This is a genomic window from Microbacterium sp. CFBP 8794 (assembly GCF_014841235.1).
In the GTDB taxonomy this organism is placed as follows: domain Bacteria; phylum Actinomycetota; class Actinomycetes; order Actinomycetales; family Microbacteriaceae; genus Microbacterium.
Genome location: NZ_JACYTT010000006.1, coordinates 57672 through 114008, shown reverse-complemented (window position 1 = coordinate 114008; position 56337 = coordinate 57672). Strand labels below are relative to the sequence as shown.

The following is a 56337-nucleotide window of genomic DNA, read 5'->3' as shown; positions in this document are numbered from 1 at the left end:
TGAACCCGTACCGGGGCTGCACGCACGCGTGCTCGTACTGCTTCGCCCGCAAGACGCACGAGTACCTCGACCTCGACTACGGCGCCGACTTCGACTCCCAGATCGTCGTGAAGGTCAACGTCGCCGACGTGCTGCGCACGGAGGTGCGTCGGGGATCGTGGGCGCGCGAGCCCGTCATGCTCGGCACGAACACCGACCCGTACCAGCGCGCCGAGGGGCGATACCGCCTCATGCCCGACATCGTCGGCGCGCTCACCGACAACGGCACGCCCTTCTCGATCCTCACCAAGGGCACGCTCCTGCGCCGCGACCTCCCCCTGCTCGCCGACGCCGCCACGCAGGTGAAGGTCTCGTTGGCGATGTCGATCGCCGTCTTCGACGACGCCCTGCAGAACGCGATCGAGCCGGGCACCCCCAGCGCCGACGCCCGCCTCGACACGGTCCGCGCCGCCACCGCCGCCGGCTTCCGCGTCACGGTCTTCCTCATGCCGATCCTGCCGCACCTGACCGACTCGCTCGCCGTGCTCGACGACGCCCTCGCGCGCATCCGCGCCGCCGGCGCGGCTCGCGTCGTCTACGGCGCGCTGCACCTGCGTCCGGGCGCGAAGCAGTGGTTCCTCGAATGGCTGGGGCGCGAGCAACCGCACCTGGTGTCGTCGTACCGAGGTCTCTACCCGGGCGTCTCCGCTCAAGCACCCAAGGCCTACCGCACCTGGCTCGGCGCGCGCATGCGTCCCCTGCTGCGCCTGCACCGGCTCGACGGGTGGGACGAAGACGACCACCCTCGCGGGCGACCGCAGCCGGGCCTCGCCGCCCGCGCGACGCCGACGAGCAGCCTCGGTCCGGTCCGCGGCACCGGGCCCTCGGCATCCATTCGCCCCCGCGTCGCCCCGGCCANCCCGAGATCTCTTCGATCAGGTCGTCGCCGAGCTGCGCCGGCTCGAACGGCGCCTGGATCTCGGCGCGGTCGAGCAGCTCGGTCATGCGGCGCTGACGCTGCCGCGTGATGAGCGTCACCACGGTGCCGCTGCGACCGGCGCGGCCGGTGCGGCCCGAACGGTGCAGGTACGTCTTGTACTCGTCGGGGGCGTCGGCCTGGATCACCAGGTCGATGTCGTCGACGTGGATGCCGCGGGCGGCGACGTCGGTGGCGACGAGCACGTTGACGCGACCCGAGGTGAGCTTCTCGAGGTTGCGCGTGCGCTTTTGCTGGTTGAGATCGCCGTGCAGCGCGACCGCGGCGATACCGGCGTCGTCGAACTGCGCGGCGAGCGTCTCGGCGTATGCGCGGGTACGCGCGAAGACGAGGGTCTTGCCCGGGCGGTCGACGAGTGAACCGAGGATCTCGGCCTTGTCGCGGTGGTCGATCACGAGCACGCGGTGCTCGATGGTGCCCGAGTCCTGGTCCTCACCGGCGACCTCGTACACGGCCGGGTCGACGAGGAACTCGTCGACGAGGGCGGCGACCTCACGGTCGAGCGTGGCCGAGAACAGCAGCTTCTGGCTGCCCTTCGCGGTGGCGCGCAGGATGCGCTGCACCGGCTCGAGGAAACCGAGCTCGCACATGTGGTCGCCCTCGTCCAGCACGGCCACCTGCACCTGCGACAGGTCGAGCTTGCCCTGGTTGAGCAGGTCTTCGATGCGGCCGGGGGTGCCGATGATGATGTCGACGCCCTTCTTCAGCGCACCCACCTGGCGGGCCTGGGGCACGCCGCCGTAGATCTGCGTGGTGAACAGGCCGACGCTGCGGGCGATGACCTGCACCGTGCGGTCGATCTGCAGGGCGAGCTCGCGCGTGGGGGCGAGGATGAGGGCCTTGGGCGCGCGAGCGAACTGACGCTTCTCGCCCGCCTGCGAACGCAGGACGCTCTCGACCATGGGGGCACCGAACGCGATGGTCTTGCCCGAGCCGGTGCGACCGCGCGCGAGCACGTCACGACCGTCGAGGATGGGCTTCACCGTCGCCGCCTGGATGGGGAACGGCGTGGCCGCGCCGAGGCTGGCGAGGGCACGGACGATGTTGTCGCCGAAACCGAGCTCGGCGAAGCCGACACCGGTCTCGGTCGCGACGTCCACGGCCTGCGCCTGCAGGCGCTCGTGCACGACGTCGACGCGCTGCTCGTGCTCGGCCGAGCGCTTCGGGGTGGCGTTCCAGTCCGCGCGGTTCGGGCCGTCGGTGCGGCGCGGACGCTCGTCACGGGCGGGGCGGTCACCGAACGAACGGGCCGGGCGCTCGTCGAACGAACGAGCCGGACGCTCGTTCCGGTCGAACGACCGGGCAGGACGGTCGTCGGTCGAACGGGCGGGGCGGTTGTTGCGGTCGAACGAGCGCGCGGGGCGGTCGTTACGGTCGAACGAACGGGCCGGACGATCGCTGCGATCGAACGAACGCGCGGGACGATCAGTGCGGTCGAACGAACGCGCCGGACGATCCGTGCGGTCGAACGAACGAGCGGGACGGTCGCTGCGATCGAACGAACGAGCGGGGCGGTCGTCCGACGAACGGGCCGGACGCTCGTCGCGGCGGTCGAACGACCGGGCGGGACGCTCGCCGGCATCGCGGCGGGGGCGCTCGTCGCGGGCGGGACGGTCCGAGAAATCGCGGCGGGGACGCTCGTCGAAGGAACGGGCCGGACGATCGCCGAAGTCACGACGCGGGCGGTCGTCGAACGAACGGGCAGGGCGGTCGTCGCGGGCCGGACGGTCACCGAAGTCACGACGCGGACGCTCGTCGAACGAACGGGCCGGACGATCGCCGAAGTCACGACGCGGACGCTCATCACGGAACGACGGGCGACCGTCGCCGGTGGCGCGGCGGCTGTCGCGGTCGACGCGATCCACGCGGGGGGCGCGGTCATCGCGAGCGGGGCGACCGGAGCGGTCGTCGAACGAACGGGCCGGGCGGTCACCGAAATCGCGGCGGGGACGATCGTCGAACGAACGCGCGGGGCGATCGTCGAACGAGCGCGCCGGGCGGTCGTCGAACGAGCGCGCGGGGCGGTCGGTGCGGCCGGAGCGGTCATCGCGGGCGGAGCTGCGGATGCCGCGCGACTCGTCGCGACCGACGCGGTCCTGTGCGCTCCAGCGACGCTTGTCGGGGGCGGCCTCGGCCTCGGGACGGTAACCGCGGTGGCTCGGGCTCTTGCTGCCGGGCTTCGCGGACGCGGCGCCCTCGGGGCGGCGCTTGCGGTCCTGGAACGAGGTCTGCGCACCGTAGCGCGGCTCGAAGTTCTTGGCGGGGCGGCCGCCGGCGGGCTTCTTGTTCTTGGGCATGACGATGTCCTTCTGGGTTCTGTTTCGCGCGAGACAGCGGCACCGCGCGCAGCGGTGCGAAACCCGGACATCCGTCGGCCGGGGGCCATTCACTAGTGATGGGAGGACGCGATCGCGTGCTCTCCATCGGCCCCTTGGACTACAAACCCATCCGCGCATCACGCGCGGTGTCCAGAGCCGACTCCCCGACGTTACCGGTCGCGGCTGGGAATGGCATCCATGTCCCCATCCGTGCAGGTTCGCGGCCCGTCGATCGCACCAAGTGGGACACCCCCTCCCCCACCCCGCGCTCATGTCCCCATTCGTGCGGGTTCGACGCCTCAGAACCGCACGAAGTGGGACATGCCTCCCCCGACGTCGGTGAACGCCCGGCGTGGACGAAGATGGACCCATGGCAGACACCGACGCCCACCCCATCACGGTGGCGATCGAGCGGCGCATCGACCCGACGCGCACCGCCGAAGCGACCTCCTGGATGCAGGCCGGCACCGACCTCGCGACCGCGTTCCCCGGCTTCCTCGGCTCGGGCTGGGTGCGCGCGGGCGAAGACAGCGACCTCTGGTACATGCTCTACCGGTTCCGCGACATCACGACGCTCGAGCAGTGGGACACCTCGACGCAGCGTCAATGGTGGCTCGATTCGGGGCGCCCGTTCGCCCGCGAGGAGCGCGTGGAGCGACGCACCGGGATCGAGGGGTGGTTCGACGCCCCGTTCGGCTCGATCATGGAGGCGACGACGGATGCCGGGACCCAACCGGTGCAGCAGCCGGTCCCGTCCGCTCCCCCGCGGTGGAAGCAGGCGGTGACGATCTGGGTCGGGTTCTTCCCCACCAACCTGCTGGCCTCTTGGCTGCTGGGCTTCGTGCCCGGTTTCACCGAGGTTCCCCTGGTGCTGCGCGTGCTCGCGACCACCGTCCTGCTCACGCCCGTCATGACCTACGCGGTGCTCCCGTGGGTCACCCGCCTGCTGCGCCCCTGGCTGCAGCGCCCGCCCCGCCCGAGAAAGGCCTCGTCATGACCGCCGACCCCACCGGACACCGCTTCCCCCTGCGCACCGACCACGCGTCCGCCGAGATCGCCCAGGTGGGCGCGGCGCTGCGGGCGCTCACGGTCGACGGCGTCGACCTGGTTCCGCGTTACGCCGACGACGCACCCACGCCCGCGGCATCCGGCGTCGTGCTGGTCCCCTGGCCGAACCGCATCCGCGACGGCAGGTACACCTTCGACGGGGTCGAGCGGCAGCTCGCCATCAGTGAGCCCGCCCTCGGCAACGCCAGCCACGGGTTGTTGCGCTTCGGCACGTACCAGCCCATCGAGCACACGACCGACCGCCTCGTGCTCGGCGCCGACGTCGTTCCGCAGACCGGATACCCGTTCCACCTGCGCACCCGGGTGACGTTCGCGCTGCAGCCCGATGGCCTGCACGTCACGCACGTCATCGAGAACGTCGGAGCGACGGTCGCCCCGGTCGCGCTCGGCGTGCACCCGTACCTGCAGATCGGCGGGGTCGACACCGCCGATCTCGTCGTACAGTCCACCGGCACGACCACGCTCGTGCTCGACGACCGCAAGATCCCGGTCGACGAGGTGTCGGTAGACGAGACGAACGACCTGCGAGCGGGCCGACGCCTGGGCGACGCCTCGCTCGACAACGGCTACCGCGGTCTCGAGCGCGACGCCGAGGGCCGCGCGCGGCACACCCTGACCGCGCCCGACGGACGCGCCGTGGAACTCTGGCAGGACGACGGATTCCGTTGGGCGCAGGTGTTCACGACCGATCGGTACCCCGGCCAGCCCCTCGCCGTGGCGATCGAGCCGATGACCGCCCCGGCGAACGCCTTCGCCTCGGGACTCGACCTCGACACCCTCGATCCGGGGGCTTCGCTCACCCGGGAATGGGGCATCATCTTTCACTCGTGAGCATTCCTTGTCCCCCATTTGGGGGACACGGAATGTGCAGATGATCAGGGATATCCTCAGGCAACCCCTTTCCCAATAACGCGCCGCGAACGTTACCATTCGAGTGACGGTTTCCGTCAAGGCCGGGGGCGGCCGAGGACCACGGTTCCCTCGGTTGATACCCGAATGAGCCGACGGGGGCCGAGGGTCCCGCGGTGTGGGGGGACGCTCGTTCCGTCCTGAGGAAAGATCCCCCGCCATGAGCACCGCGCTCCGATCCGCCGTCCCTTCCTCGCCCTCGATCCCGCGCCTGCGCGGAATCGTCCGACGCCTCGACGCCGTGCCCACGATGCACGTCGGCGCTGCGGCGTTGATCGTCCTGGTGGGCGGCCTGCTGCTGTCGATCGCGACGACGAGCGACCCGCTGTGGTGGCAGCTGCACTTCAGCCAGTTGGGGACGTTCCACGACCTTTCGGCCGCATTCTTCAACAACACGCTCAAGGTCAGCGGAATGATCGTCGTGTATTTCGCCTTCCGCGTGCGCCGCGATGTCCGCCGCCTCGGTCGCGGACCGGTGCGCCGGGGAGCCGCGACCATCGCCTTCCTCTGCCTCAATGTCATCGGCGTGAATCTCGCCCTCGTCGGCTGCATTCCTCTCAACACCGACAAAGACCTGCACGACCGGGTCGCGGGTTCGATGGTGCTCGGCTTCCTGGCGCTGCTGCTCACCTCGCCCGTCCTGTTCCACCGCCTCGGCAAGCGCATGGCCATCAGCACGGGCGTCGCCCTGGTGTGGTTGGTCATCTCGATCGCGCTGTTCGTGTCGGCGACGATCAACCTCGCCCTGTTCGAGACCATCGCGTGCGCCGCGATGTTCGCGTGGGCGGGCATGTTCACGCACATCCTCGCCTCGGCCCAGGCGACGGCCGTTCGAGCGCCGGATGCCGGGACCCCCCATGTCGCGCACCTCGCCCCCCGCCGCCGCGCGCACCGGTCGTCGATCGTGCGCCGCGCGGGCTCCGTCTCATCGAGCGCCCGCGCACCGCGCCCCGGGGCCCTGGGAGCGGTGTCGGTCACCGCGGTCGGCCGCGCGTCGAGCACGACACCGGCGGTGCCGCTCGTCACACGTGCTCTCGCCCCGGCGGGAGGCCTCGGGGCTTTCCACCCCGAAGCCCGCGGGACCTCGCACGCCACGGCATCCGTGGTTCAGGTCCCGATGATGCCCACGCTCACCGCCCCGCCCGCGCCCGCGTCGAGCGACCGCGCCGCGTCGGCAGCAACGTGCGCGGGCCCGGTGCCACGCCGGCGTGCGGTAACGGGCCGGGTCAGCGGCTCCCGCGCAGCTCTCGGCGGCTCAGCGGGTGAGCGTCGTCGGTCGGCGTCTCGTCGGACTCTTCTGCTTGGGCCGCCCGTCGCTCCCGGCGCCGCTCGCTTGCTCCCTCGATGAGGTTGTAGAGGGTCGGCAGCACGAGCAGCGTCAGGAACGTCGACGACACCAGGCCACCGATCACCACGACCGCCAACGGCTGCGAGATGAATCCGCCGTGGCCCGTGATGCCCAGGGCCATCGGCACGAGCGCGAAGATCGCGGCGAGCGCGGTCATGAGGATGGGGCGTAGACGCCTCGCCCCGCCGACGATGGTCGCGTCGCGCACGCTGAGTCCCCGCGCCCGGTACTGGTTGACCAGGTCGATGAGCACGATGGCGTTGGTGACGACGATCCCGACGAGCATGAGCGCACCGATCATTCCGGCCACACCCAGGGGCACCCCGGTGATGAGCAGCATGAGGATGGCGCCGGTCGCCGCGAACGGCACCGACACGAGAAGCTCGAGCGGCTGACGCAGCGACTTGAAGGTCGCGACCATCACGACGTAGACGATCAGGATCGCCGCGAGCAGGGCGAGGCCGAGCTGGGTGAAGGCGTCCTGCTGGTCGGTCACGGCACCGCCCACCTCGGCGGTGGACCCCTCGGGCAGCTGCACGTCGGCGAGGGCCGAGGTGACGCTGGCCGATGAGCTGCCGAGGTCGTCGGTGGTGGGGGTGACGGTGATGGTGGCGGTGCGGAGCCCCCGCGACGTCGTGATCGACGGCGGAGTCTGGCTCTCTTCGACGGTCGCGATCTCGTCGAGGCGCACCGGGCCGCTCGCCGTGGGGATCTCGAGCGCGCGCAGGTCGTCGATCGTGGCGGGCGGGTTGGCGGCGGCGAGGTACACCGTCACCCCCCGACCGTCGAGCTCGACGGTGCCGGCCTGACGGGGCTGCTGCGTGTTCGACACGAGGGCGCCCACGGCGCGCTCCGACAGGCCGCGCTCGGCCGCCGCGTCGCGGTTCACGCGCACCGAGACGAACGGGAGCGACGCCGACAGGCTGCTGGTGACCTGCCCGATGCCGTCGCGTCCCTGCAGACCGTTCACAACCGCATCGCTGGCCTGCTGGAGCGATGACGAGTCGGCCGAGGTGACGTCGACGGTGATGGCGGTGGAACCGAAGCCCCCGCCCGAGGCCGCGACCTCAATCTCACCGGCGTCGGTGAGGGCTTCGAGCTCGGTGCGCACGCGTTCGCGCAGGTCGACCTGATCGACGCCCGACTGCGAGGTGATCGAGTACGTGATCCCCGACCCGCCGCCCGAGAAGGCGTCGCGCAGCGCCGATCCGCTCGAGCCGATCGAGGTCTGCACGGTCTCGACCCCGTCGGTGTCGAGCAGCACGGCCTCGACCTTCTGCGCGGCCGCGTCCTCGGCATCCAGGCTGGGGGCGGAGCCGATCTTCTGGGTGACGGTGAAGGTGTTCTGGCCCGAGTCGCCAAGGAAGTCGGTCTTCAACAGGGGCACGGTGGCGAGGGTGCCGCCGAGCACGAGCACGGCCAGCAGAAGAGTCACTCCCGAGTGCTTCAGCGTCCAGCTCAGCACCGGCACGTACGCCTTCTGCAGGCGCGAAGGCGGGGCATCCGGAGCTTCGGGGTCGATCGCGTTGCCCTCGGCGTCGCGGACCACCTTGCCGGGCCGCAGGAACCACGACGCCAGCACGGGCACGATCGTCAGCGACACCAGCAGCGACGCGGCCATCGCGATCGTCACGGTCAGCGCGAACGGGCGGAACAGCTCACCGGTGACGTCACCGACGAACGCGATGGGCAGGAACACCGCGACGGAGGTGATCGTGGATGCCGTGATCGCGGCCGCCACCTCGCGCACCGCGCGGATGATCGTGGGGATCTTGTCGGCGTCTCCGACGTAGTGCCGTTTGATGTTCTCGATCACGACGATGGAGTCGTCGACGACGCGGCCGATGGCGATGGTGAGGGCGCCGAGGGTCAGGATGTTCAGGGAGTACCCGAAGGCCTGCAGACCGACGAAGGTGATGAGCACGCTCGTGGGGATCGAGATCGCCGTCACGAGCGTCGAGCGCACCGACATGAGGAACACCAGGATCACCACGACGGCGAAGACGAGGCCCAGAAGGCCCTCCTGCGCGAGCGCCTCGATGGACTGCTGCACGAACGGCGCCTGGTCGAAGACGACGGTGAACGTCGCGCCCTCACCGAGCGAGCTCTCGAGGGCGGGTAGGGCCGCGAGCACTCCGCGCGAGACATCGACGGTGTTGGCGGCGGGGAGCTTGGTGACGGCGATGGTGAGCGCTGGCTGCCCGTCGACGCGCGAGAGCGTCGTGACCGGGTCGGTCTGCAGGGCGACCGTCGCCACGTCGCCGATGGTCGTGCGACCCGCCTGGAACTGCGACGCGTCGCTCGGAACGAGGGGGAGGGCGGTGATCTCGTCGACGCTGGTGAGCTTGGTGCCGGTCTGCACCGTCAGGGTCTGGTCGTTCTGCGTGAGCGAACCACCGGGGAACAGCACGCCGTTGGCGTCGAGGGCGTCGGTGATCGACTGCTGGCTGAATCCCCGCTCGCCGAGCCGGGTGGAATCCGGGGTGATGGTCACGCGCTGCCCGATGCCGCCGACGATCTGCGCCCCGTTGACGCCGTCGACGTCTTCGAGGTCGGGCACGACGCTCGTCTCGAGCGTGGCCTGGGTGGCCTGGGCATCGGTGAAGCCGGTGACCGCCAGCTGGATGACGGGGAAGTCGTCGATGCTCGCCGAGGCGACGGTGGTGTCGGCCGACTCGGGCAGCTGGTCGTTGATGCGCGCGATCGCCGCGAGGATCTTCTGCTGGGCGGCGGCGAGGTCGGTGCCGTAGGTGAACGACGCCGACACGATCGACGAGTTCGTCGTGCTCGTGGCGGTGGTCGACTCGAGCCCCTCGACCCCTCGGATCGCGTTCTCGATGGGCGTCGACACATCGGCCTCGACGACCTCGGGCGAGGCACCGGGATAGGTCGTCACGACCGCGAGCTGGGGGAACTCGATCGAGGGGATGAGCTCCTGCTTGAGACTCGTCAGCGCGAGCCCGCCGAAAATCGCCGCCACGATGGTGACCAGGGCGATGAGGGCGCGGTTCTTCAGGCTCAGAACGGCCAGATACGACACGAAGCACCCTTCGGGGTCGAGTTTCGATACAGAGATGTATCGACAGTAAGTATCACACGGGCCTTCCCCGCGGGATCCGCCCCGATGGCCGCGATGCGCAGAAGGCGGCGTGCGACGCGGGCGGTGACCGACCGCTGATCCCGGACGAGGCCGCCGAGCCCGTGAGGACCGGGCCCCTCAGACGAGCGAGCCGAGCGCGAGACCCGCCGCCGCCGCGAACAACGACCCCGCGAACGAGACCGCGGCGTAGTTCGCCGCGGTGCGTCCGCGGCCTTCCTCGGCGAGCAGCACCGTCGTCACCGCGACGGCGCTGAAGGTCGTGTACCCGCCCAGCAGCCCCGTGCCCACGATCCAGCGCCACGCCTCGTCGCCCGGGAGCATGCTCAGGATGCCGAGCACGAACGCGCCCGAGACGTTCACCGCGAGGATCCCCCAGGGGAAGAGCTCGCCCGTCACGCGTCGCACGGCCGTGTCGAGGAGGAACCGCAGGGCCGCACCGACTCCGCCGGCGAGGGCCACGGCCACGAAGACGAGGGGATTCATCGCTGTCGCCGTCCGCCGCGGCCCCATATCAGGCCGCCCCAGGCCGCCGCGGTCCCCAGCGCCACCGTGCCCACGCCCCACCACAGCATGGCCGGTCCGGCCGCTTCGACGGCGAGCGCACTGTACGTCGTGAACCCACCGAGCACCCCGGTGCCCACGAACAGCTGCACGCGCTGCGCGCGCGCGGATCCCGGCATCCGGGACCTCCAGCCGAACAGCACACCGATCGCGAACGCCCCCACGACGTTGATGATCGGCACCAGAGCCGGGCCGAGGTCGTCGCCGAGTGCCAGGGTGACACCGGCGCGGATCGCCGTGCCGATGGCACCGCCGACGGCGACGAGGACGACGTCACGCCACATGCTCACCGCGCCACCCTACGCCCGTGACCGGCGCGCGCACGTGAGCTCACTCCCCGAGGATCAGACGCCGGATCGCGGCGTCCTTCGACCCGCCCAGTTCCATCGTGCGTCCCTTGCGGTACAGCGAGAAGACGCGGGGGTCGATGTAGCTCGACCGGGCCACGGCGGGAGTGTTGCCCAGCGCCTCGGCGGTCGCGCGCACCGCGGCGATCTCGGCCTTCTTGCGCTCGTTCTTGCCTCCCACCGCGCCGACCTTGGCAAGCGATTCCGCGGCGAGGATCGTGCCGCGCAGCGTGCGGAAGTCCTTCGCGCTGAACGGCCCGCCCGTCAACGAGCGCACGTACGCGTTGACGTCACCGGGCGTGAGCGGAACGCGGCGGCGCCCGCGCGTGTAGCTGAGCAGGGCCGCACGCGAGCGACCCAGCGCCAGTTCCGCGACGAGCGAGGCAAGCTCTTCGTCGTGCAGCGTCAGATCGGCGCGCTTGCCGCTCTTGGCCGGGAACGACAGGCGGATCATGTCGCCCTCGACCGTCGCATCGCGGCGCTGCAGGGTCGTGAGGCCGCGGCTGCCGTTCGTGACGAAGTAGCGGGCGTTGCCGACGCGCGGGGCGACCAGGTCGAGGAAGCGGAACGACACCGCCAGCACCCGCTCGCGGTCCCCTTCGCTGCGGCGCAGCGATTGAGTGACGCGCGCTCGCGCCCGCGGCAGTGACTCGGCCAGTTGGAGGGCGCGGGCGAACTTCCCCTTGTCCTGTCGTTTCGACCAGTCGGCGTGATACGTGTACTGCCGGCGTCCGGCCTCGTCGGTCCCGACGGCCTGGATGTGGGCGTTCGCGTCTCTCGCGATCCACACCTCACGCCACGCGGGAGGGATGACCAGACCCCGCGCACGCTCGGAATCGCGCTCGGGCGCAGCGGCACCCGTGTGATCGACGAACCGGAAGCCCGTGCCCGATCGGACCCGCCGATAGCCCGGGTCTTCGTAGGGGCGTACGCGCAGAAGGCGTGGCATGCGTCAGTGGTCGCGGAGCATGTCGATCAGCTCCGCCTTCTTCTTGCCCGAGTAGCCGGTGAGTCCGAGCTCCTTCGCCCGCGCTCTCAGCTCGGCGACGGTGCGGTCCGCATAGTTCTCGGCCTTCCCGCCCGTCGCCCCCACCGAGCCGCGGCCCCGGGCCGCCGCCGCGTTGGAGATGCGGGCAGCCTTCTCTTTCGAGTCGCCCTGCGCGCGCAGGGCCTCGTAGAGATCGGGGTCTTTCACGCTGCGCGATCCTCGCCGTTCCGGCATGGCCGCCTCCCTCCGTCGGAGCACCGACGCTACGACCCGGCGGGCGCGGGGCCTGTCGGGCTTGACACGGCGCGGCCGAGCGACCGTGTTATCGCGCGCGAGCCTGGCTAACAGCGGGCTCATAGGATCGTCAACCCCGCGCGGTCATCCGAAGGGTGGTGGCACGGTGGAATCAACCACTCGCCCGGTTCCGTGTTTCGACGCGGGCACAGCATCCGCGTCTCGACGTGGACACAGCAAGGAGTCCCCCCATGAACATCTTCCTGATCATCATCATCGTCGCCGCGATCGTCATCGCCGTGGTCAGCGGACTGAGCCAGGCCGCGAACTTCCTGCTCTGGATCGCGATCATCGTCGGCCTCATCGCCCTCATCGTGCTGTTGTTCCGCCTCATCAGCGGCCGCAAGCCCGTCTGACTCACCGAGGAGCGGCGCGTTTCGGGTGCGCGCCACCCCTCTCCCCCCGGCGGGTTCCCCCGCCCCGGATGCCACGTCCTCGGTGAGGGCGTGGCATCCGTGTTTTCGCGGGGCGGCGCTGCCGTGCGAGCAGCGCCCCTGCGCCATCACCGCATGGGGTCTTGACGAACTCGCGATATATCTCGATACTGTCCCTAACGCGATATATCGCGAGTGAGGAGCACCAGCATGGAGAAATGGATCGTCCATCCCGGCGAGACCCGCGTCATCGACATCGAGTCGCTGCGCGAACTCAAGATCGGCCTCGTCGGCGGACAGGTCGACGTCATCGCGCATGACGAGCCCGACGCGCGCATCGAGGTGCACGGCGTCACCGTCAAAGACCTGCGCATCGAGATGATCGACGGCCGCCTCGAGATCGACCACCCGCAGCTGCGGTGGGACAACTTCCTCGAAGTGTTCCGCAACTTCGGCGCCGGCGGCCCCAAGGCCGAGGTCAGCGTCGCCGTTCCCCGCACGGTCGCCCTCACCCTCGGCGTCGTCAGCGCGAGTGCCCTCGTCTCGGGCCTGCGCACCGACGCCCGCCTCAACACGGTCTCGGGCGACATCATCGTCGACGGCCTCGTCGGCGACGTCACCCTCAACGCCGTCTCGGGCGACGTGCAGGTGCGCGAGCTCGAGGGCGCCCTCAGCGCCAACAGCGTCTCGGGCGACGTGGCCGTCACCGGCGCCGTCACCAAGGCGTCGATCGACACCGTCTCGGGCGCGATGCTCGTCGACTCCACGGGTGCGACCCAGTCGATCAGCCTCAACTCCGTCAACGGCACCGCCACCGTGCGTCTGGATCGCTCGCTGCCCGCGAACTACGTCTCCCGCTCGGTGAGCGGGCGCGTGCAGATCGACGGTCACGTGCGTTCGGGCTCCGGCCCGACCAACTACACCGGCTCGACCGGCACCCTCGCGGGGTCGTTCGTCGACGTGCGAGCGAACACCGTCTCGGGCGAGATCACGGTGCTCCGTCGCGGCATCTCGGGCCTGCGTCCCGAGGAACTCGCCGGAGAGGAGGAGTGGTGATGAGCCCCGTCTTCTCGCACGGCGACCTTCGCCTCTACATCCTGAGCCTGCTCGACGAATCGCCCCGGCACGGATACGACCTCATGCAGGCACTCGGCGAGCGCACCGGCGGCACCTACTCGCCCTCGGCCGGCACCATCTATCCGCGTCTGGCGAAGCTCGAAGAAGAAGGCCTGGTCACCAAGACCGTCGACGGCCGCAAGACGGTCTACGAGATCACCGACGCCGGTCGCGCCGAGGTCGCCTCCCGCGCGGGCGACCTCGAGGGCATCCAGGCGGGGTTGGCCGACAGCGTCCGCCTCATCGCCGACGAGGTCCGCGGCAGCGTGCGCGACGCCATGCGGAGCCTGCGCGCCGACCTCGCCGCCGCCTCCCGTGAGGAACGCGAGCACGCGCAGTCCGCCCCCGTCGACGACGCCCGTTCCCGCAGTCGCGAGCAGCTGTCTCGCGCCGATGCGGCGATCAACGAGTTCCGCGGGCGCGTGCGCTCGGAGCTTCGGGCGCACGTCTCGCGCGGCGGCGAGCTCGCGGCATCCGGAGTCGACGACATCGAGACGGCGCTGCGCCAGGCGTCCGACGCGGTCACCCGCGCCATGCGCGGCTGACCGGTCAGCTCTCCCAGGGCAGTTGCTCCTCGGGGCCGGCCGCCTCGCTCACCGGAACCACCAGCACCGGACGGTTCTGCCGGTGGGTGAGCCGGGCGGCCACGGAGCCCGTGAGGAACTCGCGCAGCGACTCGCCCAACCCCCGCTTCCGCGTTCCGACGACCAGCAGCGAGGCGCCGAGCTCGTCGGCGAGGCCGATCAACGCCAGAGCCGGGTCGCCGATCACCGGGCGCACGCGCCACGGCGTCGGATCGCCCGCGAGGATCTCGGTCGCTGCCCGCTGCACCTCGTCGAGTGCCGCCTTCGCCGCGGCTCCCGCCACATCGACGGTCGACGAGTGCACGTAGCCGTCGGGGTCTTCGAACGCCACGAAGCGGGTGGTGTCGACGTAGGCGATCACCAGTTCTGCCTGGGCGAGCGCTGCATACCGCGCCGCTTCCCGCACGACTCGGGGGGACTGACCGGGCACGACCCCGGCGATCACCGGGCCGGAAGCCGTGTGCGGGCGAGGGGAGTCGGTCATGCGCGCGGGCCTTTCGTCGGTGCGGCCACGTCGCCGGCATCCCGCCCGACGGCTGGGGAGGAAGGCGCCGTGATATCCTGGGTGTTACTCTTACCGGCTCGGTCCGGAACCGCAATACGCAGGGCCCGAAGCACGGCCCTCGACGTCGATCGTGAGGGGGTCTCGCATGGGGCGTGGCCGTCAGAAGGCGAAGAACACCAAGATCGCCCGTGAGCTGAAGTACGACACCTATTCGGTGAACTACTCGGCTCTCGAGCGCGAACTGGGTGCACCCGAAGCGGGTGAAGACGCGTACGTCGACAAGTGGGCCGACGAGTACAGCGGCACCTACGAAGACGAGAAGGCGTAACGCCCGGGCGTCGTCACCATGTGGCGCCCGTACGGCGCTCCCAGGACTGCTCGATCGTCTCGCCACGCGAGACGATGAAGCCCGCCGGAATCACGAGGATCACCGCTGCGCCCAACAGGAGCAGACCGGCGGTCCAGCCTCCGGTGAGTTCGTGGGTGACTCCGATCGCGAGGGGCATGAGCGCGGCGATGCCGTAGCCCACGCTCTGCACGAGCCCGCTGAGCGCGACCGCCGTGTCATGCGAGCGCGTGCGCAGGCCGAACAGCACCAGCACCATGGGGAACATCAGCGGGGGTAGCCCGATGAGCACGACCCAGAGAGTGGTGGCGAGCGTCGGGGCGAACAGCAGACCGGCGACCCCGGCGAGCCCGGCCCCCACCGCCACGACGTAGAACGGTGCCGTGCTGCGCATCCGCCCGACGAGCAGAGGAACGACGAGCGAGACGGGCAGGCCCATGAACGAGAACAGGGCCAGCAGACTGCCGGCCTCGGCCGGTTCCACGCCCGCGACGTCGATGAGCAGCGGCGGGAGCCACGCGAACAGGCCGTAGGCGACAGACGAGTTCACCGCGAATGTCGCCACGAGCGCCCACGTCTGCGGCACCCGCACGATGCGCGAGAGCACCGACGCACGCGGGGCCTCGACGATGTCGGCGCGCGACGCGCGGGCGCGCAGGCTCATCGCGATCCACGGCACCACCGCGGCGACGGCCACCACCGCCCACACGAGGAACGATCCGCGCCACCCGACCGCGTCGGCCAGCGGCACCGCGACGAGCGGGGGCGTGAAGGTCGCGACGGCCATGGTCGTGGAGTACACCGTCGTCATCACGCCGATCCGCGTCGGGAAGTACTTCTTGACCACCGCCGGCAGCAGCACGTTCGCGATCCCGACGGCCCCGAAGACCCCCGCGGTCGCCGCCAGCAGGCTGAACGCGTCGACCGCGGCCGCCCGCAGGCCGAGCATCGCGGCGGCGACCACTGCGGCCACCAGCACCAGGCGCTCCAGACCGATCCGTCGCTCGATCGCCGGGGTGACGGTGCCGGCCAGCGCGAACGCCACCGGGGGCGCCATGCCGATGAGGCCCACGATCGCCGCGGGCACGTCGAAGTCGCGCTGGATCGTCGTGAGCAACGGCGACAGCGACGCCACGGCGATGCGCAGCGTCAGCGCGAGCAGAACGATGGCCGCCGCAGCGAGCGCGGCCATCCCCGCCCGGCGCGGGGTCACGACTCCTGGCTGCCCTCGACCCAGGCGAGGTACTCCGGCGACACGGTGCCGGTGACGTACCGGCCGTCGAAGCAGCTCATGTCGAGGTCGACCAGGTCGGTGCCCTCCATGATTGCGGCCTTGAGGTCGTCGACCTCCTGGTAGACCAGGTAGTCGCAGCCGAGCTCCTCGGCGATCTCGGGGATCGTGCGGTTGTGCGCCACGAGCTCTTCCCGCGAGGGCATGTTGATGCCGTACACGTGCGGGAAGCGCACGGGAGGAGCGGCCGAGGCGAACGTCACGCTCTTGGCCCCGGCATCCCGCGCCATCTGGATGATCTCGCGGCTCGTCGTGCCGCGCACGATGGAGTCGTCGATGAGCAGGACGTTCTTGCCCTTGAACTCGCTCGACATCGCGTTGAGCTTCTGGCGCACGCTCTTCTTGCGCACCGCCTGCCCCGGCATGATGAACGTGCGGCCGACGTAGCGGTTCTTGTAGAAGCCCTCGCGGTACTCGATGCCGAGCTTGCGCGCCACCTGCATGGCGGCGGGGCGCGAGGAGTCGGGGATCGGCATGACCACGTCGATGGTGCCGGTGGGGGTGTACTTCGCGATCGTGTCGGCCAGGCGCTCGCCCATTCGCAGTCGCGCCTCGTAGACCGAGATGCCGTTCATGATCGAGTCGGGTCGGGCGAGGTACACGTACTCGAACGAGCACGGCGCGAGCGTCGACTGCGTCGCGCACTGCTGAGCGTGCAGCGTGCCGTCGAGGGTGATGAACACCGCCTCGCCGGGCTCGACGTCGCGGACGACCTCGAAGCCGGCGTTCTCGAGCACCAGGGATTCGGATGCCACGATCCACTCGTCGCGCGGCTCGCCGCCGGGGACCTCCGGCGCGGGACGCTTGCCGAGGATGAGGGGGCGGATGCCGAACGGGTCGCGGAACGCGAGCAGACCGTAGCCCGCGATGAGGGCGATCGAGGCGTACGAGCCCTCGACGCGCTCGTGCACGCGCCCCACCGCGCGGAACACCTGCGCGGGGTCGAGGTCGGGTCCGGTGATCTCGGACTGCAGCTCGGAACCGAGGATGTTCACGAGCAGTTCGGTGTCGCTGCTGGTGTTGAGGTGCCTGCGGTCCTTGTGGAAGAGCTCGCCGGTCAGCTCGCGCGTGTTCGTGAGGTTGCCGTTGTGCACGAGGACGATGCCGTAGGGCGCGTTGACGTAGAAGGGCTGCGCCTCTTCCTCGTTCGACGCGGTGCCCTTGGTGGCGTACCGGACGTGGCCGAGGCCGATGTCGCCGAGCAGCGCGCGCATGTCGCGCGTGCGGAACGCCTCGCGCACCTGGCCGCGGGCCTTGTAGATGTGGAAGACGCCGCTGGACTCGGCCGTGGCCATGCCCGTCGAGTCCTGACCCCGGTGCTGCAGGAGCAGAAGCGCGTCGTAGATCTCTTGATTGACCGGGCCCTGCCCGGCCATGCCGACGATGCCGCACATGGGGTGTTAGCTCGCTCCGTTCGCCGGCGCACCGGCATCCGCGTAGGTTCCGACCAGGCGCACGGCGCCTCCGTCGACGCCCTTCGCGCCCTGTTCGAATTCTCCGTCGGGGCGCGCGTCGTCGCGTACGACGCCGACCTGCCACGTGGCGATGCCGTCGGCCTGGAGCGCCGAGATCGTGGCATCCGCAGCCTCCGGCGCGACGACCGCGAGGAAGCCGATGCCGAGGTTCCATGTGCCCTCGGTCGCGGTCAGCTCGAGCCCGCCCATGTCGGCCAGCACGCGGAACACCGGCGACGGGCTCCACGTCGAGCGGTCGACGTCGACCCACGTGTTCTGCGGCAGCACGCGCGCGAGGTTGGCGGCGATACCGCCGCCGGTCACGTGGCTGAGGGAGTGGATGCCGGAACCCGTGGCCGCGTCGTCGAGCAGGCGCAGGAGCGGCGAGGTGTACAGGCGCGTGGGCTCGAGGAGCGCTTCGCCCCACGTGCCGCCGAGCTCGGCCGACGCCGCGCCATACGCGATGCCCGCGCCGGTGATGATGTGGCGGACGAGCGAGTAGCCATTGGAGTGCAGACCGCTCGAGGCGAGGGCCAGCACGACGTCGCCGCTGCGCACGCGGTCGGCGCCGAGGATGCGGTCGGCCTCTACCACGCCGGTCGCGGCCCCCGCCACGTCGTAGTCGTCGATGCCGAGCAGGCCCGGGTGCTCCGCGGTCTCGCCGCCGACGAGCGCGGTGCCCGTCATGGCGCAGCCGCGCGCGATACCCGCGACGATGTCGGCGATGCGCTGCGGCACGACCTTGCCGCACGCGATGTAGTCGGTCATGAAGAGCGGGCGGGCACCGACCACGACGATGTCGTCGACGACCATGCCGACGAGGTCTTCGCCGATCGTGTCGTGCTTGTCGATGGCCTGGGCGATCGCGACCTTCGTGCCGACGCCGTCGGTGCTGGTCGCGAGCAGGGGACGCGCGTAATCGCGCAACGCGGAAGCGTCGAAGAGACCGGCGAATCCGCCGACCCCACCGAGCACCTCGGGCCCGTGCGTGCGGCGCACGGCCGACTTCATCAGTTCGACGGCGAGGTCTCCGGCGGCGGTATCGACGCCTGCGGCGGAGTATGGGTTTTCGTGGGGAGCGGAAGCCACCGGAACAGACTACCCGGGGTGGACACGCGCGGGTGTCCAGTGCGGCGCGGCGGGGCTGTGGGACGGGTGGGTGGGGGCCGTGGCGTGGGGTCTCGTGACGAGTGGAGGGGCCCCACCGCCGGGCGACCACGCGCACGGGCCCCGCCCCCGATCCTCGGGTGCGCCGCGCGCAAGGCCCATCCGCCCCCGATCTCGCGTCCTACAATGACGCCATGACGGGCGGCCAGCCGCAGTGGACGATCCGCGAGGACGCGGCGCAACCGGTGCTCGTCGCGCTCTTCCTTCGCCAGGTTCTCGGCATCCGGTCCCCCGAGGAACTGCCCGCTCTGCGGCGCGTTCCGCCGTCGACGGTCGGGGAACGCACGGATGCCGCGCAGTCCCAGCTCGAGCGGGAGTGGCGCGAGTACTGGGCGATGACGGTCGAGCCGCAGGCGCACCCCTCCCCCGTGCCGCTCGAACTGGTCGACGGGTTCGAGACGCTCGTCGCGCTTCCCGTGGAGGGTGCCGATGCCCTGCGGCAGGAGATCGTCGCCCATGCCGACGACGCCGTCGACTACGCCCGTCATGCCCACGACCGGTACTCCCGCGAGGCGGCGGCGCGTCCGGGGGTGTCGTACCGGGCCTATGCCAGTGCGATCGCCGCGCACGAACGCGTCGTCGGACGCCGCGCGCACTCGTTCGAACTGAACGTGCAGGTGCTCCCGCTGACTCAGCGCGGGGTGTGGTGGATCGGCTCGCTCACCGTGGCGGTGACCGACGGGCTGCGGGGGGACGTCGCGGCATTCGACACCGCGATCCACCCGATCATCGCGGAACTGGCCTGATCAGGCCCCGTGCCGCTCGTGGTCGACGATGACCTGACGCGTACGGCTGCCCACGGTGCGCTCGAAGATCAACGCGACGACGGCCCCGACGGTGCACCCGACGACGATGCAGATGAGCGCCGTGAAGCCGAACACCTGAAGCTCCGAGTACACCACCTGCGTGTACGGGCTCATGCCGCTGCCCTGGATGGCGAAGGTCAAAATGAGCGCGACCAGGATGCCGATGAAGGCCCCCGCCGCGAGGAAGACACCGTACTTGGGTGCGCGGCGCACGCTGACCGTCTCGATGTCATCGCGCACGGGAGACGGTCGTTCGGGGGCGGGCTGCTCGGCCATACCCCTATTCTCCCACCGCGGCGCGTCGGACGGGTCGCGCATGCCTCGCCGACGTGACACCGCCTGGCGCACGGCCTGCGGCGCACGAGTAGGTCGACCGCGCCCCGCGTCAGCGCGCGAGCGCGCGCGGGGGCGCCGTCGAGCCGCGCACGATGAGCTGCGACGGCAGCACGGTCTCGCCGATCGACGCCGCGCCCACCATCGCCTGCAGCAGCAGGTCGACCGCGAGGGCGCCGGAGCGCGCGATGGGCATGCGCACCGTCGTGAGGCTGGGCGTGACGGCACCGGCGAGGTCGATGTCGTCGATGCCGACGATGCTGACGTCGTCGGGGCACACACGGCCGAGCTCGGCCATGCCCGCCTCGAGGCCCAGGGCGACCAGGTCGTTGTAGGCGATCACGGCGGTGGCGCCGCTGGCCGCGGCGGCGGCAGCGCCCGCGCGTCCGCCCTGGATGGAGGCTGCGTGGTGGCTCAATCTCGACAGGCGGATGCCGAAGCGTTCGCAGGCGCGAGCCACGGCGCCGGCCCGCTGTTCGTCGGCCCATGAGCCGTGAGGCCCCGACGCGTACGCGACATGGTCGTGGCCGAGGGCCGACAGGTGCTCCACCGCCTGCGTCGGTCCTCGCTCGGCATCCATCACCACGCACGGGGCACCGGCGAGGACGCGGTTGATGACGACGTGCGGAGTGTCGCCGACCAGCGAGAGGACCTCGGCCTCGGGCAGTCGCGGCGAGCACAGCAGCAGACCGTCCGTGCGGCCCGCGAGCTCGATCGATTCCCGTTCGCGGCGCAGGTCTTCGTCGGCATCGAACAGTACGATGCGGTGGCGGCCGTGCCACGCCTGGCCCTGGATGGCTTTGAGCAGGGTGGCGTACACGGGGTTGGCCGCGTCGGGGACGACCACCGCGATCGTGCGGGTGCCCGTGGCCACCTGGGGGGTGGCGTAGCCCAGCTCAACCGCGGCGCGCCGGACACGGTCCAGCGTGGCGGGGGCGAGGCGGTCGGGTTCGCCGAAGGCGCGCGACGCGGTGGCGATCGACACGCCCGCGTGCCGTGCCACCTCCGTGAGGTTCGCCGCCATGTCCACCCCCATACCTCTGTCGTCCCATCATCGGGCATGCGGTCGTGAAAAAGGTTGACAAGTTTGTACAAACACCGCACACTGCTTTCATGCCGATCATCGACGATCCCCTCATGGCGAGCCCTCCCGCGTCGCGGGGAGCCCGCGCGTGACCGCCCGACTGCGCCGGGACGCGTCGACCTCGACGGCCTCCCTGCCCGATGCCCCCGCCACCGCGGGGATCGTCCACCTGGGCCTCGGCAGCTTCCACCGCGCCCACCAGGCCGTCTACACCGCCGCCGCAATGCGCGCGACGGGCGGCGACTGGGGCATCGTCGGCGTCGCCTCGCGCTCGCGCCGCGTCGTCGACGCCCTGCACGCTCAAGACCACCTGTACACCGTCGCGACGATCTCGCCCACCGGCACCACGCTCGAGATCCCGGGGGCGCACACCGATTCGTACGTCGCCGCCGACGACCCGGCGCGCGTCGTCGCCGACCTCGCCGATCCCCGCATCCGCATCGCCACCCTCACGGTCACCGAGAACGGATACAGCTACTCGCCCTCGACGCAGCGCCTCGATGTCGACGACCCGATCGTCGCGGCCGACCTGCGCGGCGGCGACCCCCGATCGAGCATCGGGCAGCTCGCCCGCGGCCTTCAACGCCGCGCCGCGGCCGGAGGGGAGCCGATGTCGATCCTCAGCTGCGACAACCTGCTCTCGAACGGCTCCCACACCGAGAAGCTCGTCCGCGCCTTCCTGCAGGAGCTGCCGGATGCCGAGGGCGCCGACGCACTGACCTACCTCGACCGCGCGGTGAGCTTCCCCTCGAGCATGGTCGACCGGATCGTCCCCGCCACCACCCCGGAGTTCGCCGATCGCGTGGCCGGCCTGCTGGGCGTCCGCGACGACGTACCCGTCCCCGCCGAGCCGTTCACGATGTGGGCGATCGAAGACCGCTTCGCCGGCGGCCGACCCGCGTGGGAGGCCGGTGGTGCCGTCTTCACCGACGAGGTCGGCGCCTACGAGCAGCTCAAGGTGCGCCTGCTCAACGGCACGCACTCGCTCATCGCCTACCTCGGCGCGCTGCGCGGCGTGCCCACGATCCCGGATGCCATCGCCCTCCCCGACGTCGAGGCCGCCGCCGCGGCCGTCCTGCGGCACGAGTACGAGCCGTCCGTGACCGCGCCCCGGGGTGTCGACATCGAGCAGTACGAGCGCGAGCTCTTCTCCCGCTGGGGCAACAGCGCGCTGGGGCACCGCACGAGCCAGGTCGGCTCCGACGGATCGGTCAAGCTCGGCCAGCGCATCCCCGGCCCGGTGCGGCACGCCCTCGATGGTGGCGGGTTCCCGCACCTGATCGCGCTCACCGTCGCGGCCTACCTGGCCTGCATCGCCCCGCCCGCCGGCTTCGATCCCGGTCCGCACGCTGCGGCCATGACCGATCCCGCACGCGCGCGTCTGACCGCGGGCCCCGCCCGCGGCGGCCGTGACCTCGCCGCCCGCGCCATCGTCGACCTGCACCTGTTCGGCGAGGACCTCGCCCATCGCACGGCGTTCGTCGATCGGGTCGGCGACCTGCTCGACACCATCGTGCAGCGCGGCGTCGACAGTGCGATCGCCGACGCCCTCGCAGCATCCGACGCCCTTGCACCGACCACCCCCTGACCACCCGGCGCTCTGCGGAGCGCATCGACACGAAGGAGACGCGATGAAGCTTCTCGCAATCCACGGCGCAGAAGACATCCGCTGGGAAGACCGACCGTCACCGGAACCCGGTGCGGGGCAAGTGCGCCTGCGCGTGCGGTACGTGGGCATCTGCGGATCGGACCTGCACTACTACTTCCACGGCAAGAACGGCGAGTACGCCGTCCGTGAGCCCCTGACACCCGGTCACGAGCTGTCGGCCGAGGTCGACCTCGACCCCTCCGGGCGCCTCGCCCCGGGCACGCCGGTCACGGTGCACCCCGCGCGATTCGGACCGTCCGTCGAGGGCTTGGAGGACCGCCCCCACCTGCGTGCCGGGGGCGACTACCTCGGCAGCGCCGCGGGCTTCCCCCACCGCCAGGGTGGGGCGGCCGAGCTGATCGTCGTCGAGGACCACATGGTGCGCGTGCTGCCCGAGGGGCTGACCCTGGAGCGGGCGGCCCTGGCGGAACCCCTCGCCGTCGCGATCCACGCCGTGAGCGTGGCCGGCGACCTCGCCGGTCGACGCGCCCTGGTCATCGGCTCCGGCCCCATCGGCCTGCTCGTCGCCGCCGCCGCCGTGAACGCGGGCGCCGCGGTCGTGGGCGCCAGCGACGTGCGGCCCGAGCCCCTCGAGCGAGCCCGCGCCCTCGGCGCCGAAGAGACGTTCCTCGTCGGCACCGACGCGATCGCGCCCGAGTCGTTCGACGTCGTCTTCGAGTGCTCCGGCGTGGGCGTCGCCCTGACCCAGGCGATCCGCGCGGCCCGCCGGGCGGGCACCGTCGTGCAGGTCGGCATGCTCCCCGACGCCGAGATCGGGGTGAACCTCGCGCCGATGCTCGCCAAGGAGCTCACCCTGCGCGGCGCGTTCCGCTTCTCGACCGAGATCGACGACGCCATCGACCTCCTCGCATCCACCGATGCCCTCGACGCCGTCGTCTCGCACGTCATCCCCGCCACCGACGCGGTCGCCACGTTCGCCACGGCGCGCGACTCCTCGGCATCCGCCAAGGTCCTGCTCTCCCTCTGACACCCGACCCGTCACCATTACAAAGGAGTAATCCGATGAGCAACTCTTCCGCCCCCGGCGTCGACGCCTCGACGTCACCGCCCGTCGTCAAGAGGTCGACCGGCGATCTCGCCCGCGCCGCCGTCTCGGGGTGGCTCGGCACCGCGCTGGAGTTCATGGACTTCCAGCTGTACTCGCTGGCCGCGGCCCTCGTCTTCAGCCAGATCTTCTTCGCCGGAGGGGATGCCGCCATGGCGGTCGTGCTCGCCATGGCGACCTACGGCGTGGGCTACGTGGCCCGCCCGGTCGGCGCGTTCTTCTTCGCCCGCATCGGCGACAAGATCGGCCGCAAGCAGGTGCTGTTCTACACGATCCTGCTCATGGGTGCGGCGACCACCCTCATCGGCGTCCTGCCGACGTACGAGCAGGTCGGCATCCTGGCTCCGATCCTGCTGGTGATCCTGCGCCTCGCCCAGGGCTTCGGCGCGGGAGCGGAGATCTCGGGTGCGGGCGTCATGCTCGCCGAGTACGCCCCCGACAACCGCCGCGGCGTCGTCGCCTCGCTCGTCGCCCTCGGCACCAACTGCGGCACCCTGTTCGCCTCCGGCATCTGGGCGATCCTGCTCGCCGTGATGATGGAGAGCGACGTCATCGCGTGGGGCTGGCGCATCCCCTTCATCGGCAGCGCCATCATCATGCTCTTCGCCCTGTGGGTGCGCTTCAACCTCAAGGAGAGCCCGGTCTTCGAGGAGCGCACCGACGTCGTCGACGGCAAGGCGCTCTCGCGCGCCGAGCTGCAGAAGGTCGCCACCGAGACCAACGACGTGCGCACGCTCGAGTCGCTGCAGAAGAAGCCGATCAAGGCCGTCCTCGTGTCGTTCTTCCTGCGGTTCGGTCAGGCCGGCAACTCCGGCATCGTGCAGACCTACCTCATCTCGTTCATCACCATCACCCTCGCCATCTCGAAAGAGGTCGGCCCCGAGATCGTGATCGTGTCGTCGCTGATCGGCTTCATCACGATCCCGCTCGTCCGGTGGCTCGGCGACAAGGTGGGTCGCCGCCGGATGTACATCGTGATGTCGGCGCTGTCGCTCGTGCTGATCGTCCCGACCCTGCTGCTGATCAACTCCCGTGAGGTGGGCTGGATCTTCGTCGGCTACGCGCTGATCCACAACATCTCGGTGCTGGGTCTGGCATCCATGGAGAACATCTCGATCCCCGAGATCTTCGGTGCCCGCAACCGATACACCCTCACCGCCGTCGTCCGCGAGATCGCGGCCATCATCGCCACCGGCATCGGCCCGGTCGTCGCTGCCGCCTGGGTGGCCGCCGTGACGGGCAGCATCATCCCGATCATGGTGCTGATGGGCATCTTCACCGCCTCGGCTCTGGTGGCCGCGCTCGTGGCACCCGAGTGGACCGGTCGCGACCTGCGGGATCCCCGCCCCGCGATGTGATCCCGCGCGGGCCCGCCCTTGTCGCGGGCCCGCTCCCGGGCGGGCTCGTGACGGCGAGCCCGCCCGTTCGCCGCCCCCTCCCCTCTCGACCAGAAAGACCCCGCATGAGCATCGCCACCGTCGACGTCATCGTCACGAGCCCCGGCCGCAACTTCGTCACCCTCAAGGTCACCACGTCCGACGGCGTCGTCGGATGGGGGGATGCCACCCTCAACGGCCGCGAGCTGTCGGTGGCGTCGTACCTCTCGGACCACCTCGCGTCGATGCTCATCGGCCGCGACGAGGACCGCATCGAGGACACCTGGCAGTACCTCTACCGGGGTGCCTACTGGCGCCGCGGCCCCGTCACGATGGCCGCGATCGCCGCGGTCGACATGGCGCTGTGGGACATCAAGGCCAAGAAGGCCGGGATGCCGCTGTACCAGCTGCTCGGAGGGGCGAGCCGCGACGGCGTGCGCGTCTACGCGCACGCCTCGGGCACCGACTTCGCGGCCCTCTCGAACGCCATCACCGGCTACCGCGAGCTCGGCTTCACGGCCGTGCGCGTGCAGACCGGCGTTCCCGGGCTCGGCCAGATCTACGGCGTCTCGGCCGCCGGCCCCGGTGTGCGCTACGACTACGAGCCGGCGAAGCGCTCCGGCGACCGGCCGGCCGAGGAGACCTGGGACACCCGTCAGTACCTGAACCACATGCCCGGGGTCTTCTCGCAGATCCGCGAGGAGTTCGGCACCGACCTGCGCATCCTGCACGACGGCCACCACCGCATGTCGCCGATCGAGGCCGCGCGCTTCGCGAAGGACATCGAGCCCTACGACCTCTTCTGGCTCGAGGACGCCACCCCCGGCGAGGATCAGACGGCACTGCGCCTCATCCGCCAGCACTCCACCACCCCGCTCGCGATCGGCGAGGTGTTCAACACCGTCTACGACTACCAGACGCTCATCACCGAGCGCCTGATCGACTACGTCCGCTCGGCCGTCACCCACACCGGCGGCATCACCGCGATGAAGAAGCTGCTCGACTTCGCCGCGATCTACGGCATCCGCTCCGGCATCCACGGCCCCACCGACATCTCGCCCGTCGGCATGGCGGCGGCGCTGCACCTGGATCTCGCGATCCACAACTTCGGCATCCAGGAGTACATGCCGCACAACGAGCAGACGCTCGAGGTGTTCCAGACCTCCTTCACCTTCGACCGGGGCTTCCTGCACCCGGGAGACCAGCCGGGCCTCGGCGTCGAACTCGACGAGGAGGCCGCCGGTGCGTTCGAGTACACGAAGGCCTACCTGCCGGTGAACCGCCTGCTGGATGGGACCGTCCATGACTGGTGAGCTCCCCACCCGCACGGTCTCGTCGAAGCTCGTCGTGGTCGCCCGCGCGTCCGCGGCCTCGGACTACGCACCGGTGCTCGCAGCCCTCGCCGAGGCGGGGGTGCAGAGCGTCGAGCTGACCCTCACGACGCCGGGCACGTTCGACGCCCTCGCCGAGCTGCGCGGGTCGTTCGACGGCAACCTCGGCATCGGCACGGTCACGAACCTCGACCAGCTCGAGCGCGCGATCGCCGTCGGCGCCGACTACGTCGTCACCCCGATCACCTCGACCGCCCTGGTCGAGCACGCGGTCGCCGCCGGCATGCCGATCGTGCCGGGAGGGCTCACTCCCACCGAACTGTTCGCCTCGTGGTCGGCGGGCGCCTCGGCGGTCAAGGTGTTCCCGGCCGGCCAGGTCGGCCCCGGCTACCTGAAGGATCTGCGCGGACCGTTCCCCGACATCGCCGTCGTCCCCTCGGGAGGGGTGGATGCCGACAGCGCGGCCGCGTGGCTCGCGGCGGGCGCGGTGGCGGTCAGCGTCGGCGGACCTCTGCTCGGCGATGCGTTCCGCGGTGGCGACCTGGGCGCGTTGCGCACGAGGGCCGAGCGGTTCGTCGCAGTCTGCGCAGGGGTCTCGGCGTGAGCGGCGCCTCCCCGGCGGTTCGGGCCTGCGCCGCCACCTCGGCGGTCGGCCGTTCCGGAATCGCGCGCGCGGCTTCGGGGTCGGCCTGCGATGAGAGGGACGGCTCGTGACCCGCGTCGTCACCCTCGGCGAGACCATGGCGCTCGCCCGCACGACCGAGATCGGGTCGCTCCGCCATGCCGCGGGCCTCGCGCTCGGCATCGGTGGGGCCGAGAGCAACGTCGCCGTCGGGTTGCGGCGCCTCGGGGTCGACACCTCCTGGCTCGGCCGCGTGGGCGATGATCCCCTCGGCGAGCGCATCGCGCGCGAGTTGCGCGGCGAGGGCCTCGACGTGCACGCGCTCGTCGACACCGATGCGCCCACGGGCCTCATGCTGAAGGAGCGTCCCTCCGCGGCATCCACCGCCGTCCACTACTACCGACGCGGTTCGGCCGGCTCGCGCCTCGCCCCCGGCGACCTCCCGGAGCGATGGATCGAGGATGCCGACCTGCTCCACGTCACGGGCATCACGCCGCTGCTGTCGGCCACGGCGCACGACACGGTGCTCGCCGCCGTCGATCGTGCCCGCGCCGCGGGTGTGCCGGTGAGCTTCGACGTGAACTACCGCTCCGCGCTGGCCGCCCCCGACGTCGCCGGGCCGATCCTGCGCGAGATCGCCGAGCGTTCGACGCTCGTGTTCGGCGGGGTCGAGGAGTTCGCCCTGCTGACCCCGGATGCCGCCGACTCCCTGCTCACGGCGGGCGTCGAGCAGGTGGTGGTCAAGCGCGGTCCCGCGGGGGCGGCGGTGTTCACCTCCGCGGGCGTCACCGAGGCGCTCGGCTTCGTCATCGACCCCCTCGACACCGTCGGCGCCGGAGACGCGTTCGTCGCCGGCTACCTCAGCGCCCACCTCGAGGGACTCGACGTCGCCGACACGCTCGTGCGCGCCAACGCCTGCGGGGCGATGGCGTGCCTCGTACCCGGCGACTGGGAGGCGGCCCCGACCCGCCGCGACCTGGTGCGGTTCCTCGCCGGCGGCGGCGACCCGGTCCGGCGCTGACGAGGCGCACCCCTCGGCGCCCCGCGAGGACGCATCCATTCGTCGAGACCGCACGTGTTCGTCCGCAATACCGTGCGGCCTCGGCGAACGAATGCGGTCTCGGCGCCCACCGGCGGCGCCCCGGCGCGAGCCGGGGGGCGGCGGGCGGGCGGGCCTAGGGCCGCAGCGGCAGCAGCGCGCTGATGTCGGCGCGCACGCCGGAGGCGACGATGCGGCCGGCGGTCACGGCATCCGCCCAGTGCTCCCGACCGGTGGCGACGGCGATCCAGGTGGCGGCGTCGGTCTCGACGACGTTGGGCGGGGTGCCGCGCGTGTGGCGGGGGCCCTCGATCACCTGCACCGCGCCGAAGGGCGGTACGCGCATCTCGACGGAGTTGCCGGGAGCCTTCTCGACCAGGAGCTGCAGCAGGTAGCGCACGGCGGTGGCCGTCGCCGTGCGCGGGGCGTCACCCGCGGCCACGGCCGCGAGCGCCGCGCGGCCGTCACCGGTCTCGATTCGGCGGGGAGGCATGCCTCCACGGTACCCGCGCCGCCACCCCGGGTGGCCCGGGTGGCCCGGGTCGCCCATCCCCGGGTCCCCCCAGTTGAGTGTCCGGGACACGCCGCATCGCCTCGAGCGGATGCGGCGTGTCGTGGACACTCAACGGCGAAAGGCCCCGCTCGGTAGGCTGGCCGAGTGAGAATCCTGGTCCTCGGTTCGGGCGCGCGCGAGCACGCCATCATCCTCGCGCTGCGTTCCGAAGAGGCCTCGCACGCCATCTTCGCCGCGCCCGGCAACGCCGGCATCGCCCGCGAGGCCCACCTCGTCGACCTCGACCCGCTCGACCCGGCCTCCGTGCTGGTGTTCGCCAAAGCCGAGGCCATCGATCTCGTCGTCGTCGGACCCGAGGCGCCGCTCGTCGCCGGTGTCGCCGATCCGCTGCGCGCGCACGGCATCCCCGTGTTCGGTCCGGGCAAGGCCGCGGCCCAGCTCGAGGGGTCGAAGACGTACGCGAAGCGGATCATGGATGCCGCGGGCGTGCCCACCGGACGCTCGGCGCGCGCGCACGACCTCGCCACCGTCGAGGCCGCCCTCGACGAGTACGGCGCCCCGTACGTGGTCAAGGCCGACGGGCTGGCCGCGGGCAAGGGCGTCATCGTCACCTCCGACCGCGAGGCCGCCCTCGCCCACGCCGAGACCTACCTGCCCACCGGTGCGGTGCTGATCGAGGAGTTCCTGTCGGGCCCCGAGGTGTCGCTGTTCTTCCTCAGCGACGGTGATCGCGTCGCGCCCCTCAGTCCCGCCCAAGACTTCAAGCGCCTGCGCGACGGCGACGAGGGTCCGAATACCGGCGGTATGGGGGCGTACTCCCCCCTCCCCTGGCTGTCGGAACGCTTCGGCGGCGAGACCGAGTTCGTCGACCACGTGACGCGCGTGATCGCGGAGCCCGTGATCCGGCAGATGGATGCCGAGGGCACCCCGTTCATCGGCCTGCTCTACGCCGGTCTCATCCTCACCGAGCAGGGCGTGAAGGTCATCGAGTTCAACGCCCGCTTCGGCGATCCCGAGACGCAGGTCGTGCTCCCGCGCCTGGTCGACCCGCTGTCGCGCCTGCTGCTGGCGGCGGCCTCGGGCACGCTCGACAACGAGCCCCGCCCGGCCTTCGCCGACGCGACCGCCGTCACCGTGGTGCTCGCGAGCGAGGGCTACCCCGAGGCGCCGCTGACCGGTCGCGTACTGACGGGCATCGACGAGGCCGAAGAGGTCGACGGCGTGCACGTGACCCACGCGGCGACGGCGCTCCGCGACGGCGAGCTCATCGCCACGGGCGGGCGCGTGCTCAGCGTCGTCGCCACCGGCTCCACGTTCGGCGAGGCGCGCACCGCGGCCTACGCCGGGCTCGAGCGCATCGGCCTCGAGGGCGGGCAGTACCGCACCGACATCGCCGCGCGCGTCGTCGAGGCCTGACGCCGGGAGTCCCGGCGCTGAGCGGCCCGGACACTCCGGCCAGAAACCTCCCCCGACACGGCGACGCGCCGGATGGCGTCACACCAGAACGGTCACCGTCGGGCCGGCGTCCACGAGCACGGCCTCACCACTCGCGCGCCGAGGCTGTTCGGTGACCAGGTCGACCGCGGCCCGAGCGACGTCGTCAACAGTGGTCAACCGCCCGCTGGGCGCGAACCCGGCCGCGAAACCTGCTTTGTCGTCGGCCGCGCCGCCGGTGAGACGGTCGACCATCGGGGTGTCGATCACCCACGGGCACAGGGTCAGCACGTCGATACCCGCCCCGGCCAGCAAGGGAGCGGCGCTCCGGCCGGCGGCCACGACGCCCGCCTTGGCGGCCGCGTAGGGAACGGCGATCGCCACGGGAAGCACCGTGCCGACGAACGAGGCGGTGTTGACGATCACGCCCCCGCGGCGCATGTGCGACGAGGCGTGGTGGAGTCCCGACAGCACGCTGGTGAGGTTGGCATCCACGACCTCGCGGAGAGCCTCGGCGGTCCACGAGTCCATCGACCCGATGGGCCCCTCGGTGCCCGCGTTCGAGAACCAGTAGTCGATCGGAGCCTCGGATGCCGCGTCCCTGGCGAGAGCGGCCACGTCGGCGTCGCGCGTGACGTCGGCGACGACGAAGCGCGCGTCTCCCCCCGCGTCGATGATCGCCTGCACGACGTCGGCGCCCCGGTCGAGGTCGCGTCCGGAGACGACGATGCGCGCGCCGGCGGCGGCGAGGTGGCGGGCGATGGCGGCGCCGATGCCGCTGGTGGCACCGGTGACGACGGCGGTGCGTCCGGAGAGAGAGGTCATGGAGTGTCCTTTGCTGGTGTGAGGAGGGAGGGGGGAGGTCAGCGGCGGCGCGCCGCGAGCATCTGCTCGACGTCGTCGACGAGCCCGGGGGCGCCGGGCGCGACCGCGATCGCGTCGCCGATACGGCGGGCGCGGGCCGCGTAGCCGTCGTCGGCGAGGATGCGTTGGACGGCTGCGCGGACGGCATCCGGAGTCGGACGCCCCGTGCGCAGGTTGACGCCCACCCGGGCGTGCTGCACGCGCGCGGAGGTCTCGACCTTGTCCTCCGAGTCGCCGGCGATCACGATCGGCACGCCGTGGCGCATCGCGTGGTGAAGGCCCCCGTAGCCGCCGTTGGTCACCAGCACACTCGTGCGGGCGAGCAGGTCGTCGTAGGGCAGGTAGCTCGCGGCGAAGGCGTTGTCGGGGAGGGCGGGCAGGGTCTCGACGTCGCGCCCACCGGTGGTCACGGCCACCTGCACGGGTAGGTCGGCCAGCGCCGCGAGCGTCGGCTCGATCACCTCGGTGTAGTCGGTGTTCGCGACCGTTCCCTGCGTGACGTGCACGAGCGGCAGGGTCGGGTCGAGGTCGTCGAACCACTCCGGTGCCGCAACGGGATGGGCGGCAGCGGATGCCATGGGGCCGTAGAACCGGAGCGCCTCCGGGGCGTCGCGTCGGGCGTACTCGAACTCCTGCACCGTGAACTGCGCGAGCAGGTCGCTGCGCGAGAGGACGTCCATGAAGAACGCGCCGTTCAGGGGCGGCGCGCCGACGCCTGCGAGGAAGAGATCGAGCGAGCGGTGCACGGGACGCAGCACCGTCTTGGCCGTCACCCCGAGCACGCCGTTGCGCAGGCGGTTCAGCGTGGGGTGCCGGAGCGGCGTGATGCCGAGTCCGTACGGGGCCGTGTCGCGGCTGGAGAAACCCGCCGGCCCGATGCCGCACATCACCGTGAGGGGGCGCTGAGAGCGCGGGCGTGCGAACAAGGTCTGCACGCCGAGGAAGGTCATGTCGTGCAGCACCACGTCGGCGGGTTCGTCGTTCAGGATCTGCTCAAGGGCGGCCGCCGCCGGGGCAGCGGGATCGACGAACGCGCGCTCGACCCCGCGGTTGATGGTGGCGAGTCCGCGGTCGCGTTCGTCGGCGCCGATCCCGTCCAGCGTGTCCGCCTCGGCGGGAAGAGGGAGGAACAGGATGCCGGCCTGCTCCACCATCCGCTGGTACCGCGACCCGGTGAGCAGGCGCACGCGCCACCCGCGCCGCTGCAGTTCCTGCGCGACGACGAGGAGCGGGCCCACGTGGCCTGTGGCGGGCATGCTGCACAGCAGGGCGGAGGGTGTCATGTCTGCGTCTTTCGAGGATGACCCTGTCCGCCGAGGGGCGGGGGTCTAGGCGAGGTTTTCGGAGAGGTGGACGAGCTGCGCCGTCAGCCAGGTGCGGTAGGCGGCGACGTCCCACCCGCGGGCCACGGTGAGGTGCGTCCACGGGTCGGGACCGGTGATGAGCCCCAGGACGTCGGCGGCGAGGGCGACCTGGTCGACGCCGATGCGGTCGCGCTGCAGGAACCAGCCCGCGGCGATCGTCATGTCGCGGTGGCGCCGCATCTCGAGGTCGAGGTAGGCGGCGCGCGCCTCGGGGTCGCTGTCGGCGGCGGCCACCATCGCCCGCACGATGGCCGCCGAGCGCTGATTGGCGTCGATGAGGAAGTCCACGTACCGGGCGATCGCGGTATCGGTGTCGGGCTCGCCCATGATGGCGACGAGCTCGGGGCGCTCGGCGAGCGAGTGCCGCCCCTCGTCTCCCGCGAACGTGCGCTCGAACGCCGCGATGAGCAGACCGTGCTTGGGTCCGTTCAGGTGCACCGTGGGCACCGACACCCCCGCCTCGGCCGCGATCGCCTTGATCGAGGTGGCGACGTACCCGTCGCGCACGAACAGCCGGGCCGCCGCCTCGACGATCGTCGCGCGGGTCTCGGCGGCGTCGGCCTGCCGTCGGGGAGAGTGGTAGCTACGGGGCACGGGAGAACGCTACTTCGCCGCCGCGACCGTCGACCGGAAGATCACGAGCCCCGCGACGATCTGCGCGCCGGTGGAGACGAAGTACATCGCGTTCGACAGCGCCTCGATGGTGCTCACGGTGAGGACGACGCCGAGCGCGAAGCCGACAAGTGCCAGCACCAGGACGGCCCAGCGTGCCGCGCCCGTCAGAACCCCGGCGCGGACGATGACGATGCCGCCGACCAGCAGGGCGACGCCCTGCACGGCGCTCATGGCTCCCAGGAACGCCATCGCCCCATCGGTGAACACGGCGGACGGCATCAGGTAGGCCGTGACGAGGTACATGCTCTGGTTCGCGAGGAACAGAGCTCCGAACCCGAGAAGCGCGACCTTGCCCACGAGAGACGAGCCGACGGCGCCCTCTCCGTCGCCTCGGTCCAGCGCGAGCGGGACCATCGCCGCGACATGGGCGAGCGTGCTCGCGAGGAAGAGCACCCAGAAGGCGGTCGCCGGCCCGGATTCGGTGGCGACGTCGGCGGTGAGCTCGATGGAGGTCGCCGCGGTGAGCAGCACCCCGCCGACGACGATCAGGATGCCGGCGGTTCGGGCCCACCACGGGCGGGTGCCGGTCGTCGCGGCGTCGCTCTCGACGGCGGTGCGGGTGGCGGAGTGCGGGGCAGAGGTGATCATGGATGCTCCTGCGAGTGACCGGGATCGGACGGCGGCTCATTTTGACTATAGCGGCGTATAACTGAATATGGAACCGCCCGCCACGACGCACCGACGATCGCGTCGCGGGCGCCTAGCGGAGGAGCCGTGACGAGCGGAGGACCGCCGGACCGGCATCCGTCCTCCCTAATCCCCAGCTCCTCCCCTCGTCACCGCCGCGAGCGCCCGAACCCTGAGCGCGAACGACGAACGCCGCCGCCCCACGGGGGACGACGGCGTTCGCGCGTCGGACGCTACTCGCGCGCGGCGACGGGGGCAGCCTGCGCGGCCGGCTCGGCTTCGCGCGGGGCACCGTGCGGGCGGATCATCGACGGGCGACGCATGAACAGCACGGCGACCAGGCCGACCGCGATCACGATGATCGGCAGCAGCAGCGATTGCCCCATCGCCGCCGAGAAGCCATCGACCACCTGCGGCGGAAGCGTGCCGCCGCCGAAGCTCGCCCCGGCATCCGCGGCCCCCGGCAGGTTCGCCTCGAGACGCGCCTGCATGAACGCGGCGATGGATGCCGAGCCGATCACCGAGCCGACGGTGCGCGTGGTGTTGTAGATGCCGGCGCCGGCACCCGCCTGGCGCGGCGGCAGGTTGCGCGTCGCGGTCGTGGCCAGCGGGCCCCACATGCCGGCGTTGCCGATGCCCATGAAGGCCGCGGGGATGAGGAAGGCCCAGATCGGCGCGTCGTTCAGGATGAGCGCGGCGTAGAGCCCGAGCGAGCCCCCGACGAGCAGCAGACCGGGGACGAGCAGGAATCGCGGGTCGGTCCGGTCGAGCAGCTTGCCCGCGAAGGGCGCGAGCACGCCCGACAGGATCGCCAGCGGGATGAGCAGCAGCGCCGACTCGGTCGGGGTGAGGCCACGGGCGAGCTGCAGGTAGAACATCTGCGGCAACGCCATGCTCGTCACGGTGAAACCGACCGCGGCGATGGCGAGGTTCGCGATCGAGAAGTTGCGCTCGCGGAACAGTTCGAGGGGCACGAGGGGTTCGCCCTTGCTGCGCGCCTGCGTCCAGATGAACACGCCCATCACGGCCACACCGGCGACGACCATCGCCCAGATCCACGCCGCCCACGAGTAGTGCTCGCCCTCCTGCAGGCCGAACACGATGAGGAAGAGACCGACGGCGCTCAGCACGACGCCGAGGATGTCGAACTTGTGCGCGGTGCGCGGCAGCTGGGGCACCAGGATGACCGCGGCGATGAAGCCGATGATGCCGACGGGGATGTTGATGAAGAAGATCCACTCCCACCCGAGGCCGTCGACGAGCAGGCCGCCGGCCAGCGGGCCGACGAGGGTGGCGACACCGGCGGTGGCTCCCCACAGCCCCATGGCGGCGCCGCGGTTCTGCGCCGGAAAGGTACGGGTGATGACGGCCATCGTCTGGGGCGTCATGAGGGCGGCGCCCAGACCCTGCACGGCGCGAGCGACGATCAGCATCTCGAGCGAGGGGGCCAGCCCGCACGCGAGCGAGGCGAGGGTGAAGATCGCGAGGCCCGTGAGGTAGACGTTCTTCGGGCCGAAGCGGTCGCCGAGACGGCCGGTGATGAGCAGTGGCACGGCATAGGTGAGCAGGTAGGCCGAGGTGACCCACACGACGTTGTCGAGGTTGTTGGTGTCGGGGTCGAGGGCGGCCTTGATGGCGGGGTTCGCCACCGAGACGATCGTGGTGTCGACCAGGATCATGAAGAAGCCGATGACCAGCGCCCAGAGGGCGGGCCAGGGGCTGCGTTCGGTGCGGGTGGATCCCGTACGAGTGGATGCCGCGGAGGCGGCGCGGGAGTCGGTCATGGGGTGGTCTCCTTTGAGACGCGGTGCTTCTTCTTGATGTGTTCGGGGATTTCGGCGATGCCCCAGGCGAGGGAGCGGTCGGCGAGACGCGCACGCAGGGAGTCCTGCCACGCGAGTTCGGCGTCGAGCAGAGCGGACTGCCGCTGCAGCTCGACGAGGAATTGTTCGGGGGTCTCAGACGTGGCGGCCTTGTCGAGACCGGCGCGATGCTCGTCGACCGAGGCGAGGAGCAGGGCGCGGCGTCGGTCGAGCAGGGCCATGACCTCGTCGCGCGGGAGGTTGTGGGCCTCCGACAGCGCGACGCGGAAGTCACTGGCCCGGTCGATCTGGGGGAGCTCGGCGCGCACCCACTGCTCGACGGCCCGGCGCCCGGCATCCCGCAGCGTGTAGGTGGTGCGCTCGGGGCGGTTGCCGTCGCGATCGACGCCGACCTCGGCGAGCAGGCCGTCGCGTTCGAGGCGGGCGACCGCGTGGTAGATCGTGCCCTTCTGCAGGGGGACGAGGCGATCGTCGCCCCGCTCCTTGAGCAAGCGCACCATCTCGTAGGGGTGCATGTCGGCCTCGCGCAGGGTGGCGAGGATCATGACCGCGATCGGGGTGAGGCGGGGCTGTTCCGGCATCCGTCCCCCTCATGGTCCGTGTCGACTAGTCCACGTGGACTATACGCTCTCGGACGGCGCGACGCGAGCCCGGGGGGGGGGGAACGTTGAGTGTCCAGAACACGCCGCAGTCGGGGCGCTCCATGCGGCGCCTCTTGGACACTCAACGGGCTCGCGAGCGCGGCGACTCACGCGCGCGTGCCGGGGAGCGCGGAGCGGGGAGCGCGGGAGCGCGGAGCGGGGAGCGCGGGAGCGCGGAGCGGGGAGCGCGGAGCGGGGAGCGCGGAGCGGGGAGCCGGGAGCGGGCCAGGATGCCGCGACGCGACACGCGAATGTCCACGACACCCGGGCCGCGTGGCGCGGCATCCGGGAGTCGTGGACATTCAGTGCGACAGGGCCCTACGACTCCGGCGACGCCGGGGCGCCCGACTCAGGAGCCGACGCGGTGACCGACTTGCGCGGACGCCAGCGCGCCGGCAGGCCGAAGATGCCCCGCTGGTTGGGCTCCTCGACCTCGAGGCCGTAGTGCTCGCCGATCGAGTCGCGCAAGTGCGCGCGCTCGGCCTTGTCGTACGCCTTCATCTCACGGCGGAACGCCACGACCGTGGCCCAGCAGATCGCCAGCAGTACGACGCTGAACGGCAGCGCGATGCTGATCGCCGCCGTCTGCAGCGCGGTGAGACCGCCGGCCAGCAGCAGGGCGAACGCGATGAGCGAGGTCGCCAGGGTGAAGAAGATGCGCACCCACCGCTTGGGCTCCTCTTCGCCGCCCGTCGCGATCATGCCCATCACCAGCGCGCCCGAGTCGGCCGAGGTGACGAAGAAGATCCCGATGAGCACGAGGAAGCCGATGGCCAGGAACACGGTGCCGGGAATGCCCTCGAGCATCTGGAACAGCGCGGTCGAGACGTTCACCGAGCCGTCGGAACCGAGCAGCGACACGCTGCCGGTGAGCTCGCCGTAGATCGCGGTGCCACCGAGCACGGTGAACCACAGGATGCCGACGAGCGTGGGCACCAGGATCACGCCGGTGACGAACTCGCGCACCGTGCGGCCGCGCGAGATGCGCGCGATGAAGATCCCCACGAAGGGGGCCCACGAGATCCACCAGCCCCAGTAGAACGAGGTCCAGGTCCCCTGCCAGGCGACCCCGTCTTCACCGGAATAGGCGCTGGTCGTGAACGACAGCCCGACGAAGTTCTGGATGTAGTTGCCGATCGACTGCACCACGTCGCGCAGCAGGAACTCGGTGGGACCGGCGAACAGCAGGTACAGCATGAGCGCGCCGGCGAGCACGAGGTTGATGTTCGACAGCCACTTCATGCCCTTGCCGACACCCGAGAGCACCGAGAACAGCACGAAGCCGGTGATGATGCCGACGATGATGGCCTCGCTGATCGCCGACGGCGCCACGATGCCCAGATAGTCCAGGCCCGCACTGATCTGGATGACGCCCAGACCCAGCGATGTCGCCACACCGAAGAGCGTGCCGACCAGGGCCGCCACGTCGACGGCGTTGCCCCAGGCGCCCTGCACGAGGCGCGCCCCGAGGATCGGCTCCAGCGCCCAGCGGATGGTGCGCGGGCGCTTGCGGCGGTGGAACGCGTAGGCGAGGGCGAGGCCGATGACGACGTAGATCGACCAGGCGTGCACGCCCCAGTGCAGGAACGTCTGCGACATCGCCTGCTGGGCGAGCTGGTTCGGGGTCCCCTCCACGCCCGGTCGGGGCTGGGCGAAGTGGCTGAGCGGCTCGCTCACGCCGTAGAACACCAGGCCGATGCCCATTCCCGCCGCGAACAGCAGCGAGAACCACGACATGGTCGAGAACTCGGGCTCGTCGTCGTCCTGGCCGAGCTTGATCGTGCCGAAGCGACTGAAGCCCATCGCGAGGGCGAAGACGACGAAGAACGCCGCGATCAGCACGTAGTACCAGTTGAAGGCCGAGACGATGGTGGTCTGGACGGCGCCGAAGGTGGCTTCGGCCGCGTGGGGGAAGAGCATGGCGAAGGCGATGAACGCCAGAGCGATGCCTGCGGCGGGCCAGAAGACCCAGCCGCGAATGGTCTTGTGGCGACTACCCAGGTGTGGGTCGATGTTCACCGCGGTGTCGGGGGCTGCCTCGGTCATTCCTCCGAGGGTAGTCAACAGCCGCGCGCGAGCCCGGGGGCGGGCACCGCGAGGCCGCATATGACACAATCCGCGCCGATGAAGAGGCCGCGCCTCCGCAATAATGAGCGTGTGACCACCGCTCCCCCGCTCGAGTTCCCCGGCTGGCGCCACATCTACTCCGGCAAGGTGCGCGATCTCTACGTTCCCGCCGGCACCGCCGACGAGGCCGCCCCGACGCACCTGCTGGTGGTCGCCAGCGACCGCGTGAGCGCCTTCGACCACGTGCTCGCCCCCGGCATCCCCGACAAGGGCACGCTGCTGACCACGCTCAGCCTGTGGTGGTTCGACCAGCTCGCCGGCGCCGATGGCGGTCGCGGCATCGCGAACCACCTCGCGGCCGACCACGCCCTCGTGGGCGACGAGGCCGTCGAGCTGATCCCGGATGCCGTGCGCGGACGCGCCATGCTCGTGCGCTCCCTCGATATGCAGCCGATCGAATGCGTCGTACGCGGGTACCTCACCGGATCGGGCTGGGCGGAGTACCGCGACTCGGGCACCGTGTGCGGCATCCCGCTGCCCGCCGGCCTGAACGACGGCGACCGCCTGCCGGAGCCGCTGTACACCCCGGCGTTCAAAGCGCCCATGGGCGAGCACGACGAGAACATCACGTTCGAGCGGTCGGTCGAGCTCGTCGGCTCCGACACCGCCGAGGCGCTGCGCGAGCTGTCGCTCGAGATCTACCGCCGCGCCGCCGCCACCGCCGAGGCGCACGGCCTGATCCTCGCCGACACCAAGTTCGAGTTCGGATACGACGCCGACGGCGTGCTGACACTCGCCGACGAGGTGCTGACCTCGGATTCCTCCCGCTACTGGGATGCCGAGGCCTGGCGCACCGGGTCCACCGCGGCCGAGCGCATGGCGAGCTTCGACAAGCAGATCGTGCGCAACTGGCTCGCCGACAACTGGGACAAGCAGGGCGAGCCCCCCGCGCTCCCGGCCGAGATCGTCACCCGCACCCGCGACCGCTACGCCGAACTCCTGCGCCTCCTGACCGCCTGACCCCCTTCCCCCTCGCGAGATCACGCGCTGTCGTCGAGACACCACGACACGACGTGTGACCTCGCCGATGCCGCGTGATCTCGGCATCCGATCACGAACTCACGAGGAGACACATGTTCCGCTGGAAGCTGCACGGAAACGGGCGCACCGTCGCGCCGGGAGCGGTCGTCGCACCCGGCGAGCGCCTCAACTGGGGCGCCACGGTCGCGATCGGCCTTCAGCACGTCATCGCGATGTTCGGCGCCACCTTCCTGGTGCCGGTGCTCACCGGGTTCCCGGTGTCGACGACGCTGCTGTTCTCGGGCGTCGGCACGCTGCTCTTCCTGCTCGTCACGCGCAACCGCCTCCCCAGCTACCTCGGCTCGTCGTTCGCGTTCATCGCGCCGGTGACCGCGGCCACCGCGACCGCGGGCATGGGTTCCGCCCTCGCGGGCATCGTGGCCGTCGGCATCCTGCTCGCCGCCATCGGCTTCGTCGTGCAGTTCGTCGGTCTCGGATGGGTCGACAAGGTCATGCCGCCCGTCGTGGCCGGCGCGATCGTGGCCCTGATCGGCTTCAACCTGGCGCCCGTGGCGTGGTCGAACTTCCAGCTCCAGCCTCTGCCCGGCACCATCACGCTGGTCGCCGTCATCCTGTTCAGCGTGTTGTTCCGCGGCTTCCTCGGCCGCATCTCGATCTTCCTCGGCGTGATCGTCGGCTACGTCGGCACGGTGCTCATCCAGGCCGGCACGGGCGAGAAGCTCATCGACTTCGCCGCCGTCGAAGCCGCTCCGTGGGTGGGCTGGCCCGAGTTCCACCTCGCCGACTTCGCGTCGCCGCAGACGTGGTCGGTCATCGCGATGTTCCTTCCCGTGGTGCTGGTGCTCGTGGCCGAGAACGTCGGCCACGTTCGCGGCGTCGCCGCCATGACCGATGCCACCGCCAACCGCTCCACCGGCCGCGCCCTCATCGCCGACGGCGTGGCGACGACCATCGCGGGCACGTTCGGCGGCTCGGGCACCACGACGTACGGCGAGAACATCGGCGTCATGGCCGCCACCCGCGTGTACTCCACGGCCGTCTACTGGGTGGCCGGTCTCGCGGCGATCGTGTTGAGCCTGTCGCCCAAGGTGGGCGCGGTGTTCAACACCATTCCGCCGGGCGTGCTCGGTGGTGTCACCACGGCGCTCTACGGCCTGATCGGCATCATCGGCATCAAGATCTGGGTCGACAACCGCGTCGACTTCTCGCGTCCGGTCAACCAGTACACCGGCGCCGTTGCGCTGGTGCTGGCCATCGCCGGCTTCACGATGCAGTTCGGCGACTTCCAGCTCGGGGCCATCGTTCTGGGCTCGGTCGCGGCGCTCGTGATCTACCACCTCGGCAACGCCATCGCCCGAGCGCGCAAGACCGGCGCCGACGACGGCGGCCCGATCCCCGCGGTGGGGCCGCTGGGCGGCGACCCGAGCTGACGCCGGGCGCGCCCCTCGCCGGGCGCCCTCCTCGCCGAGACCGCATCCGTTTGCCGAAACCGCACGCGATTGCCGCCGAAAGGCTGCGGTCTCGACAATCGGATGCGGTCTCGACGGCGCAGGCCGCCCGGGCGCCACGGCGAACCGACCCCGCCGTCCGGGGCGCGACGGCGGGCCGAACTCCTGATCGGTCACGCGGCCGGGAGCGCTCGTGGGCGGAAACGCCGGCGACGCTCGGGAAACTCAGGAGTGCGGCACGTCGGTCCCCCGCCCCGCGCGCGCAGACCCGCGAGCGCGCGCACCGCGCGGGCAGGCCGGCAGCCGGCGTGGCGGGGGTACGCGCACCGGGCGGGCGGACCCGCCTGGCCCCGCTCGCGGGCGCCCGACGTGGCGGCGGGGCGCAGCAGCACACCCGCCGCCGTCCCGCAAGCGGGCATACGCCGCGCACGGGCGTCGATAGCGTCGGGCCTCTCGGCGAGGGTGCCCGACCGGCGCCTCGCCACCGATGACGAGGAAGGCACGATCATGGCATCCGGAACCTCCGACCCCTCGCAGCCCGCGGCGGACGAGAACCTGCACGACGCGCCCGACGACGAGGGCATGCCCAAGCCGGGCGGCCTGGGCGCCGACGGCACCATCCCCAACGATCCCGACGGGGTCGCGGCGGGGCACTCCGCCACCGCCTCGCACTTCAACCCGGAGGAAGACGAGCAGTCCGACTGACCGCTCCTCGCTCGGTGACCGGTGGTGCGGACCGCCGGTCACCGTCGTGCCTGTCGCGTAGAATGGATGACGGTGCGTCGGGAAGTCTGGTCGACATTCTGTCGACCGACCCCTGAGGAATCCCGATGACCCAGAACGACCTCCGCGCCCCGCGCTGGCCCGGCTACGCCGAAGTGCACCGCGTCACCACGATCCTCCGCCGCGAGTCCGTCGGCGGCCTGCTGCTGGTCATCGCGGCCGTCGTCGCCATCGTGTGGGCCAACTCGCCCGCCTCCGACTCCTATTTCGCGCTGCGCGACTTCCGCTTCGGCTACGAGCCGTGGCACCTCGAACTCAGCGTGGGCGCCTGGGCGGCCGACGGCCTCCTCGCCATCTTCTTCTTCCTCGTGGGCCTCGAGCTCAAACGCGAGATCGTCGTGGGCAGTCTCCGCCGGTTCCAGACGGCCATCGTGCCGGTCACCGCCGCCGTCGCCGGCGTCGCCGTCCCCGCGCTCATCTACATCGCGGTCGTGCACTCCCAGCCGAGCCTGCTCGCCGGCTGGGCCATCCCGACGGCGACCGACATCGCCTTCGCCGTCGCCGTGCTCGCGTTGGTGGGGTCGCACCTCCCGGGTCCGCTGCGCATCTTCCTGCTGACCTTGGCCGTGGTCGACGACCTCATCGCGATCGCCATCATCGCGATCTTCTACACGAGCGACATCGCCCTGCTGCCCCTCGGCGTGTTCGCCGCGCTCGTCGTGGTCTACGGAGTCATCGCCCATCGCGCACGCGCGTGGTTCGCGCGCACCCCCTGGGCGGCGTGGGTGGTGCTGCTGCCGATCGGTTTCGCGGCGTGGGCGTTCCTGCACGCGTCGGGCGTGCACGCCACCATCGCCGGTGTCGCCCTGGCCTTCACGATCCCCGTGGGGCCCTCGCGTCGGCGGACGAACGCGGGCACCGACCTCGCCGAGCAGTTCGAGCACCGGTTCCGTCCGATCTCGGCCGGCATCGCTGTGCCGATCTTCGCGTTCTTCGCCGCGGGGGTCGCCGTGGGCGGGGGCGACGGCATCGCCCGAGCGCTCAGCGACCCGGTGACCATCGGCGTCGCCGCGGGACTGGTGCTGGGCAAGCCCCTCGGCATCCTGCTGGGTGTGCGCCTGCTCACGCTCGTCACCAGCGTGCGCCTCGACCCGGCGCTGCGCTGGATCGATCTCGCCGGGGTCGGGTTGCTGGCCGGCATCGGCTTCACCGTCTCGCTGCTGATCGCCGAGCTGAGCTTCCCCGACGGCTCCCCGCACACCGACGACGCCAAGATCGCCATCATGGTCGCCTCGCTCCTCGCCTCGCTCCTGGCGTCGTGCGTGCTGCTCGTGCGCAATCGCCGGTACGCGCAGCTGGCGCGCGACGAAGCGGTGGATGCCGACGGCGACGACGTCGCAGACGTGTACCAGCAGCCGTCGAGCGGCGACCGCTGAGTCCTGACCGCGCGTCGCACGGCGACCGCCGCATCGCGATGGGGAGTCCCCCGCCCGCGGGCCTCGCCGCGCGCCGGCCTGTGCGATGCATCCATTCCCCTCCTCGGATGCTGTGTCGTGGGCACAGCGGGCCGCGGGCGGCGCCTTCCTAGCCTGGGGAGGTATCGCAAGACACGAGGGAGTGCCTGGACATGGACATCGCGAACGACATCGACGATCGGCAGCTCAACCCGCGGGCGCAGCGCCGCCGGGCGGTGATCGGAAGCTCCGTCGGCACGGTGATCGAGTGGTACGACTTCACCCTCTACGGACTGGCATCCGCTCTGGTCTTCGCGCCGCTGTTCTTCCCCGGCGGCGGTCAGTTCGCCGGGCTCCTCGGCGCCTTCGCGACCTTCGCGGTGGGCTTCGGCGCTCGTCCCATCGGCGGCCTGATCTTCGCGCACTTCGGCGATCGCATCGGCCGCAAGGGCACGCTGCTGGCGACCCTCCTCATGATGGGCATCGCCACGACCCTGATCGGTCTGCTCCCCACAGCCGAGTCGATCGGGATCTGGGCTCCGATCCTGCTCATCGTCCTGCGTCTGTTCCAGGGTGCCGGCGCGGGGGCCGAGTTCGCCGGCGCGATGACGATGGCGAGCGAGTCGTCCGAGACGCGCAACCGGGCGTTCATCGCCGGATTCCCTGGCGCCTCCGTCTACCTCGGCATGGCCCTCGCGACGGCCACGTTCGCCCTCATCAGCCTGCTCCCGCTCGAGCAGTTCCAGGCGTGGGGCTGGCGCATCCCGTTCGTGGCCAGCATCGTCATCGTCGCCTTCGCGCTGTACTTCCGCCTGCGCGTGACCGAGACCGCGGCCTTTTCGGCGGCCGAGCGAGACGGCGAGGTGTCGCGCGCGCCGCTCGCCACCGCGGTGCGCTCGCACTGGCGCACCCTGCTGGCGGGCATGGCGTTCTTCGTCTTCGCGCTGCCGTGGGTCTACATCGTGCAGACGTTCTCGATCTCGTACACCACGGGCACGTTGGCCGTGAATCCGACGCACGCGCTCATCGCGCTCATCGTCGCCGAGCTGCTGACCATCCCCGCCACGCTGGGGTTCGGTCGGCTCGCCGATCGCATCGGGCGAAAGCCGGTGCTGCTCGCGGCGGCCGTGTTCGCGATCATCTTCGCGTTCCCGATGTTCCTGCTGTTCCAGACCGAGAGCTCCGTTCTGGTGGGCGTCGCCCTCGTGCTCGGCTTGGCCATCGTGCAGGGGGCGACGATCGGCGTCAGCGCCGCGATGCTCGCGGAACTCTTCCCCACCCGCATGCGGTGGAGCGGTATCGCGATCTCGCGTGAGATCCCGGCGGCTCTGGTCGGGGGCACCGCGCCCCTCGTCGCCACCGCGCTCGTCGGCCTCGCCGGCGGGGCACCGTGGCTGGTCGCGGCCTATCTCGTGGGACTCAGCATCATCGGCGTCGTCGGCATCTCGGCTCTGCCCGAGACCCTGCACCGTGACGAGGTCGACGACGCACCCGCACCCGGGGTCGGGGCGGGCACCGCACGACGCTGACGTCGACGCTGCCGGGGAGGCAGGGCCCCGGCGGTGCGACGACGGCTTCGCACTCGAGCTTGACCCTCACGCCGCGTCAGGCCCGAGCCTGGGGGAATGAACGACACCTTCGACGCCTTCGACATCAGCCCCGTCCCGCCTCCCGGCCCCGCCGCCGTCGCGCCTCCGCTGTTTCGCGGCCTCTACGGGATGCCGATGTTCGTCACCGTGCCGACGGCCGATCTCGCGGCCTCCGTCGACTTCTGGACGCGGGGGCTCGGGTTCTTCGAGCTGTTCGGCATTCCGGGGCAGATGGTGCACCTGCGCCGCTGGGCCTTTCAGGACGTGCTGCTGACGGTCGGCGACGCGCCCGCCGTCGCGCCGGCGGCCACCGTGAGCTTCGCCTGCGTGATCGACCAGATCGGCCCGCTCGTCGAGTCGCTGCGGACAGTCGGGATCGACGCCGGGCCACGGGACACCCCGTGGAACACCCGCGACGTCGAGATCGTCACGCCCGAGAACGCCCGCGTGCTCTTCACCGCCGCGAAGGTCTTCGACCCGACCACCGTGGAGGGGCGCAATCTGCAGGCCGTCGGCATCGGGCGCGACGACAATGAGTCGCATGACTGACCAGGGGATGCCGGTGGGCGAGACGGCCACCCGGCTCGGCCTCACCGTGCGCACTCTGCACCACTGGGACGAGATCGGCCTCGCGCGCCCCGCGGCGCGATCCGCCGCCGGGTACCGCCTCTACACCGACGACGACCTCGAGAGACTGCGCCGCATCGTCGTCTACCGCGAGCTCGGACTCGACCTCGACGCCATCCGCGCCGTGCTCGACGAGCCCGGCGGCGACGTCGCGTCGCAGCTGCGGGTGCAGCGCGCCCAGCTCACCCGGCGCATCGCGCAGCTGCGCGACCTCGACGACGATCTGCAGCGCATGATCGCGGCACAGGAACACGGCATCCTGCTCTCCGACGAGGAGCAGCGCGAGACATTCGGCCCGGGGTGGAACACCGCGTGGCCCGCCCAGGCGCGCGAGGCGTACGGCGCATCGGCGCAGTGGCAGCAGTACGCCGAGCGTTCCGCCTCGCGCACGGCCGGTGACTGGGCGGCCGTGACCGAGACGGTCGCGACGTTCGACGCCGAGCTCGGCGCCGCGGTCGATGCGGGAGCGGTGCCCGGAGACGCCACCGCGAACGCGCTCGTGGAACGCCACCGCGAGGTCTTCTCGCAGTACTTCCCGATCACCCGGCAGATGCAGGTGCACCTCGGGCGCATGTACGCCGCCGATCCGCGCTTCGCGGACCACTACGACGCCGTGCGGCCGGGCCTGTCGACCTGGCTCCGCGACGCCATCGAGGCGAGCGCTCGCGCGCACGGGATCGATCCCGACACGGCGGCCTGGGAGTGACGGCCGATCGCGAGGGTCTCAGGCCGAGTCGCGCTCGATGACCTCGGTGGGCAGGATCGTCGCGTGCGCCGCGGGGCGCCCGGCGAGGATGTCGAGCAGAACGGATGCCATGTGCCGCCCCTGCGTCAACGACGGCTGGCGCACGGTGGTCAGCGCCGGACGCAACGCCGTCGACACGGCGGAGTCGTCGAACCCGATGACGGCGAGGTCGCGCCCGGCCTCGAGCCCCTTGTCGCGCAACGCCGCGTAGGCGCCGCGGGCCATCAGGTCGCTGGCGACGAAGAGCGCGTCGGGCAGCGGGCCCGCCGACAGGATCCGGCTCATCGCCAGCGCGCCGCCCATCTCGGTGAAGTCGCCGTCCTCGATCGCCGCGGGCTCGACGCCCGCCTCGCCGAGCGCGTCGCGAAAGCCCTGCAGGCGGTCGATCGCGGCGGGCATGTCGAGCGGGCCCGAGATCGTGCCGATGCGGCGGTGACCGCGCGCCAGCAGATAGGCGGTGGCGACACGACCGCCCTCCACGTTGTCGACGTCGACGTAGTAGTCGTCCGCGCGCACGCGGGCCGGGCGCCCGCCGTAGACCACGGGCACGACGTCGGCCACGCGGTCGAGGAAGGTGTCGCTGGTGTGGTGCGAGGCCACGATCGCCCCGTCGACGCTGCCGCCGCGCAGGTACGCCAGCGCCTTGGCGCTGGCGTCGTCGCTGGCGATCAGCATGTTCATGATGTAGTCCGACTCGCCGACCACCTCGCCGATGCCGGCGACGATCGAGGCGAAGAACGGGTCTCCGAAGAAGCGTTCCGTCTGCTCGGGGATGACGAGGGCGATGGCCCGGGTCTGCCGACTGGCGAGGGAGCGCGCCGCGCGATTGGGAACGTACTGCAGTTCGTCGATCGCGCGGCGCACGGCCTCGAGGGCGGCCGGGGAGACGGCGGTGGAACCGTTGACCACGCGCGACACGGTCGAACGTGACACACCGGCCCGCGCCGCGACCTCTTCGATCGTGGCGGTGCCCCGCACGGGTGCGAGTTCCATCGCGTTGCCTCCTCGACCCCCTCGCGCGCGGCCTACACCGCGGGTGCGGTGACCAGTGCGCGCTCGGCGATGATGCGAGCGTACTGCCGGCCGGAGTCCTTCACCGTGCGCTCCTGGGTCTGGTAGTCGACGTACACGATGCCAAAGCGCTTCTCGTATCCCCAGGCCCACTCGAAGTTGTCCATGAGCGACCAGTAGAAGTAGCCGCGCACATCGACGCCCTTGTCCACGGCATCCAGAACCGCGCCCAGGTGGGCCTCGACGAACTCCACGCGCTCGGTGTCGTGCACGCGCGCCTCGTCGCCGTCGGTGACCAGCTCGTCGTCGTAGGAGGCGCCGTTCTCGGTGACGTACAGGGCGACGCCGGCCTCGGCCGAGTACTCGTCGCTGACCCGCTCGAGCAGGCGGGTGAGCCCCTCGGGCTGCACCTCCCAGTGCATGTTCGTGCGCGCGAGGCCGCGATCGTGCCAGTACAGGTTCTCGTGGGCCGGGAACGGCTTTCCGATGGGACGCGTGGTGGGTGCGTCCCCGGCGGGCGGGTCGACCTCGGGCGGCGTGCCGCCGACGAACTCCCCGTGGTAGTAGTTCACGCCGAGCGAGTCGATCGGCGTCGAGATGATGTCGAGGTCGCCGGGCCGGACGGCCTCCTGCCAGCGGGCCACGGCCGCGGCATCGGTGTCGCGGAAGTCCCGGATGATGTCGGCGGGGTACTCGCCCCGGAACACGGGGTCGAGGAACCAGCGGTTGAACTGTCCGTCGACGCGACGCGCGGCGTCGAGGTCGGCGGGATCGGCCGGATCCACGGCATCCGCGACCGTCAGGTTGAGGGTGAGGCCGAGGTTGAGCGACGAGTCCCGCGCACGGAGCTCGCGCACCGTCTGCCCGTGGGCGAGCAGCAGGTGGTGGGCGGCGAGCATGCCCTCGGCCTGCGAGTAGTGGCCGGGAGCGTGCGCGCCGGCGGTGTAGCTCAGGAACGACGAGCACCACGGCTCGTTGAGGGTCGTCCAGACGTCGACGCGGTCGCCGAGGGCGTCGTGCATGTCGAGCGCGTACTCGGTGAAGCGTTCGCTGGTCTCGCGCACCGTCCATCCGCCGCGGTCTTCCAGCGCCTGCGGGAGGTCCCAGTGGTACAGCGTCAGCCAGGGAAGGATGCCGGCACCGAGCAGTTCGTCGACGAGACGCTTGTAGAAGTCGACGCCCTTCGCGTTCACCGGGCCCCCGTCGGGGCGCACGCGCGCCCACGACGTCGAGAAGCGGTAGGTCTGCAGTCCGAGGCTCTTCATCATCTGCACGTCACCGGCGTAGCGGTGGTAGTGATCGCACGCCACGTCGCCGTTGTCGGCGTTGATGACGGCGTCGGGGACGCGACTGAAGGCGTCCCAGATCGACGCGGCGCGGCCGTCTTCGAAGGCCGCCCCTTCGATCTGGTAGGCCGCGGTCGCGGCGCCGAAGAGGAAGCCCTCGGGAAAGGCTCGGGTGTCGGACATGGTTCGGGTTCCTTCCGTGGGCGCGAGGGTCATCCCTTCACCGCCCCTTGCATGATGCCACTCACGAGCTGCTTGCCGGCGAAGACGAACAGCAGCAGCAGCGGGATCGTCGACAGCAGCACTCCCGCCAGAACGATGGAGTAGTCGACGAAGTAGTTGGACTGCAGCAGCGACAGGGCCACCGGCAGCGTGGGGTTCTGGCGGTCGAGCACGATGAACGGCCAGAAGAAGTTGTTCCACGCGGTGACGAAGGTGAACAGCGCGAGCATCGCGGCGGCGGGCCGCGCGGCCGGAACCCCCACGGTGAGGAAGGTGCGGAACGAGCTCGCGCCGTCGACGCGGGCGGCCTCGATGAGTTCGTCGGGCACGGCCTGACGCAGGTACTGCGTCATCCAGAACACCCCGAACGCACTTGTCAGCGCGGGCACGATGATCGCGCCGATCTGGCCCGTCCATCCCATCTCGCTGAAGAGGATGTACAGCGGCACGACCCCGAGCTGCGTGGGAACGGCCATCGTCGCCACGACGAACAACAGCAGCCAGGGGCCGCCGCGGAACTTCAGCTTCGCGAACGCCCAGCCCGCGAGCGTGGAGAAGAAGACGACGGATGCCGCGATCACGGCCGAGCTGAAGATGGAGTTCCACAGCCCCGCCCAGAAGTTGACGGCGGGGTTGCCGAGCACCGCGGCGGCGTTGACGAAGAAGTTGCCGCCCGGGATCCACGACAGCTCGGGGTTGCGGATGGTCGCCGAGTCGCCCGAACCGATCAGGAGAGCCCAGTAGTAGGGCACGAGGGCGGCGAGCAGCACGACGCCGAGGCTGGCGTAGACGAACCACCCGGGCCGGGAGCCGCGGACGGCGCGCGGGCGCCGACGCGCGGGCTTCGGGTCGACTGCCCCGGTGACGGGGCTGGTGTCGATGACGCTCATGAGCGGGCGACCTTTCCGGTCGATTCGGCGAGCCGCTGCTTCGCGGCACGGGCGGCGACGCGACGCTGCGCGCGGCTGAGACCGTCGCGTGAGCCCTCGTCGCGCACGAGGGAGCGACTGATGAAGAGGTTGACCGCACCGATCGCGAGGATGATGAGGAAGAGGATCCACGCCAGTGCCGCGGCGCGGCCGAAGTTCCACTCGCCCCAGCCGAGGTTGTAGAGGTACAACGAGATCGTCAGCCACTGGTTGTCGGAGCCACCGGTGCCCGACTGGTCGAACATGCGCGGCTCGTCGAAGATCTGCAGGCCGCCGATCGTCGAGGTGATGATGACGAAGATCAGGGTGGGCTTGAGGCTCGGCAGCGTGATCGAGAAGAACTGGCGGATCTTGCCGGCCCCGTCGACGGTCGCCGCCTCGTAGTACTCGCGCGGCACCGCCTGCATGGCGGCCAGCAGGATGAGGGTGTTGTACCCGGTCCAGCGGAAGTTGACCATCGTGGCGATGGCGATGTGACTGGCGAACGCGTCGGAGTGCCACCCGACCCCGGGCAGGCCGATCCGGCCGAGCAGGGTGTTGATGATGCCGTACTGGTCGCCGAACATGTTGCTGAAGATCAGCGCCACGGCCACGGGGGCCATGACGTACGGCACGAGCACGCCCATGCGCCAGAGGGTCTTCGCCCGGATGTTCTGATCGAGCATCGCCGCGATGAACACCGCGAGCAGCAGCTGCGGAACGGTCGAGAGCACGAAGATGCTGAAGGTGTTGCGCAGGGCGTCCCAGAAGGCGGGCTGAGAGAGCACGTAGGCGTACTGGTCGAAGCCGACGAACGTCCCCGAGCCGCGGATCTGGTCCCAGTCCATGAACGAGATGACGCCCGTGTACAGGATCGGGAAGAGGCCCGTGACGATGAAGAGCAGGAAGAAGGGCGAGATGTAGAGGTAGGGCGAGAGCTTGAGGTCCCACGCGCTGAGCTTCGAGCCGAAGCCGACACGTCGGGGGGAACGGGCGGGGGGACCGTCGGCGGCGGAGGCCGCGGGGGTCACGGGGGGCTGCAGTGTCGTGGTCACGAGGTTCCTTCCGGGAGCACGGGCCGGACGCGGAGCGTCCGGCCCGTGATCGAGGCGAGATCAGCCGATGGCGTCCACCTGCGAGACCCACTGGTCCCACGAGGTCTGTGCGTCCTGCGTGTTGCTCTCGACGCGGGTCAGCGCCTTCTGCATCGCGTCGTTGACCTGGAAGTAGTACTCGCCCTTGAACGGCGTCACGCTGACCGCCTCGGCGCGCTTCGTGAAGATCTCGCCGATGGGGGCGTCACCGAAGTAGGCGTTGGTGCTCTCGAGCAGCTCGGGCGCCTTCAGCGCGTCGACCTGGCTCGGGAAGGTGCCCGTCTGCTGGAAGAACTTCACCTGCTGCTCGGGCGAGGTCAGCCAGTCGGCGAGGGCCTGCGCCTCGGCGACGTGGGCGCCGTTGCCGGGAACGGTCAGGTACGACCCGCCCCAGTTGCCGCCGCCGTTGGGGAACGTGTCGGCGATCTTCCAGCCCGCCACCTCGGGGGCGTTGCCCTCGATCTGCGTCAGCATCCAGCCGGGGCAGGACAGCGTCGCGAAGGCGCCGTTCGCCATGCCGGCGTACCAGTCGGTCGACCACTGCTCGAAGTGCGCCGACTGCGTCTTGGCGGCGTCGAGGGTCATGCCGTAGATCTTCTTGACGTCGGGGTTGGTGGTGGCGGTGATCTCGCCCGAGTCGGGGTTCTCGTAGGCCGCTTCGACCTGGTTGATCATGCCCTGGTAGACGCTGCCGGCCGAGTCGAAGAACGGCTTGCCGGTGGCGGCGACGTACTTGTCGCCCATCTCGAAGTAGGTCGACCAGTCGCCCTCGAGGGCGGCGGCCACCTCGGCCGGGTCGGAGGGGAGCCCGGCCGCTTCGAACAGGTCGGCGCGGTAGCAGATGGCCTCGGGGCCGATGTCGGTGCCGTACCCGATCAGGTTGCCCGAGGCATCGGTGGCGGCCTTGACCTTCCAGTCCAGCCAGCGGCTCTGCAGGTCCTGGGGAACGGGTGCCAGCAGGTCGGAGTACTTCATGACCTCGGGCAGCCAGTCGACCTCGATGGCTTCGATGTCCGCCAGGCCCGACTTGCCGAGCTTCTGGAAGTAGTTGGCGCGGGCGTCGTTCGACTTGGCCGCGCGGTTGTGCACGATCTTCACGTTCGGGTGCTCGGCCGTGTAGGCGTTGAGCAGCTCGTCGGTGTAGCCGAAGTCGTTGAACGTGGCGACGGTGAGGGTCACCTCTTCGTCACCGCCGCCCGCGGCGGTTCCCCCGCCACCGGAGCAACCGGCGAGCACGAGGGCGGAGGTGGAGGCGACGGCGGCGATGAGCGCGGTCCGGCGCAGGGCACGTGAATTCACAGATCACTCCTTTGTGGTGGGTGCTGACCGGTAGCGCTGGTGTTCCCCCGCAACCTCACGTGGGAGCGCTCTCAACCGATCGAGGTCGACGATATGGGATCGCTCCCACGACGTCAAGGGAGCGCTCCCACATTCCTCGCGGTCCGGCCGGGAGCCGACGACCCCGAACTCGGTCCACCCGATGCGATCTCCGCGCGCGCGGTCGCTCCGCGCGAGGCGGGGATGCCGAGCCCGAGCGTCGTAGACTGGCACCCACAACGCCACCCGACTTCTGGAGCTGCAGTGCCCACCATCGTCGTCGACGTCATGCCCAAGGCCGAGCTTCTCGACCCGCAGGGGAAGGCCGTCGCCGGCGCCCTGTCGCGGCTCGGCGAGAACCGCTTCTCGGACGTGCGCATCGGAAAGCGCTTCGAACTCACCGTCGAGGGAGAGGTCGACGAGGCCACCCTCGCCCGCGCCCGCGAGCTGGCCGACGAGATGCTCTCGAACGCGGTCATCGAAGACGTCGTGAACATCGAGGTCGTCGAGTGACGGCTCGCATCGGGGTCATCACGTTCCCCGGCTCGCTCGACGATCGCGACGCGCAGCGCGCCATCCGCCTCGCGGGCGGCGAGCCCGTCGCCCTCTGGCACGGCGAGCACGACCTGCGGGGCGTCGACGCCCTCGTGCTGCCCGGCGGATTCTCGTACGGCGACTATCTGCGCGCCGGGGCCATCGCGGCCTTCGCGCCGATCATGGCCGAGGTCAAAGACGCCGCGGCCAAGGGCATGCCGGTGCTCGGCATCTGCAACGGCTTCCAGATGCTCGTCGAGGCGCACCTGCTGCCCGGCGGCCTCATCCGCAACGCCCACCAGCAGTTCATCCGCCGCGACCAGCGCCTGCGCGTCGAGAACGCCTCGACCGCGTGGACCAGCGACTTCACCGAGGGCGACGAGATCGTCATCCCGCTGAAGAACGCCGACGGCGGCTACATCGCCGACGCCGAGACCCTGGCGCGCGTGAACGGCGAGGGCCTGGTGGCCTTCCGCTACGTGGGCGTGAACCCCAACGGCTCGCTCGACGACATCGCCGGCCTCACCAACGCGCGCGGCAACGTCGTGGGCCTCATGCCGCACCCCGAGCACGCGGTGGAGCCCGGCTTCGGCCCCGGCACCGACGTCGCGATGCGTTCGGGCGTCGACGGACTCGGCTTCTTCACCTCGGCCATCGCCGCCGTGGTGGGCGCCGCAGCCTGACACCCGGCGGGCCGTCGGGTCCCGGATGCCCGCCTCGGCCGTGACGTGCGGAGGGCCGGGGACGAGCGGAGGGCCTTGCGCCGCCCAGCGCCCTCCCGCGGCCCCTCGCCCTCCGCTGGTCACCGCGCTCCCCCATCCTCCCGCGGCCTATCGCCCTCCGCTCCTCACCGCGCTGCGCTCCTCACCGCGCTGCGCTGGTCACCGCGCTCCGCACCTCACCGCGGTGCGCGCGTCCGCCCGCGGCGGGCATCGGTGCGCCCCCGCGATAGCGTGAGGGCGTGACCGAGAAGCGCGCGCCCGACCAGGACGCACTGATCGACCGCATCCTGCACCTGTGGCGAGCGGATGCCGAGACCCTGCCCTCCGAACCGCGCCTGGCCGAGCTCACCGGCGCGAGCCGCAACTCGGTGCGCGAGGCGCTCATCCGCCTCGAGGAGCGCGGGTACGTGCATCGCACGCAGGGCGCCCGCACGTCGCCGAACCGGCGGCTCCCCGGTGTCGGCCGGCGCATCGACCAGCAGTTCGACCACTCGCTGTCGATCCGCGCGGCGGGGTACGAGCCGACGCTCGAGCTCGTGGCATCCGATCGACTCACCCTCTCCGCGGGCGACCCGTCGCGGTACGACGAGCTGCCCGACGGCACCGGGGTCCTGCGCACGGTGAAGATGTGGCGCGTCGACGCCGCCCCCTATGCGCTGGCCGAAGACCTCGTGCCGCTCTCGCGCGAGGTCGATCTCGACCCGCACCGACCGGTGTTCGAGCTGGCCGAGGCGGCCAACGGCATCCGGGTCGCGTGGGAGACCCTGTGGATCGACGCGATCGCCCTCGATGCCGAGCGCGCCGCGATCCTGTCGACGGATGCCGGCACCCCGGCCATCGAGATGACCTATTGCGGGTACGGGGTCGACGACGCCATCGGGTACTGGTCGCGCGAGGTGCAGCTGCCGGCGCCGACAGGCCTGCGCAACGCACTGATCCGTCGCGTCCGCTCCTGAACGCGCGTTTCTGCCGCGTAAACGAGCGGTGAAGTTGTTGGACAAGTAGCGCGCAAGCTTGTTGGACAAGCGTACTGTCGGGCTACCCGACGAAAGCGAGCCCCCGTGTCCGACACCCTCTCCACCCACCACCTCACCGCCGAGACCGTCACCCCCGCGGGCTTCGAGCCCTACGGCGTCGTGCTGACCCCGATGGAAGACGGCACGCCCTTCACCGCCGAGGAAGCCGTGCTCGACGTGTCGAACGGCATCCCCCGCTTCTACCTCATGCACCTCGACGACAAGTCGCCCGAGTTCGTACGCGTCACCCGTCACCTCGAGACGACGCAGACGCTCATGGCCGTCGGCGACGTGGAGTGGACGATCGCCGTCGCCGCCCCCGGCCTCGACGCCCCCGCGCTCGACGACCTGCGGGCGTTCCGCATTCCGCCGCGCACGGCCATCACGATGCGCAAGGGCACCTGGCACGCGGGACCGTTCTTCGCCGACCCGAGCATGGACTTCGTCAACCTCGAGCTCGACGACACCAACGTCACCGACCACCACAACCACCGGCTCGACGACGCCTTCGGCGTGCGCGTCGTGATCGACGCGGAGTGACGGTGCTCACCCCGCTTCCCGACGCCCCCGCGCGTCTCGCGCGCCTCGAACGCGAGGCGGCGCACCAGTCCGCCCTGAGCGCCGGTGACGGGCGGCCCTGGGTGGGCGCGCGCGACGGAGTGCGCCCCGTCGTGATCGTGGGCGCCGGTCAAGCCGGGCTCGTGCTCGCGCGGGGCCTGCGGCGCCGCGGGATCGACGACGTGGTGGTCCTCGACGCCGCCCCCGCGGGGGCTGCGGGCCCCTGGACCACCTACGCGCGCATGCACACCCTGCGCACCCCCAAAGACATCGCCTGGCCGACGTGGGGCACCCCCGCGGTGAGTCCCCGCGCGTGGTTCGAAGCCGTGTACGGCACGGCGGCGTGGGAGCAGATCGAGTACTTCCCCACCACGGCGTGGCAGGGATTCCTGCAGTGGTACCGCGAGGTCTCGGCCATCACCGTGGTGCCCGCCACCCACGTCACGGCGATCACCCCCACCGACGGTCCGCTCGACCTCGCGCTCGAGGGCCCCGACGGGACCTGGACGCTTTCGGCCCACCACGTCGTGCTCGCCACCGGCATCGAGGGAGCCGGCGGGCGGTCCATCCCGTCGCTGCTGCACGACCTTCCCGCGGATCGGGTGCGGCACACGCACGACGACATCGACTTCGCCGCCCTCGCGGGCCTGCGCATCGGCATCCTGGGGGCCGGCACGGGAGCGTTCGACAACGCCGCCACCGCCCTCGAGCACGGCGCCGCCCTCGTCGACGTGCACATGCGCCGCGCCGCGATGCCGCAGGTCAGCCCGTACCGCTGGATGGAGTTCGCCGGGCTCATCGAGAACTACGGCACCTTCACCGACGCGCAGAAGTGGGCGTTCAACGTGCACCTGTCGGCCGTCGACCAGCCCGCCACGCAGAACGCCCTGTGGCGCGCGCACGCCTTCGACACGTTCCGCTTCCTCACCTCGTCGCCCTGGCAGCGTGTGGCGTGGACGGGCAGCGACATCGCGGTGACGACGCCGCACGGCATCCATCACTACGACGTCGTCTTTGCCGCGACCGGCATCGCCTCGGACCTCGCCCGACGACCCGAGCTGGCGAGAGTGGCCGCCGACGCCGTGCTCTGGAGCGAGCGGCTCACCCCCGAGGCCGCGGCGCAGAACCCGGGGCTCGCCGCGTTCCCCTACCTCGACGACGACTTCGGGCTCGTCGACCGCGCGGGCGGGGAGGCGCTGTCGCGCATCCACATGTTCAACCACGGTGCGCGGATCAGCCAGGGCATGTTGAGCCACCAGATCCCCGGCCTCGTGGGCGGGGCGACGAAGCTGGCCGCCGCGCTCTCCCGCCGCCTGTTCGCCCGCGACTCCGCGAGCCTGCTGGCCGAGTACCTCGCGTACGACGTTCCCGTGGGCGTGCAGATCGGCCGACGCGCGCAACCCGCCGCCGCCGAGGCGCCGACGGCGGTAGCGTCGAGGGGGTGACGACCGAGACCCCCCTGATCGTGTCCGTGCCCACCGAACAGCTGCGCGACGATCTGCAGCCCCTGCCCGAGGGCGTCGAGCTCGTGCTGTGGGACATGACGGGGCCCGCTCCCCGTGAGCGGTTCGACCTGGTCGTGCCCCCGTACATGTCGATGGACGGCGTCATCGAGGCGTTGTCGAGCGTCGAGGTCGGTCTCGTGCAGGGCCAGTCGATCGGCTACGACAACGTCGAGGGACGCCTGCCGAAGGGCCTCGCCTTCGCGAACGCCTCCAGCGTGCACGAGACCGCGACCGCAGAGCTCGCCGTGACGCTGGCCCTGGCCGCGCAGCGGCGTCTGCCGGAGTTCGTGCGCGCTCAGGACCGCGCGGAGTGGATCGGCGGCGGCGCGACCGGTCTCGCCGACCAGCGCGTCACGCTCCTCGGATTCGGCGGGGTCGGCCGCGCCATTGCCGCGCGCCTCAAGCCCTTCGAGGTCGAGCTGCGCGCGGTCGCCTCGCACGGCCGGCTCCAGGACGACGTCGAGGTCTTCCCCCTCG

52 protein-coding genes and 2 pseudogenes (2 of these 54 running past the window's edge) are annotated in these 56337 nt (G+C 71.1%); 29 read left to right on the top strand and 25 right to left on the bottom strand.

The window, feature by feature from the left end; translation table 11 throughout:
- Positions 1-897: pseudogene (locus IFU19_RS15690) on the top strand (Rv2578c family radical SAM protein) (its annotated part extends 187 nt beyond the left edge of the window); the annotation flags it as partial.
- Between the two features lies 1 nt (position 898).
- On the opposite strand, the gene IFU19_RS15685 reads toward IFU19_RS15690, so the two are convergent.
- The coding region (locus tag IFU19_RS15685; protein WP_192212167.1) for a DEAD/DEAH box helicase at positions 899-3273 on the bottom strand (2375 nt) is incomplete at its 3' end.
- Between the two features lie 391 nt (positions 3274-3664).
- Here IFU19_RS15685 and IFU19_RS15680 point away from each other — a divergent pair.
- The 3 genes and pseudogenes from IFU19_RS15680 to IFU19_RS17105 all read left to right on the top strand — a co-directional run.
- The gene (locus tag IFU19_RS15680) at positions 3665-4291 is read left to right on the top strand and encodes an antibiotic biosynthesis monooxygenase (protein ID WP_191916159.1); all 627 of its coding nucleotides are present in this window, start codon (positions 3665-3667) and stop codon (positions 4289-4291) included.
- The gene (locus IFU19_RS15675) at positions 4288-5193 is read left to right on the top strand and encodes an aldose 1-epimerase family protein (RefSeq protein WP_191916160.1); all 906 of its coding nucleotides are present in this window, start codon (positions 4288-4290) and stop codon (positions 5191-5193) included. The genes IFU19_RS15680 and IFU19_RS15675 overlap by 4 nt, the downstream gene beginning before the upstream one ends.
- Before the next feature lie 238 nt (positions 5194-5431).
- Positions 5432-6058 (top strand): annotated as a pseudogene (locus tag IFU19_RS17105) (DUF998 domain-containing protein); the annotation flags it as partial.
- 439 nt (positions 6059-6497) lie between these two features.
- Here the strand turns inward: IFU19_RS17105 and IFU19_RS15670 are convergent.
- The 5 genes from IFU19_RS15670 to IFU19_RS15650 form a co-directional block, all read right to left on the bottom strand.
- The gene (locus IFU19_RS15670; protein WP_191916161.1) at positions 6498-9659 is read right to left on the bottom strand and encodes an efflux RND transporter permease subunit; all 3162 of its coding nucleotides are present in this window, start codon (positions 9657-9659) and stop codon (positions 6498-6500) included.
- Between the two features lie 177 nt (positions 9660-9836).
- Positions 9837-10202, bottom strand: coding sequence for a fluoride efflux transporter FluC (locus tag IFU19_RS15665; RefSeq protein ID WP_191916162.1), 366 nt, complete (start codon positions 10200-10202; stop codon positions 9837-9839).
- Positions 10199-10564, bottom strand: coding sequence for a fluoride efflux transporter FluC (locus IFU19_RS15660; RefSeq protein ID WP_191916232.1), 366 nt, complete (start codon positions 10562-10564; stop codon positions 10199-10201). The genes IFU19_RS15665 and IFU19_RS15660 overlap by 4 nt, the downstream gene beginning before the upstream one ends.
- Positions 10565-10610: 46 nt before the next feature.
- Positions 10611-11576, bottom strand: a complete 966-nt coding sequence (locus IFU19_RS15655; RefSeq protein WP_191916163.1) for a DNA topoisomerase IB — start codon at positions 11574-11576, stop codon at positions 10611-10613.
- A 3-nt stretch (positions 11577-11579) separates the two neighbouring features.
- A complete protein-coding gene (locus tag IFU19_RS15650; protein ID WP_191916164.1) occupies positions 11580-11849 on the bottom strand; it encodes a DUF7218 family protein in 270 nt (89 codons plus the stop codon).
- A gap of 251 nt (positions 11850-12100) precedes the next feature.
- Between IFU19_RS15650 and IFU19_RS15645 the strand changes: the two genes are divergently transcribed.
- The 3 genes from IFU19_RS15645 to IFU19_RS15635 all read left to right on the top strand — a co-directional run bounded on the left by IFU19_RS15645 (position 12101) and on the right by IFU19_RS15635 (position 13944).
- Positions 12101-12265 (top strand): hypothetical protein, encoded by a 165-nt coding sequence (locus IFU19_RS15645; protein WP_191916165.1) that lies wholly within the window; start codon positions 12101-12103, stop codon positions 12263-12265.
- A 228-nt stretch (positions 12266-12493) separates the two neighbouring features.
- Positions 12494-13339, top strand: coding sequence for a DUF4097 family beta strand repeat-containing protein (locus tag IFU19_RS15640; RefSeq protein ID WP_055831914.1), 846 nt, complete (start codon positions 12494-12496; stop codon positions 13337-13339).
- Positions 13339-13944, top strand: coding sequence for a PadR family transcriptional regulator (locus tag IFU19_RS15635; RefSeq protein ID WP_055831916.1), 606 nt, complete (start codon positions 13339-13341; stop codon positions 13942-13944). Before IFU19_RS15640 ends, IFU19_RS15635 begins: the two co-directional genes overlap by 1 nt.
- Before the next feature lie 4 nt (positions 13945-13948).
- On the opposite strand, the gene IFU19_RS15630 is transcribed toward IFU19_RS15635, so the two are convergent.
- The gene (locus IFU19_RS15630) at positions 13949-14467 is read right to left on the bottom strand and encodes a universal stress protein (RefSeq protein ID WP_055831918.1); all 519 of its coding nucleotides are present in this window, start codon (positions 14465-14467) and stop codon (positions 13949-13951) included.
- 166 nt (positions 14468-14633) lie between these two features.
- Between IFU19_RS15630 and IFU19_RS15625 the strand changes: the two genes are divergently transcribed.
- Positions 14634-14816, top strand: a complete 183-nt coding sequence (locus tag IFU19_RS15625; protein ID WP_055831919.1) for a DUF3073 family protein — start codon at positions 14634-14636, stop codon at positions 14814-14816.
- Positions 14817-14829: 13 nt separating this feature from the next.
- Here IFU19_RS15625 and IFU19_RS15620 read toward each other — a convergent pair whose 3' ends face one another.
- From IFU19_RS15620 to purM, 3 genes are read right to left on the bottom strand one after another with little or no spacing between them, the layout of a single operon-like run.
- Positions 14830-16047, bottom strand: a complete 1218-nt coding sequence (locus IFU19_RS15620; protein WP_235560512.1) for an MFS transporter — start codon at positions 16045-16047, stop codon at positions 14830-14832.
- The gene (gene purF, locus IFU19_RS15615) at positions 16044-17519 is read right to left on the bottom strand and encodes an amidophosphoribosyltransferase (protein ID WP_055831924.1); all 1476 of its coding nucleotides are present in this window, start codon (positions 17517-17519) and stop codon (positions 16044-16046) included. The genes IFU19_RS15620 and purF overlap by 4 nt, the downstream gene beginning before the upstream one ends.
- Before the next feature lie 6 nt (positions 17520-17525).
- Positions 17526-18668, bottom strand: a complete 1143-nt coding sequence (gene purM, locus IFU19_RS15610; RefSeq protein ID WP_191916166.1) for a phosphoribosylformylglycinamidine cyclo-ligase — start codon at positions 18666-18668, stop codon at positions 17526-17528.
- 212 nt (positions 18669-18880) lie between these two features.
- Between purM and IFU19_RS15605 the strand changes: the two genes are divergently transcribed.
- The gene (locus IFU19_RS15605; protein ID WP_055831928.1) at positions 18881-19492 is read left to right on the top strand and encodes a hypothetical protein; all 612 of its coding nucleotides are present in this window, start codon (positions 18881-18883) and stop codon (positions 19490-19492) included.
- Here the strand turns inward: IFU19_RS15605 and IFU19_RS15600 are convergent, their stop codons facing one another.
- Together IFU19_RS15600 and IFU19_RS15595 are read right to left on the bottom strand one after the other, a co-directional pair.
- Positions 19493-19828, bottom strand: coding sequence for a hypothetical protein (locus IFU19_RS15600; RefSeq protein WP_055935549.1), 336 nt, complete (start codon positions 19826-19828; stop codon positions 19493-19495).
- A gap of 109 nt (positions 19829-19937) precedes the next feature.
- Entirely contained in the window at positions 19938-20909 is a 972-nt protein-coding gene (locus IFU19_RS15595; protein ID WP_055833076.1) for a LacI family DNA-binding transcriptional regulator, read from the bottom strand.
- A gap of 148 nt (positions 20910-21057) precedes the next feature.
- Between IFU19_RS15595 and IFU19_RS15590 the strand changes: the two genes are divergently transcribed.
- The 6 genes from IFU19_RS15590 to IFU19_RS15565 all read left to right on the top strand — a co-directional run bounded on the left by IFU19_RS15590 (position 21058) and on the right by IFU19_RS15565 (position 28033).
- The gene (locus IFU19_RS15590; RefSeq protein WP_192212147.1) at positions 21058-22557 is read left to right on the top strand and encodes a mannitol dehydrogenase family protein; all 1500 of its coding nucleotides are present in this window, start codon (positions 21058-21060) and stop codon (positions 22555-22557) included.
- 43 nt (positions 22558-22600) lie between these two features.
- The gene (locus IFU19_RS15585) at positions 22601-23605 is read left to right on the top strand and encodes an L-idonate 5-dehydrogenase (RefSeq protein WP_192212146.1); all 1005 of its coding nucleotides are present in this window, start codon (positions 22601-22603) and stop codon (positions 23603-23605) included.
- A gap of 35 nt (positions 23606-23640) precedes the next feature.
- A complete protein-coding gene (locus IFU19_RS15580; RefSeq protein WP_192212145.1) occupies positions 23641-25041 on the top strand; it encodes an MFS transporter in 1401 nt (466 codons plus the stop codon).
- Between the two features lie 104 nt (positions 25042-25145).
- The gene (gene manD / locus IFU19_RS15575; RefSeq protein ID WP_055831938.1) at positions 25146-26372 is read left to right on the top strand and encodes a D-mannonate dehydratase ManD; all 1227 of its coding nucleotides are present in this window, start codon (positions 25146-25148) and stop codon (positions 26370-26372) included.
- Entirely contained in the window at positions 26362-26994 is a 633-nt protein-coding gene (locus IFU19_RS15570; protein ID WP_191916170.1) for a bifunctional 4-hydroxy-2-oxoglutarate aldolase/2-dehydro-3-deoxy-phosphogluconate aldolase, read from the top strand. Before manD ends, IFU19_RS15570 begins: the two co-directional genes overlap by 11 nt.
- A gap of 106 nt (positions 26995-27100) precedes the next feature.
- Positions 27101-28033 (top strand): PfkB family carbohydrate kinase, encoded by a 933-nt coding sequence (locus IFU19_RS15565; RefSeq protein ID WP_191916171.1) that lies wholly within the window; start codon positions 27101-27103, stop codon positions 28031-28033.
- Between the two features lie 154 nt (positions 28034-28187).
- Here the strand turns inward: IFU19_RS15565 and IFU19_RS15560 are convergent, their stop codons facing one another.
- Positions 28188-28544: a sterol carrier family protein gene (locus IFU19_RS15560; RefSeq protein ID WP_055831942.1), complete on the bottom strand. Its 357-nt coding sequence runs from the start codon at positions 28542-28544 to the stop codon at positions 28188-28190.
- Between the two features lie 165 nt (positions 28545-28709).
- Between IFU19_RS15560 and purD the strand changes: the two genes are divergently transcribed.
- Positions 28710-29981, top strand: a complete 1272-nt coding sequence (purD, locus tag IFU19_RS15555) for a phosphoribosylamine--glycine ligase (protein WP_192212144.1) — start codon at positions 28710-28712, stop codon at positions 29979-29981.
- A gap of 78 nt (positions 29982-30059) precedes the next feature.
- On the opposite strand, the gene IFU19_RS15550 is transcribed toward purD, so the two are convergent.
- From IFU19_RS15550 to IFU19_RS15520, 7 genes are all read right to left on the bottom strand, one after another.
- On the bottom strand, positions 30060-30824 hold the full coding sequence (locus IFU19_RS15550) for an SDR family NAD(P)-dependent oxidoreductase (protein ID WP_192212143.1): 765 nt from the start codon (positions 30822-30824) through the stop codon (positions 30060-30062).
- A gap of 38 nt (positions 30825-30862) precedes the next feature.
- Positions 30863-32146, bottom strand: a complete 1284-nt coding sequence (locus IFU19_RS15545) for a glycosyltransferase (RefSeq protein WP_192212142.1) — start codon at positions 32144-32146, stop codon at positions 30863-30865.
- 45 nt (positions 32147-32191) lie between these two features.
- Positions 32192-32821 (bottom strand): TetR family transcriptional regulator, encoded by a 630-nt coding sequence (locus IFU19_RS15540; RefSeq protein WP_192212141.1) that lies wholly within the window; start codon positions 32819-32821, stop codon positions 32192-32194.
- A 9-nt stretch (positions 32822-32830) separates the two neighbouring features.
- Positions 32831-33490, bottom strand: coding sequence for a hypothetical protein (locus tag IFU19_RS15535; RefSeq protein WP_192212140.1), 660 nt, complete (start codon positions 33488-33490; stop codon positions 32831-32833).
- Positions 33491-33762: 272 nt separating this feature from the next.
- Complete coding sequence (locus IFU19_RS15530; RefSeq protein WP_192212139.1) at positions 33763-35313, bottom strand: MFS transporter; 1551 nt, start codon at positions 35311-35313, stop codon at positions 33763-33765.
- Positions 35310-35933, bottom strand: coding sequence for a PadR family transcriptional regulator (locus IFU19_RS15525; protein ID WP_191916178.1), 624 nt, complete (start codon positions 35931-35933; stop codon positions 35310-35312). Before IFU19_RS15525 ends, IFU19_RS15530 begins: the two co-directional genes overlap by 4 nt.
- Positions 35934-36311: 378 nt before the next feature.
- The gene (locus IFU19_RS15520) at positions 36312-38039 is read right to left on the bottom strand and encodes a BCCT family transporter (RefSeq protein ID WP_192212138.1); all 1728 of its coding nucleotides are present in this window, start codon (positions 38037-38039) and stop codon (positions 36312-36314) included.
- Positions 38040-38117: 78 nt separating this feature from the next.
- Here IFU19_RS15520 and IFU19_RS15515 point away from each other — a divergent pair, with 78 nt between their 5' ends.
- From IFU19_RS15515 to IFU19_RS15485, 7 genes are all read left to right on the top strand, one after another.
- Entirely contained in the window at positions 38118-39080 is a 963-nt protein-coding gene (locus IFU19_RS15515; protein WP_055831955.1) for a phosphoribosylaminoimidazolesuccinocarboxamide synthase, read from the top strand.
- 113 nt (positions 39081-39193) lie between these two features.
- On the top strand, positions 39194-40531 hold the full coding sequence (locus IFU19_RS15510) for a uracil-xanthine permease family protein (protein WP_192212137.1): 1338 nt from the start codon (positions 39194-39196) through the stop codon (positions 40529-40531).
- 525 nt (positions 40532-41056) lie between these two features.
- Entirely contained in the window at positions 41057-41254 is a 198-nt protein-coding gene (locus IFU19_RS15505) for a hypothetical protein (RefSeq protein WP_191916238.1), read from the top strand.
- A gap of 125 nt (positions 41255-41379) precedes the next feature.
- A complete protein-coding gene (gene nhaA, locus IFU19_RS15500) occupies positions 41380-42708 on the top strand; it encodes a Na+/H+ antiporter NhaA (RefSeq protein ID WP_191916182.1) in 1329 nt (442 codons plus the stop codon).
- Positions 42709-42899: 191 nt separating this feature from the next.
- The gene (locus tag IFU19_RS15495) at positions 42900-44255 is read left to right on the top strand and encodes an MFS transporter (protein WP_191916183.1); all 1356 of its coding nucleotides are present in this window, start codon (positions 42900-42902) and stop codon (positions 44253-44255) included.
- A 96-nt stretch (positions 44256-44351) separates the two neighbouring features.
- Positions 44352-44864 (top strand): VOC family protein, encoded by a 513-nt coding sequence (locus tag IFU19_RS15490; RefSeq protein ID WP_191916184.1) that lies wholly within the window; start codon positions 44352-44354, stop codon positions 44862-44864.
- Positions 44857-45648 (top strand): MerR family transcriptional regulator, encoded by a 792-nt coding sequence (locus IFU19_RS15485; RefSeq protein ID WP_082516387.1) that lies wholly within the window; start codon positions 44857-44859, stop codon positions 45646-45648. The genes IFU19_RS15490 and IFU19_RS15485 overlap by 8 nt, the downstream gene beginning before the upstream one ends.
- 18 nt (positions 45649-45666) lie before the next feature.
- On the opposite strand, the gene IFU19_RS15480 is transcribed toward IFU19_RS15485, so the two are convergent.
- From IFU19_RS15480 to IFU19_RS15460, 5 genes are read right to left on the bottom strand one after another with little or no spacing between them, the layout of a single operon-like run.
- A complete protein-coding gene (locus IFU19_RS15480) occupies positions 45667-46680 on the bottom strand; it encodes a LacI family DNA-binding transcriptional regulator (RefSeq protein WP_055831966.1) in 1014 nt (337 codons plus the stop codon).
- 32 nt (positions 46681-46712) lie between these two features.
- Positions 46713-48167 carry a glycoside hydrolase family 1 protein gene (locus tag IFU19_RS15475; protein WP_191916185.1) on the bottom strand — a complete coding sequence of 485 codons (1455 nt, stop codon included), beginning with the start codon at positions 48165-48167 and terminating at the stop codon, positions 46713-46715.
- A gap of 29 nt (positions 48168-48196) precedes the next feature.
- Entirely contained in the window at positions 48197-49096 is a 900-nt protein-coding gene (locus tag IFU19_RS15470) for a carbohydrate ABC transporter permease (protein ID WP_191916186.1), read from the bottom strand.
- Positions 49093-50169, bottom strand: coding sequence for a carbohydrate ABC transporter permease (locus IFU19_RS15465; protein ID WP_055831969.1), 1077 nt, complete (start codon positions 50167-50169; stop codon positions 49093-49095). The genes IFU19_RS15470 and IFU19_RS15465 overlap by 4 nt, the downstream gene beginning before the upstream one ends.
- A gap of 60 nt (positions 50170-50229) precedes the next feature.
- Complete coding sequence (locus tag IFU19_RS15460) at positions 50230-51507, bottom strand: extracellular solute-binding protein (protein WP_192212136.1); 1278 nt, start codon at positions 51505-51507, stop codon at positions 50230-50232.
- 282 nt (positions 51508-51789) lie between these two features.
- Here IFU19_RS15460 and purS point away from each other — a divergent pair, with 282 nt between their 5' ends.
- From purS to IFU19_RS15430, 6 genes are all read left to right on the top strand, one after another.
- Positions 51790-52038 (top strand): phosphoribosylformylglycinamidine synthase subunit PurS, encoded by a 249-nt coding sequence (purS, locus tag IFU19_RS15455; RefSeq protein WP_022878640.1) that lies wholly within the window; start codon positions 51790-51792, stop codon positions 52036-52038.
- The gene (purQ, locus tag IFU19_RS15450) at positions 52035-52742 is read left to right on the top strand and encodes a phosphoribosylformylglycinamidine synthase subunit PurQ (protein WP_070408720.1); all 708 of its coding nucleotides are present in this window, start codon (positions 52035-52037) and stop codon (positions 52740-52742) included. Before purS ends, purQ begins: the two co-directional genes overlap by 4 nt.
- A gap of 278 nt (positions 52743-53020) precedes the next feature.
- Positions 53021-53737: a GntR family transcriptional regulator gene (locus IFU19_RS16750; protein ID WP_191916189.1), complete on the top strand. Its 717-nt coding sequence runs from the start codon at positions 53021-53023 to the stop codon at positions 53735-53737.
- Between the two features lie 105 nt (positions 53738-53842).
- Positions 53843-54337 carry an ureidoglycolate lyase gene (locus tag IFU19_RS16745; RefSeq protein ID WP_055831976.1) on the top strand — a complete coding sequence of 165 codons (495 nt, stop codon included), beginning with the start codon at positions 53843-53845 and terminating at the stop codon, positions 54335-54337.
- The gene (locus IFU19_RS15435) at positions 54334-55800 is read left to right on the top strand and encodes an FAD-dependent oxidoreductase (RefSeq protein ID WP_192212135.1); all 1467 of its coding nucleotides are present in this window, start codon (positions 54334-54336) and stop codon (positions 55798-55800) included. The genes IFU19_RS16745 and IFU19_RS15435 overlap by 4 nt, the downstream gene beginning before the upstream one ends.
- Positions 55797-56337, top strand: the 5' portion of a protein-coding gene (locus IFU19_RS15430) for a 2-hydroxyacid dehydrogenase (protein WP_342030290.1). 389 nt of this gene lie beyond the right edge of the window; 541 of the gene's 930 nt are visible here — the first part of the coding sequence; the start codon lies at positions 55797-55799; its stop codon lies off the right edge, out of view. The genes IFU19_RS15435 and IFU19_RS15430 overlap by 4 nt, the downstream gene beginning before the upstream one ends.

What these genes read in the sequence shown, in the direction of transcription:
- IFU19_RS15655 (WP_191916163.1), bottom strand. Translation starts at nt 11,576, where the DNA reads ATGCCACGCCTTCTGCGCGTACGCCCCTACGAAGACCCGGGCTATCGG.
- purF (WP_055831924.1), bottom strand. Translation starts at nt 17,519, where the DNA reads ATGTGCGGCATCGTCGGCATGGCCGGGCAGGGCCCGGTCAATCAAGAG.
- IFU19_RS15535 (WP_192212140.1), bottom strand. Translation starts at nt 33,490, where the DNA reads ATGATCACCTCTGCCCCGCACTCCGCCACCCGCACCGCCGTCGAGAGC.
- IFU19_RS15560 (WP_055831942.1), bottom strand. Translation starts at nt 28,544, where the DNA reads ATGCCTCCCCGCCGAATCGAGACCGGTGACGGCCGCGCGGCGCTCGCG.
- IFU19_RS15475 (WP_191916185.1), bottom strand. Translation starts at nt 48,167, where the DNA reads ATGTCCGACACCCGAGCCTTTCCCGAGGGCTTCCTCTTCGGCGCCGCG.
- IFU19_RS15580 (WP_192212145.1), top strand. Translation starts at nt 23,641, where the DNA reads ATGAGCAACTCTTCCGCCCCCGGCGTCGACGCCTCGACGTCACCGCCC.
- nhaA (WP_191916182.1), top strand. Translation starts at nt 41,380, where the DNA reads ATGACCCAGAACGACCTCCGCGCCCCGCGCTGGCCCGGCTACGCCGAA.
- manD (WP_055831938.1), top strand. Translation starts at nt 25,146, where the DNA reads ATGAGCATCGCCACCGTCGACGTCATCGTCACGAGCCCCGGCCGCAAC.
- IFU19_RS15680 (WP_191916159.1), top strand. Translation starts at nt 3,665, where the DNA reads ATGGCAGACACCGACGCCCACCCCATCACGGTGGCGATCGAGCGGCGC.
- IFU19_RS15550 (WP_192212143.1), bottom strand. Translation starts at nt 30,824, where the DNA reads ATGACCTCTCTCTCCGGACGCACCGCCGTCGTCACCGGTGCCACCAGC.
- IFU19_RS15600 (WP_055935549.1), bottom strand. Translation starts at nt 19,828, where the DNA reads ATGGCCGAGCAGCCCGCCCCCGAACGACCGTCTCCCGTGCGCGATGAC.
- IFU19_RS15485 (WP_082516387.1), top strand. Translation starts at nt 44,857, where the DNA reads ATGACTGACCAGGGGATGCCGGTGGGCGAGACGGCCACCCGGCTCGGC.
- IFU19_RS15625 (WP_055831919.1), top strand. Translation starts at nt 14,634, where the DNA reads ATGGGGCGTGGCCGTCAGAAGGCGAAGAACACCAAGATCGCCCGTGAG.
- IFU19_RS15665 (WP_191916162.1), bottom strand. Translation starts at nt 10,202, where the DNA reads ATGAATCCCCTCGTCTTCGTGGCCGTGGCCCTCGCCGGCGGAGTCGGT.
- IFU19_RS15530 (WP_192212139.1), bottom strand. Translation starts at nt 35,313, where the DNA reads ATGACCGACTCCCGCGCCGCCTCCGCGGCATCCACTCGTACGGGATCC.
- IFU19_RS15520 (WP_192212138.1), bottom strand. Translation starts at nt 38,039, where the DNA reads ATGACCGAGGCAGCCCCCGACACCGCGGTGAACATCGACCCACACCTG.
- IFU19_RS15585 (WP_192212146.1), top strand. Translation starts at nt 22,601, where the DNA reads ATGAAGCTTCTCGCAATCCACGGCGCAGAAGACATCCGCTGGGAAGAC.
- IFU19_RS15650 (WP_191916164.1), bottom strand. Translation starts at nt 11,849, where the DNA reads ATGCCGGAACGGCGAGGATCGCGCAGCGTGAAAGACCCCGATCTCTAC.
- IFU19_RS15525 (WP_191916178.1), bottom strand. Translation starts at nt 35,933, where the DNA reads ATGCCGGAACAGCCCCGCCTCACCCCGATCGCGGTCATGATCCTCGCC.
- IFU19_RS15515 (WP_055831955.1), top strand. Translation starts at nt 38,118, where the DNA reads ATGAAGAGGCCGCGCCTCCGCAATAATGAGCGTGTGACCACCGCTCCC.
- IFU19_RS15510 (WP_192212137.1), top strand. Translation starts at nt 39,194, where the DNA reads ATGTTCCGCTGGAAGCTGCACGGAAACGGGCGCACCGTCGCGCCGGGA.
- IFU19_RS15645 (WP_191916165.1), top strand. Translation starts at nt 12,101, where the DNA reads ATGAACATCTTCCTGATCATCATCATCGTCGCCGCGATCGTCATCGCC.
- IFU19_RS15595 (WP_055833076.1), bottom strand. Translation starts at nt 20,909, where the DNA reads ATGGCGGCGAACCTCACGGAGGTGGCACGGCACGCGGGCGTGTCGATC.
- IFU19_RS15495 (WP_191916183.1), top strand. Translation starts at nt 42,900, where the DNA reads ATGGACATCGCGAACGACATCGACGATCGGCAGCTCAACCCGCGGGCG.
- IFU19_RS15675 (WP_191916160.1), top strand. Translation starts at nt 4,288, where the DNA reads ATGACCGCCGACCCCACCGGACACCGCTTCCCCCTGCGCACCGACCAC.
- IFU19_RS15660 (WP_191916232.1), bottom strand. Translation starts at nt 10,564, where the DNA reads ATGTGGCGTGACGTCGTCCTCGTCGCCGTCGGCGGTGCCATCGGCACG.
- IFU19_RS15505 (WP_191916238.1), top strand. Translation starts at nt 41,057, where the DNA reads ATGGCATCCGGAACCTCCGACCCCTCGCAGCCCGCGGCGGACGAGAAC.
- IFU19_RS15630 (WP_055831918.1), bottom strand. Translation starts at nt 14,467, where the DNA reads ATGACCGACTCCCCTCGCCCGCACACGGCTTCCGGCCCGGTGATCGCC.
- IFU19_RS15545 (WP_192212142.1), bottom strand. Translation starts at nt 32,146, where the DNA reads ATGACACCCTCCGCCCTGCTGTGCAGCATGCCCGCCACAGGCCACGTG.
- IFU19_RS15470 (WP_191916186.1), bottom strand. Translation starts at nt 49,096, where the DNA reads ATGAGCGTCATCGACACCAGCCCCGTCACCGGGGCAGTCGACCCGAAG.
- IFU19_RS15570 (WP_191916170.1), top strand. Translation starts at nt 26,362, where the DNA reads ATGACTGGTGAGCTCCCCACCCGCACGGTCTCGTCGAAGCTCGTCGTG.
- IFU19_RS15480 (WP_055831966.1), bottom strand. Translation starts at nt 46,680, where the DNA reads ATGGAACTCGCACCCGTGCGGGGCACCGCCACGATCGAAGAGGTCGCG.
- IFU19_RS15635 (WP_055831916.1), top strand. Translation starts at nt 13,339, where the DNA reads ATGAGCCCCGTCTTCTCGCACGGCGACCTTCGCCTCTACATCCTGAGC.
- IFU19_RS15640 (WP_055831914.1), top strand. Translation starts at nt 12,494, where the DNA reads ATGGAGAAATGGATCGTCCATCCCGGCGAGACCCGCGTCATCGACATC.
- IFU19_RS15490 (WP_191916184.1), top strand. Translation starts at nt 44,352, where the DNA reads ATGAACGACACCTTCGACGCCTTCGACATCAGCCCCGTCCCGCCTCCC.
- IFU19_RS15605 (WP_055831928.1), top strand. Translation starts at nt 18,881, where the DNA reads ATGACGGGCGGCCAGCCGCAGTGGACGATCCGCGAGGACGCGGCGCAA.